The following is a 55,529-nucleotide window of genomic DNA, read 5'->3' on the forward strand; positions in this document are numbered from 1 at the left end:
GCCGGCGCAGGCGGTGCAAGCCCCCGCCACCCATGAGCCGCTGCTTTGGAGCGTGGGCCCCGAGGGCCAGTTGCATCGCCATGTCGTGCGGCTGGGCGTCAAGACGACCGAGCGCATCGAGATCCTCTCGGGTGGCATCAGCTCGGGCATCAGCTCGGACATCCACGCGGGGACGCAGGTGGTGTTGCAGCCCACCGAGGTGCTGCAAGAGGGCCTGCATGTACGTGCTGTGCGTGCTCTGAAATGAATACACGTTTAGCGGCTTTCCACGTCGCGCTGCGGGTGGCGGTGGATGTGGCCTTGGGACACCTCACCAGCCGCAAGCGTCAGACCTTGGTGTCGCTCACGGGGGTGGTGCTCGGGGTGGCGTTTTTCTTGGCGGTCTCGTCGCTGATGCGCGGCTCGGAGAAAGACTTCTTGCAGCGCTTGGTGGACAACAGCGCGCACATCACCGTCTACGACGAATACCGCCAAGCCCAGGCTCAGCCCGCTGAGCTGCGCTGGCCCGAGGCGGCGGTCGAGGTGCGCCACGTCAAGCCGCAGCGCGAGACCCGGGGGATTCGCGGTTGGCGCGAGCGGCTGGCTGCGGTGGAGGCCTTGCCCGACCTGCGCGCCGCGCCGGTGCTGGTGGGCTCGGCGGTGCTTAACTTTGCGGGCCGCCAGCAGGCGGTGTCGCTCAGCGGCGTGGTGCCCGAGAAAATGCACGCCGTCAGCACCATCGACGCCAAGATGATCGCCGGCACGCTTGATGCCCTGAGTGCCAACCCGAACGGCGTGATCTTGGGTCAAGGCTTGGTGGACAAGTTCAGCCTGCACTTGGGCAGCACCATCAACGTGGTGGCCGGTGAAGGGGCGAGCCGCTCGCTGCGCTTGGTGGGGATTTTTCGCACCGGCAACGCTGGGTATGACGAAGGCCAAGCCTTTGTGCTGCTCAAACGCGCCCAAGCGCTGTTGGGCCGTGAAAACCGCGTCAATCGCATCATCGTGCAGCTCACCGACGCCTACGACGCCAAAACCGTGGCGCAGACCATCGAGGCTTCCAGCGGCTACAAAAGCGTGTCCTGGATCGAAGCGTCTGAAGACTTCATCAGCTTGCTGTTGGTGCGCAACTTGATCATGTACAGCGTGGTCTCGGCCATTTTGGTGGTGGCCAGTTTTGGGATCTACAACACCATCTCGACCATCGTGATGGAAAAGACCCGCGACATCGCCATCATGAAATCCATGGGCTTCCACGCCAGTGACATCCGCAACATCTTCTTGCTTGAAGGCTTGATCGTCGGCTTGATCGGCAGCGCAGCGGGCATGTTGTGCGGTTGGGGCTTGATCGAGGCCTTGGGCCAAGTGGCGCTGAAATTGCCCGGGGTGCAAGAGCTGACGCATTTGCCGGTGTGGCGCGGTCTGGATCAGTTCGGTTTTGCCATGGCCTTTGCGATGTTTTCTTGCGTGGCGGCGTCTTGGCTGCCGGCGCGGCGAGCGGCGCGGGTTCACCCGGTGGATATTTTGCGGGGGGCGGCATGAGTAGCGTGAGCAGCGTGGGTGGCGTGAGTGACCCGCATGACGTGATGATCCGCGCCGAGGACGTGGGGCGGGAGCTGGCCGGCGAGGTGCCGGTGACCTTGGTGCAGGGCGTGAATCTGGAGATTCGGCGTGGCGAGTTCGTTTGCATCATGGGCCCCTCGGGCTCGGGCAAGTCCTCGCTGCTCTACCTCTTGGGCTTGCTCGACATGCCGAGCCGGGGCCGGATCTGGATCGACGGCCAAGACACCAGTGCGTTTGACGAAGACGCCCTGACCGATTTCCGCTTGGCCCGGTTGGGCTACGTGTTTCAGTTTCACTTTTTGCTGGCCGAGTTCAGCGTGCTCGACAACGTGTTGCTGCCGATGCGCAAGCTGGCGCGGCTTAGCGACCAGGCCGCGCGTGAGCGCGCCTTGGAGCTGCTGGGGCGCTTTGATCTACGTGATCAGGCGCGCAAGTTTCCGCATCAGCTCTCGGGTGGGCAGCGTCAGCGGGTGGCGATTGCGCGCGCGCTGGCCAATGATCCGCAAGTGATCTTGGCCGACGAGCCCACCGGCAATCTCGATTCGGTCTCCAGCACCAACGTGCGCGACATCCTGCGCGACTTGGCGCACGACCTCGGCAAAACAGTGATTGCGGTGACGCACGATGCCAATTTCTCATCGGCGGCTGATCGGCGCATTCCGATCGTCGATGGGCGCATTGACCTGGCTTGGTTGCCGGGGGCCTGAGCTACACTCTGCGGCCATATGTTCACCCCGCGTCAACGTCATCACGGCTGCCTTCACGGCCACGCATGCCTGCCCAGGTCGAGCGACCGGGGAGCTTGGCCCTGGCGTCGCTGATCGCCAGGCGCTGATGTTTTTCCAGCCGGGAACCCGAGCCCTTTTGCGGCCCACCTCCCGCTGCTTCTGAACCCAGTCTGCCCTCGGCCTTGCACGCGTCTCTCCCCGCGCCGGAGGTCTGCTCGCTGCAAGGTTGGTGGCTTGCGGAGCATCCAACGTGATCACTGAACTTGAATTCCAACATCTGGCCGAGCAGGGCTACAACCGCATCGCGCTTGTCAGCCAAGCTTTTGCCGATCTCGAAACCCCCTTGTCGCTTTACCTGAAGCTCGCTGGCGGTCAGCCGCGCAGTTTCTTGCTGGAGTCGGTGGTGGGCGGTGAGCGTTTCGGGCGTTACTCCTTCATCGGCTTGCCGGCCCACACCCTGTTGCGCACCACCTTGGGCGTGACCGAGGTGGTGACCGACGGTGTGGTGGTGGAGCGCCATGAAGGCAATCCGCTCGACTTCATCGAGCTCTATCAGCAGCGCTTCAAGGTGGCTTTGCCGCCCGGTGGTTTGCCGCGTTTTTGCGGCGGGCTGGCCGGCTACTTTGGCTACGACACGGTGCGCTACATCGAGAAAAAGCTCGCCGATACGCGCCTGCCCGGGGGCATCGGCACGCCCGAGATCTTGCTTTTGCAAACCGAAGAGCTGGCGGTGATCGACAACTTGTCGGGGCGGCTTTATCTGATCGTCTACGCCGATCCTGCCCAAGCCGGGGCCTATGCCCAAGCGGCGCAGCGTTTGCGTGATCTGACGGCGCAGCTCGGTCAAAGCGTCACCGCCCCGCCGGTCAAGCGCAGCGCCAGCCATCCGGTCGAGCGCGAATATGCCCGCGAGGACTTTGAAGCAGCCGTCTTGAAGGCCAAGGAGTACATCGCCGCCGGTGACTGCATGCAGATCGTCATCGGCCAGCGCATCAAGAAGCCCTACACCGAGCACCCGTTGTCGCTCTACCGGGCGCTGCGTTCGGTGAATCCGAGCCCCTACATGTATTACTACGACATGGGTGACTTCCAGATCGTTGGCTCATCGCCCGAGATCTTGGTGCGCCAAGAGGCCCGGCAAGTGGCTGGCAAGCCGGAAAAGATCGTCACCATCCGCCCGATTGCCGGCACCCGCCCGCGTGGGGCCACGCCGGAGCTGGACGCCGCGCTGGAAGCCGAACTACTGGCCGACCCGAAGGAGCGCGCCGAGCACCTGATGCTGATCGACCTGGCACGCAACGACATCGGCCGTCTTGCCCAAACCGGCAGCGTCAAAGTCACCGAAGCCTTCGGCATCGAGCGCTACTCGCACGTGATGCACATCGTCAGCAACGTCGAAGGCGTGCTCAAAGACGGCATGAGCAGCTTGGACGTGCTGCGCGCCAGCTTCCCCGCTGGCACCCTGAGCGGCGCACCCAAGATCCACGCCATGGAAATCATCGACCAGCTCGAAATCAGCGAGCGCGGCATCTACGGCGGTGCCGTCGGCTACCTCAGCTTCGCCGGCGACATGGACGTCGCCATCGCCATCCGCACCGGCGTCATCAAAGACCAAACCCTCTACGTCCAAGCCGGTGCCGGCGTCGTCGCCGATTCCATCCCCGAGATGGAATGGAAAGAAACCGAAGTCAAAATGCGCGCCGTCATCCGCGCAGCAGAACTGGTTGAAGAGGGGTTTTGAGGGGCGCGGGCGAGGGGAGCAAGACGCTAGGGCATTTCCCCGTTCGCCCTGAGCTTGTCGAAGGGCCTTGATCGTACCGACCCCGTCGTTATCAAATTCGTGTGAATCGTCCTTCTGGGTAGCAAAATAGTGGCTTCCTAACTGGATTTATGTAACATGCAAGTCGGTTTCAAAGCTTTGGAGGCGTTGTACGGCGTTCGGCTGGTGCAGGCTTTGCGTGTCGAATCCACCATCGGGACGACTCGGGCGAGTCGGGAGGTGTTGGAGCGGGTGCAGAAGCAGTACCCGGCCAGTTACCGGCCGGAAGATAGCTTTGCTGGGCATGTTGAGTTCGGCTTGAAGTACGAAGAGCTGCACTTGGAGTTCTTTGCCCGCTTGTTCGCGGTGGTCGAGCCGAGCTTGCTGGAGGTGTGGTGTCGGCGGGAGCCGTTTGGGCAATATGCGCGCCGCGCTGGGTTCTTTTATGAGTGGCTGACCGGGCGGCGGCTGGATGTGCCGGACTTGAGCAACGGGGCCTACGTCGATGCCATCGACGCCGACCGCTATCTGACCCGAACCCACGCCTTACGCGACCGGCGCTGGCGCATCAACAACAACTTGCCCGGCACCCCCGCCTACTGCCCGCTGGTGCGGCGCAGCGATGCTGTGCAGGAGGCCCTCGCATTCAATGTGACTGAAGCTTTGGCCGAACTTGACCGCCAATTTGGGGCGGAAGTGCTGCTGCGCACCGCAGCGTGGCTCACGTTCAAAGAGTCGCGCGCTAGCTTTCTGATTGAGAAAGAGGCGGAGCAAACCGACCGCATCCAGCGGTTTGCGCACGTCATCGCCGAGCACTGTGGCCAGATCGAGGAGCCGCTCAGCAGCGAGAGCTTGATCACCTTGCAGCGCGCCATCTTGGGTGACAACGCGCTAAGCATGGGCCTCAGACGCTCGCCGGTCTTTGTCGGCCAAGCCACCCTGCGTGAAAACATCGTGCATTACATCGGCCCGCATTTTGGCGATGTCGAAGGCATGCTGGCGGGGCTTAGAGCCTTTGAGGTTGCAACACGCGGCCGCGAGCCTTTGGCTCGTGCGGGTGCTCTGGCTTTTGCCTTCGTCTATATCCACCCGATGGGCGACGGCAACGGCCGCATCCACCGCTTTCTCCTCAACGACACGCTCAAGCGAGACCAAGCGATCCCCAACGGCGTGACCCTCCCGGTGTCGGCCAGCATCATCAATTCCCGCGAGTTCAGCCATGGTTACGACCGGACGTTGGAGGTGTTTTCGCGCCCATTCATGCGGCGCTACGCCGAGGCCTACCGTTTTGGTGAGCTCATGACCTACACAGACGGCACGCGGTCCAACTTGGTTTTTGAGGCCTACCCAGATGCCAACGCCGCGTGGCGCTACCCGGACCTCACCGAGCACGTTCTCTTCACGGCCCGTGTCGTGGCCCACACCATCCGCACCGAGATGGCCGAGGAGGCTCGGGTGCTCTGCACCTTTGAGCTTGCGCAGCGACGCCTCAAGGACGTCTTAGAAATGCCCGACGCCGACGCCGTGCGCATCATCCGCGCCCTCAAAGAAAACGGCTGGAACATCTCGGGCAAGCTGACCAAGGCGTATCCGCAACTGGCGGATAAGGGCCTTGCCCTGCGCCTGATCGAAGCTGTTCAGTCCGCCTTCGAAGCCCGCGAGCCGGTGCGTGTTATCGGGTAACCCCGCGTGCCATCCGCCCAATTTCCCCACTCTCAAGCACGCCACTGGGGTGGGTGCCGGTGATGACGGCGTTGAGCATGGCTTGGCCGACTTGGACGCTGGTGAGGGCGTGTTCGGGCAGCCAGTGGGTGAGCAGGGGCAGGATGGGGCGGGTGAGGGTGTAGATGAGGCGGTAGGCCAAGGTCTTGGAGCGCACGCCGTGCAGCGGGCGGATCAGGCCGGGACGGAACATGTAGGCGTTTTTGAAGGGCAGACGCAGCAGGGCGTTTTCGGTGCGGCCTTTGACGCGCGCCCACATGATCCGGCCTTGCTCGGTGCTGTCGGTGCCTGCGCCGGACACATAGACGAAGCGCATTGCGGGGTTGGCCGCCACCAGCAACTTGGCCACGCCAAGCGTCAGATCGAAGCTGATGCGGCTGTACGCCGCTTCACTCAGGCCGCCGGCCGAGACGCCCAAGCAAAACAAACACGCATCGAAGCCCTGCAACTGATCGGCCACGGGCGTGCAGTCGAACAAATCGGCCTGCACCACCTCACTGAGCTTGGGATGGCTGCGACCCGTGCTTGTGCGGCCCACGCTGCGAATGTGGGTGACGCGCGGGTCCAGCAGCGCCTCGCGCAATACGCTCTGACCCACCATGCCGGTGGCACCGAAGAGAAGAATGTTCATGTCGAGCTTGATCGGGCGGCGCTGAGGGGGAAGGCTGAGGGAGAAATGCGGCCGAGTGTATCGCTGCCTCGAACGGGCGTGTGTCGTGATAATCTAGTCACCATGACTAGAAAACAGCCTGCATCACCTCCGCGTGCCGTCACCGGACCACAACCGGGATACTGGCGTCTTCAAGATGCCAAGGCCCGTTTCAGCGAGGTCGTGCGTCGTGCGCACAGTGACGGACCGCAGCATGTGACGATGCATGGGCGTGATGCGGTGGTGATCCTCGACGCGGCCGATTTCCGCCGTTTACAGGGGGGGCAGACGGGTCAAGTGTTGATTGATGCGCTCCAAGCTTCGCCCTCGCCAGACCTTGATCTAACGGTGTCGCGCTGTGCGATGCCTGTTCGGGATGTGGTGTTGTGAACGGCTGGCTACTCGATACCAATGTCATTTCCGAACTGCGCCGCCCGCGTCCCGATCCGCGTGTGGTGGCTTTCGTGGCGGCCCAAGCCTTGGATCAGCTGTTCATCAGTTCAGTCACGTTGGCTGAAATCCGCTTTGGCATTGAAAAGGTGACTGATCCGCTCCGCCGTGCCGAATTGCACGACTGGCTAACGCACAAGGTCCGGCCGATGTTTGGCCAGCGTGTCTTGCCGGTGTCTGAGGATGTGATGTTCAAGTGGCGGTTGCTGGTCGAGGAGGGGTGCCAGAGTGGTCATACCTTCACCCAACCGGACTTGATCATCGCCGCCACAGGTTTGTTGCACGGCTTGACCGTGGTGACGCGCGATACAGGTGACTACGCCCGGTCGCGAGTGGTCTTGTTCAATCCGTGGCTCGATGGATCGGCCGATTGACCGAAAATCCCACCCTAGACCTCACAAGAGACTGATCCCTGTTGGATCGCTGCCCCTACGCTCTTCAGAAAGAACCACCATGCCTGTCTATCGTTCCAAGACCTCCACTGCCGGCCGCAACATGGCTGGTGCTCGTTCGCTGTGGCGTGCCACGGGCATGAAGGACGGCGATTTCTCCAAGCCGATCATTGCCATCGCCAACTCCTTCACCCAGTTCGTGCCGGGTCACGTGCATTTGAAGGATCTGGGCCAACTCGTTGCGCGTGAGATCGAAGCGGCGGGCGGCGTGGCCAAGGAGTTCAACACCATCGCCGTCGATGACGGCATCGCCATGGGTCACGACGGCATGCTTTATTCGCTGCCGAGCCGCGACCTGATCGCCGACTCGGTCGAGTTCATGGTCAACGCCCACTGCGCTGATGCGCTGGTGTGCATCTCCAACTGCGACAAGATCACCCCGGGCATGTTGATGGCGGCGATGCGCCTGAACATTCCGGTGGTGTTCGTCTCGGGCGGCCCGATGGAAGCGGGCAAGGTGCAACTGGCCAATCCGACCACGCACAAGATGGAGTTCAAAAAGCTCGACTTGATCGACGCGATGGTGATGGCCGCTGACTCGAAGGTCAGCGACGCCGACGTCGCCGAAGTGGAACGCTCGGCGTGCCCGACCTGCGGTTCGTGCTCGGGCATGTTCACCGCCAACTCGATGAACTGCCTGACCGAGGCCCTCGGCCTGGCGCTGCCGGGCAACGGCACGGTGGTGGCCACCCACGCCGACCGCGAACAGCTGTTCAAGCGCGCTGGTCGTGTCGCGGTGGAGCTGTGCCAGCGCTACTACGAGCAAGAGGATGAGAGCGTGCTGCCGCGCGCCATCGGCTTCAAGGCGTTCGAGAACGCCATCACGCTCGACATCGCGATGGGCGGCTCGACCAACACCATCTTGCATTTGTTGGCGATTGCGCAAGAGGCCGGCATCGACTTCACGCTGGCTGACATCGACCGCCTGTCCAAGGTGGTGCCGCAGCTGTGCAAGGTGGCCCCGAACACCAACAAGTACCACATCGAGGACGTGCACCGCGCCGGCGGCATCATGGCGATCTTGGGTGAGCTGGACCGCGCCGGCAAGCTGCACACCGACGTGCCGACCGTCCACGCCAAAACCATGAAGGACGCGCTGGACGAGTGGGACATCGCCCGCGCGCCCAGCGATGCGGTCAAAACCTTCTACCAAGCCGGCCCGGCAGGCATCCCCAGCCAAGTGGCGTTCAGCCAAAACACCCGCTGGCCGAGCCTTGATCTGGACCGCGCCGAAGGCTGCATCCGCTCGGGCGACCATGCGTTCTCGCAAGAAGGCGGCTTGGCCGTGCTGCACGGCAACATCGCGCTCGACGGCTGCGTCGTCAAGACCGCCGGCGTCGATGACAACCTGATGGTGTTCGAAGGCCCGGCCCACGTCGTCGAAAGCCAAGACGAAGCCGTGGCCAACATCCTGGCCGATGAGGTCAAGGCTGGCGACGTGGTGATCGTGCGCTACGAAGGCCCGAAGGGCGGCCCCGGCATGCAGGAAATGCTCTACCCGACCAGCTACATCAAGAGCAAGGGCCTGGGCAAAGCCTGCGCGCTGCTGACCGACGGCCGCTTCTCGGGCGGCACCTCGGGCCTGTCGATCGGCCACTGCTCGCCCGAAGCGGCAGCGGGCGGTGCCATCGGCTTGGTGAAGAACGGCGACCGCATCCGCATCGACATCCCGAACCGCTCGATCAACGTGCTGCTCAGCGACGAAGAACTGGCCCGCCGCCGCACTGAGCAAGACGCGCTGGGCTGGAAGCCGGCCCAGCCGCGTCCGCGCAAGGTCTCGGCCGCGCTACGCGCCTACGCGCTGCTGGCGACCAGCGCGGACAAGGGGGCAGTGCGGGATTTGTCGCTGCTGGATTGATGTGCTCGGGAGGTCAAGCGGCCTTGACCTTCAACCGCCACGCATGCAGCAGCGGCTCGGTGTAGCCGCTGGGTTGCTCTTTGCCCTTGAACACCAAGTCCAGCGCCGCTTGGTAAGCCGCGCCGTCGGGGTTGGCGACCAGGCTCTTGTAGGCCGCGTCGCCAGCGTTCTGGCCGTCCACCTTGGCGGCCATGCGGGCGAAGGTTTCGCGCACTTGGGCCTCAGTGACCACACCGTGCAGCAGCCAGTTGCAGATGTGCTGGCTGGAGATGCGCAGCGTGGCGCGGTCTTCCATCAGGCCGATGTCGTTGATGTCGGGCACCTTCGAGCAGCCCACGCCTTGATCGACCCAGCGCACCACGTAGCCCAAGATGCCTTGGGCGTTGTTGTCGATTTCTTGCTGGCGCTCTTCCGCGCTCCACGTCGCTTCAGCCACCACGGGGATGGTGAGCAGGTGGGCCATCAGCTGCGCGGTCAGCTCGGCGTTGTTGGCGTCGCCGCTGGCTTCGATCTGCTGCTGCACTTCAGCCACGCTGACTTGGTGATAGTGCAGCGCGTGCAGCGTGGCAGCGGTCGGGCTCGGCACCCAAGCGGTGTTGGCACCGGCTTTGGGGTGACCGATCTTTTGCTTGATCATTTCAGCCATCAGATCCGGCATGGCCCACATGCCCTTGCCGATCTGGGCGCGACCGCGCAGGCCGCAGCTCAAGCCGATCAGCACGTTGCGACGCTCGTAAGCGGCGATCCAGGCGCTGCTCTTGATGTCGCCCTTGCGCATCATTGGGCCCGCGTGCATGGCGGTGTGCATCTCGTCGCCGGTGCGATCCAAGAAGCCGGTGTTGATGAACGCCACGCGGCTGGCAGCCGCAGCGATACAGGCCTTCAGGTTGACCGAGGTGCGGCGCTCTTCGTCCATGATGCCGAGCTTGACGGTCGAATCCGGCAGACCCAGGAGCTGCTCAACGCGGCCGAACAACTCACCCGCAAAGGCCACTTCTTCCGGGCCGTGCATCTTGGGCTTGACGATGTAGACCGAACCTTTGCGCGAGTTGCAGACTTGGCGGCCGCCAATCTCGGCACCGTGGCGTTGCAGGTCATGCAGCGCGATGGTGGTGGTGACCACAGCGTCGAGGATGCCTTCGGGAATCTCACGCCCTTCAGCGCCCCAGAGGATCGCCGGGTTGGTCATCAGGTGACCGACGTTGCGCACGAACATCAGCGAGCGGCCATGCAGCACCACGTCGCCGCTGCCTTCAGGCGTGAGGTAGACGCGGTCGGCGTTCAGGCGACGGGTGAAGGTCTTGCCGCCCTTGGCGACTTCTTCGGTCAGCGTGCCGAGCTGGATGCCGAGCCAGTTGCTGTAGGCCAGCACCTTGTCTTCAGCGTCCACCGCCGCGACCGAGTCTTCCAAGTCGAGGATGGTGGATAGGGCCGATTCGACGATGACGTCTGACACGCCAGCAGCGTCACTCTTGCCGATGGTGGTTGAGCGGTCGATCTGGATGTCGAGGTGCAGGCCGTTGTGGACCAACAGCACGGAGGTCGGGGCGCTGGCCGCGCCTTGGTAGCCGGCGAAAACGCCGTGGTCGCGCAAGCCGGTGACCGTGCCGTCCTTCAATGTGACGGCGAGCTGAGCATCGACCACCGCGTAGCCGCTGGCTTCAGCGTGGCTGCCGGTGGCCAGCGGTGCCGCTTGGTCGAGCACTTGGCGGGCGTAGGCGATGACCTTGGCACCGCGCACCGGGTTGTAGCCCCGGCCCTTGTCGGCGCCGTCGGTTTCAGGCAGCACATCGGTGCCGTAGAGCGCGTCGTAGAGCGAACCCCAACGGGCGTTGGCGGCGTTCAGGGCGTAGCGCGCGTTCAGGATCGGCACCACCAGCTGCGGACCGGCTTGCAGGGCCAGCTCAGCGTCCACGTTCGAGGTGGTCGATTGCACGCTCTGCGGCACCGGCACGAGGTAGCCGATCTCGGTCAGGAACGCTTGATAAGCGGCCATGTCGCTGATCGGGCCGGGGTGGGCGGTGTGCCAAGCATCCATTTGCAGCTGGATCTGATCCCGCTTGGCCAGCAAGGCGGCGTTCTTCGGGGCCAAGTCAGCGACGAGCTGATCAAAGCCGGCCCAGAAAGCAGCGCTGGTCACGCCGGTGCCGGGCAGCACCTTGTCGTCGATGAAACGGAACAACTCGGTGGCCACTTGCAGGCCGTGGATGGAAGTGCGTGCAGTCATGTTGAACAACTCAGAGACTCAGAAGGTTGGGAATCAAAAGGAAGCGATCAAAGGGCAGCGATCAAAGAGCCGCGATACCGGCTTTGGCGATCTGGGCGTCTTGCGCCGACGTGACGCCCGAGACCCCCACCGCACCGATGACTTGGCCATCGACAAGGATGGGCACGCCGCCTTCGAGCATGCCTTGCAGCAACGGTGCCGACAAAAACGAGGTGCGCCCGCCGTTGATCATGTCTTCATAAACCTTGGACTCGCGCCGACCCAAGGCCGAGGTGCGGGCCTTTTCGGGGGCGATGTAGCTGCTTAGCGGTGCAGCGCCGTCAAGGCGGATCTGGCCGAGCAGATGGCCGCCATCGTCCACGACGGCAATCGAGACGGCCCACTGGTTGGCTTGGGCCTCGGCGCGCGCAGCGGCCAGGATGCGGTCGGTGTCTTCGACGGTCAGGACAGCTTTGGTCTTCATGGTCATTCCTTAAAGAAACCCAGCACGTCGCGCAGGTTGCTGCCGATGCGGGTTGGTTCGGTGTCGAGTTGCTCGGGCGGCAGGCCGGCGCGGTTCACCCACAAGGTGGTGTAGCCGTACCACGTCGCACCGAGCGCGTCCCAGCCGTTGCTGGAGACGAAAAGAATCTGTTTGGCGGCCAGGCCCAGCGTTTGCGGCCCCAAGGCGTAGGCGCGCGGATCGGTCTTGAAAGCGCGCACCGCTTCGACGCTGATGACGTGCTCAAGCAAGTTTTCTAGCCCAGCACTTTTCACCGCCACGCCCAGCATCGCTGGGTCGCCGTTGCTCAAGATACCGGCTGGAATGCCGCGCGCCTTCAAGGCTTCGAGCACCTCACGCACCTCGGGAAAGGCCGAAAGCGCCCGGTACTGATTCATCAGCCGGTCCTCGCCGTCGTGGCCCAAATCGAGCTGGAGACGCAGGGCCGCAAAGCGCAGGGCCGCGCGGGTCAGCTCCCAAAACGGCCGGTAGCGCTCGCCGCCGGGCGCGCTCATGGTGACAAGGCGGGTGTATTCGATCTGCTTGTCGCGCCACAACACCGCCAGCGCCTCGCCGCGACCCGGGCAGAGCTGCTCAGCCAACAAGGCCACGCTGTAGACATCAAACAGCGTGCCGTAGGCATCGAAGAGAACCGCACGCGGGGCGAGAAGCTTGTTCATGGATCGCACTGTATTCGAACCTTCCATGAAGATTGATAGCGCAAAAATTCAATCATCTTTGACTTTAATGAACATAATCGAGCCATGAACCGGCTCAAACAGCTTGAAACCTTCATCGCCGTGGCCACCAAAGGCAGCCTGACCGCCGCTGCGCAGGCTGAGGGCATTGCCCCGGCGGTGATCGGGCGGCGCATCGACGCGCTTGAAGAGCGCTTGGGGGTGAAGCTGCTGGTGCGCACCACGCGGCGCATCAGCCTGACGCACGAAGGCGCGGCTTTTCTGGAAGACGCGCAGCGCATCTTGGCCGATTTGGCCAACGCCGAGGCCAGCGTCAGCGCTGGCGGTGTCAAGGCCAGCGGCCATCTGCGCATCACCGCCCCGGCGGGTTTTGGGCGACGTCATGTGGCCCCTTTGGTGCCCAAGTTCCTCGCCCTGCACCCCGAGGTGTCGATCTCGCTGAACCTCTCGGACCGCGTGGTCGATATCGTCAACGAAGGCTTCGACTGCGCCGTGCGGGTGGGTGAGTTGCAAGACTCCAGCCTGGTGAGCCTGCGGCTGGCCAACAACCGCCGGCTGTGCGTCGCCACCCCGGCTTATCTGGCCCGCGCGGGCACGCCGCAGCAGCCATCCGACTTGGCACGCCATGACTGCCTGACCTTGTCCTCGGATGCCAGCCAAACACGCGGCTGGGCCTTCGTCATCGACGGCCAAGTGCAATACCTGCGCCCTAGCGGCCGCATCGATTGCAGCGACGGCCAAGTGCTGCATGAGTGGTGTCTGCAAGGCTTGGGCATCGCTTGGCGCAGCACGTGGGAAGTGGCGGGCGACATCAGCGCCGGTCGCTTGCGCAGCGTGCTGGAGCCCTTCGCTGCGCCGCCCAACGGCATCCACGCGCTCTTTCCCCACGCCCGCCACCTCGCGTTGCGCGTGCGCCTGTGGATCGACTTCCTCAAACACAGCTACAGCGCCCCGGGCTACTGGGGCGATTGATGGGAGGTTGAGGGGCGAGTGAAAGGGGCCACCGCCTACAATCCCGCTCTTTTGCCGAGACCACGCCATGAGCCTCAAATGCGGCATCGTGGGGCTGCCCAATGTGGGCAAGTCCACACTTTTTAATGCACTGACCAAGGCCGGTATCGCGGCCGAGAACTACCCGTTCTGCACCATCGAGCCCAACGTGGGCATCGTCGAGTTGCCCGACCCGCGCTTGGATGCGTTGGCCAAGATCATCACGCCGGAGCGCATCGTCCCAGCCATCGTCGAGTTCGTCGATATCGCCGGTTTGGTGGCCGGGGCTTCGAAGGGTGAAGGCTTGGGCAACCAGTTCCTGAGCCACATCCGCGAGACCGACGCCATCGTCAACGTGGTGCGCTGCTTCGAAGACGACAACGTCATCCACGTGGCGGGCCGTGTCGATCCGATTGCCGACATCGAAGTCATCCAAACCGAGCTTTGCTTGGCCGACCTCAGCACCGTTGAGAAAAGCCTGCACCGCTACAACAAGGCGGCCCGTTCGGGCAACGACAAGGAAGCTGCGGCCCTGGTGAAGGTGCTGGACAAGTGCCAAGCCGCGCTCGACCAAGCCCAGCCGGTGCGCTCCATCGACTTCAGCAAGGAAGAGCTGGTGATCTTGAAGCCGCTGTGCCTCATCACCGCCAAGCCCGCCATGTTTGTCGGCAACGTCTCCGAGACCGGCTTCGAGAACAACCCGTTTCTCGACCGCTTGAAGGAATTTGCCGCCAAGCAAAAGGCCCCGGTGGTGGCGATCTGCGCCAAGACCGAAGCTGAGCTGTCGGAAATGGACGACGAAGACCGCGCGATGTTCCTGGCTGAAATGGGCCAAGACGAACCCGGCCTGAATCGCCTGATCCGCTCGGCTTTCAAGCTCTTGGGCCTGCAAACCTACTTCACCGCCGGTGTGAAGGAAGTGCGCGCCTGGACGATCCACGTCGGCGACACCGCCCCGAACGCCGCCGGCGTGATCCACACCGATTTTGAGCGCGGCTTCATCCGTGCCCAAACCATCGCCTTTGACGACTTCATCGCCTTCAAGGGCGAACAAGGTGCCAAAGACGCCGGCAAGATGCGCGCCGAAGGCAAGGAATACATCGTCAAGGACGGCGACGTGTTGAACTTCTTGTTCAACGTGTGATCAACGGGTGATGATCTTCTGATCAGATTCCTGACGACTGCCAAGCCCTGCGAAAGCGGGGCTTTTTTTCGGGTGGTGGCGGGTGGCGCGATCTCTTGGCGGCGCGCTTCAGCTCGGAAGCTTTGCCGGCGTTGTCTACCGCCAAGTTGCCCGACTTTTTCAGGCGGGGGTGTAATACCGACTCCGGGATGAAATCTGTAATAGACAAAACGTCGGTGCCTCAGAAATCCAGATGCTTCCCGCAATGGCCGACGACGATCTTCTTCTCGTGAGCCAACCATTCAAAATGCACACGCAGGGTTTCGGCTTGACTGTCTTTCACACCGTCTTTCAAGTGTGTATCCATTAGGAAATCACGCCCACGGTAGTTAAAAGTGCGGCGACGCTTGCCATCGTTGCTCAACGTACTGGCTTCATTAGCTGCATAAGCGTTTTGCCCAAACACGGCTTTAGCCTGTTGATTACTCTTACCGTCAGCAAGCTGCTGCCAATATTCGGTCGCGAGTTTTTGCAACATTTCGAAAGCCTTTGCCCCTTTACGGAACCCTCTACGATCAGATTCTTTCGCTGAGCCTTTGGCGGTGTCTAGAAAAACAATCCGGTCCGAATAAAGCGTAGCTATCAGATCCACTGTTTGCTGGAGACTGGGGCTTCCTTTGAGAACGGCTGCAACAGCGTCGCGCAAGGGTGCAAGGTCCTCGGAAACGTCATCTCCGCCATCGTCACTTGATTGCAACCCACTCAACACATGCTTGAGATTGGAGATATTTGCCTGAAGCTCTCGAACCTCTTGTTCCTTCTCTTGGTACTTGGAATGAATGAGTGCGAGCTCTTTGTCCTTGGACTGCAGTTCCTGATCTGCAGACTCCAGCAGAGCGACGTATTGCGTCAGTTCCTCTGATTGATCGCCAGCTTTGACGCGTTCAATCATCTGCGTCAACTGGAGCCGAAGCGCAGCTTGCCTCACTTTTTCTGGCGAAATATGCCGCCATGAAAATGGCAGATTAGTGCGATGCGTTATCGTGGATAAAACCTCGGACTCGATCGAGTGGCCGCTTTTGTGAAGATTGGCAATCTCCTCCGGGCGTAACAATACCGTGTCGTAAAAGTGGCCGCTATCACCTTGGCGTCCAGGAAAGACGATGTTAATCGCTCCGCCAAAGGCCATAAATCGGCGCCCAACAACCTCTTCAATGGCAAACGTATCCTCTTCTACTGGTATGCAAACGACGTCGGCCAACCCTACCAAGATTGACCGCAAGCGCTCTGGGGCGACCGGGTATTCGTTATCGCGACTGGCGCTCAGTATCGCCACAGGATAGTTCCTCTCATCGCGTTCCAATGCACTCAGAAAAGCTGATGCGCTTTCCATCGTCAGTTGTTTGACTTTCAACCCAGGGGTTTGCCCGAGAGGGTTGCATGACTGAATGAGTTGCTCTACCAGTTTCGGACGAGTCACCTGAATCGGAGCGGTAACCCGTGCGCTGACCTCGTCAGTCCTCAGGAGCAAGGAACATTCGATAGGCTGCCCATCGGCTTCTTGGTGTAGCCCGATTTCGGTGATCCAGCGTCTGCCAGAAATTTTTTCGTCCCGGTGACTAAGCTGCGCACAGAACCAAAAAGGGTAGGTTCTTCCTTTGTCGCTAGAGCAAGTGGCGTGTGAACTCAACGTACTGCCGTCTTTGAGTTTCAGCTCTCGGATGCCATCGGCAAGCCGAGTGGGGTCTACATAACTCGTTGCACGCCGCCCTACCCATTGAGCCACGAGACGAACAATCTTGTCCGGCCCCTGCGCCTGTTCAAACAGGAAATTGTTAACGTACACCAGCATGATCTATTCCTCCCGCTGAATCGCCCCGGGTTTTACGGAGGCTGTTTGGTTGAAACTTAGGCCGCCATCGTGGTGGCTTGACGGGTGAGTTGGCAATGGTAGTTAGCCTCAGCTTTTGCTGGCGGAATGTAGCCAATGGATTCCAACAAACGGTCATGGTCATCTATCGGACGCGCAACGCGAACAGCGCCAGCTTCTATACCTGCGTACCCTACGCATATACGTAGACATATACTTGGCAGAACTCATCCAAAGAGTCTCTGCCATGTCGCAAATCACCCTTTATCTCGACGACGCCACCCAGGCCTTGGTGGATCAGGCTGCCGCTGCCCATGGCGTGTCTAAAAGCCGTTGGGTGGCGGACATCATTCGTAAATACGCTGCCCATGAATGGCCTCAAGACTGCTTGGACTTGGCTGGTCGTTTTGCGGATTTTCCCTTGTGCCACGAGAGCCAGACGCCGTCGCCTGCCGATGTGCCGCGCTTGGGGTTTTGAGGGGCGGTCATGCTGATTTTGGATAGCAACACCATCAGCTACTACTTCCGGGGCGACCCGCAGGTGGTGCCGCGTTTGCAAGCTTTGCGCCCTGCCGATCTGGGCGTGCCCGCCGTCGTTGAATACGAACTGCGCTATGGGCTGCTGCGCTTGCCGCAAGAGGCTGCCGCCCCGCGTTTGGCGGCACTGGCGCAATTGCTGCGGCCTATGCAGATGCTGCCGTTTGATAGCGAATGTGCGGCCCACGCCGCCCGCATTCGCGTTGCGCTTGAGGCCGCCGGTACGCCCATCGGCCCGCACGATACGTTGATTGCCGCCACAGCTTTGCGCTATCAAGCCACGCTGGTGACACGTAATGTGCGCGAGTTTTCTCGGGTGCCGGGCTTGTTGTGGCTGAATTGGCACGCAGTTTGATGGACACCACCACCCACGCCTGATCGCGGACTGCACGAAGGAGCTGCACCCTGCCGGGGATGCTGGCAAGATGCGCGCCTAGTGCAGGGAGTGCGTTGCTAAAGAGGTGATGTGTTACCTCCTTGTTAAATATCTAACTAGGCAGGAGTTCCCCATGCCCATCGGTCGTCACCGTATTCCCACCCCAGGGAGCTACCGGCTACCCGCTGACGACACCCCGTTTGAGCCCACCGGGATGTCGTTGCTGGTGGACGAAGCTCACCAGCCGACCCAGGTGATGGGGTTGGAAGATCGGCTTGAGCCTCAGCACCGGCCACAGGTTTCCAAAGCCATGCCTCTTGAGCACCAACCGGGCTCAGATGACCCGGGTAAGCGCCACTTCCGTGCCCCGCCTGAAGTCCTGCACCCCGAGGCGCAGTCGTGGTTGCATCACGTCCCGGTGCCGGTGCGCCCGATCCTGACGGCGCGGCGCTATCCCCACGTCGTCAATCGGCTGGCGCTGTACTGGAGCAATCAGCATCAATTGGCCGATTACTTCGAAGAACTGCTCGTCAGCGCCCGCCCGGGCCGACGCGGCTTCCCGCCCGAAGTGCTCGATGAATTGGTGGTGCTGCTCAGCTTTGTTGAAAAAGAACGCGGGCGGTGGCGCTGAGCTTGTCCGGGATTTACACCGCTTCTGCCAGCAACTCTTTCAGCAGCGTGTCGAGTTGGGCGTAGTCGGGTTCGCCGACAAAGCGTTTGATGATGTCGCCCTTCTTGTTCAGGACGAAGGTGGTGGGGGTGATTTGGACTTTGCCGAAGCGTTGGGCCAGCTCACCGCTGCGGTCGAAGGTGACGGGGTAGGGCAGTTGGCGGGCGCGGGCAAATTCGGTGACGTAGTCGAGCTTGTCGTGGCTCATGGCGACCGATAGCACGTCGAGGCCTTGGGCGTGCAAGCGTTGGTAGGCCTCGACGAGGTGCGGGATTTCTTTGACGCAGGTGGTACACGTGGTGGCCCAGAAGTTGATCAGGACCACGCGGCCTTGCAGGGCGGCGGTGCTGTGCTGGCTGCCGTCGAGCAAGGTGTAGGTCACCGTCGGGGCGCGTTCGCGCTCACTGCATCCGCTCAAGGCGGCACTGACGAGGGCCAGAACAAAGGCGGCGATCAAGCCGGAACGGCGGAGCGGGTGGGCGAGCTTCATGGGCTGCACTTTACGTCAGGCATGGGTCATGTACCCCAGCGGCGTGCGGATGCCTTAGCATGCGCGGCTTGGCCCAGCCCATCCTAGATTCCCGAGATTCCTATGAGTTCCAAGCCTTCATCTCTTCTTGTGCGCGGTTATGAAGTCGTGATCGGCTTCGAGACCCACGCCCAACTCTCGACCCAGTCGAAGATTTTTTCCGGCGCATCCACTGCGTTCGGTGCCGAACCCAACACCCAGGCCTGCGCGGTCGATCTGGCCTTGCCGGGATCGCTGCCGGTGATGAACCGGGGTGCGGTCGAGCGCGCCATCCAGTTTGGTGTGGCGGTGAACGCCACGATTGCGCCGATGTCGATCTTTGCGCGCAAGAACTACTTCTATCCCGATCTGCCCAAGGGCTATCAGATCAGCCAGTACGAGATTCCGGTGGTCCAAGGCGGGGTGATCGAGTTCTATGTGGAGGGCGTCAAGCACCGCATCAACCTGACGCGCGCGCACCTTGAAGAAGACGCTGGCAAGTCGCTGCACGAAGACTTTCAGGGCATGAGCGGTATCGACTTGAACCGTGCGGGCACGCCGCTGCTGGAGATCGTCTCCGAGCCGGAAATGCGCTCCAGCAAGGAGGCGGTCGAGTACGCCCGGGCGCTGCACACCTTGGTGGTCTGGCTGGGCCTGTGCGACGGCAATATGCAAGAAGGCTCGTTCCGCTGCGACGCCAACGTCTCAGTGCGCCGCCCCGGCCAGCCCTTGGGCACGCGGCGCGAGGTCAAGAACCTCAACAGCTTCCGCTTCTTGCAGCAAGCCATCGACTTTGAAGTCAATTGGCAGATCGACCAGATCGAGGACGGCTACGCCATCCAGCAAGCCACCGTGCTCTTTGATCCGGACACCGGCGAGACCCGCATGATGCGCACCAAAGAAGACGCGCACGACTATCGCTACTTCCCCGACCCCGATCTGCCGCCGCTGGTGATCGGTGCCGATTGGGTCGAGCGCGTCAAGGCGGCCCTGCCCGAGCTGCCGCGCGCGATGGCCGAACGCTTCCAAGCGGATGACGGCCTGCCGGCCTACGACGCCACCATGATGACCACCAGCCGCGCGGTGGCGGCCTATTACGAAGCGGCCCGTAGCGCCTGCCAGCAACCCAAGCTGGTGGCCAATTGGGTCATGGGTGAGATCAGCAAGCGCCTGAACGCCGAAGGCAGCGAGATCGACACCGCGCCGGTGCGTCCCGAAACCTTGGCCGCGCTGATTGGTCGCATCCAAGACGGCACGATCTCCAACAACGCCGCCAAGCAAGTCTTTGAGGCGCTGTGGACCGCTGAGGGCACCCATGTGGGTGTGGACGCGATCATCGAGGCCAAGGGTCTCAAGCAGATGAATGACAGCGGCGCGTTGGAAAAGATCATCGACGAGGTGATGGCCGCCAACACCAAGTCGGTCGAGGACTACCGTGCGGGCAAGGAAAAAGCCTTTGGCGCGCTGGTCGGCCAGATCATGAAAGCCAGCAAGGGCAAGGCCAACCCGGCGCAGGTCAACGAGCTGCTCAAGCAAAAGTTGGGTTGATGTTCCGGGTCGTTTTGATGTTCTTCTTTGTTTGAAAGTTCTTCCATGTCTGCGCTGATTTGTGGCTCGCTTGCCTTTGACACCATCGCCACCTTTCCGGGGCGTTTTGCCCAGCAGATCCTGCCGGATCAGCTACATATCCTGAACGTCTCGTTCTTGGTGCCGACCTTGCGCCGCGAGTTCGGCGGTTGTGCCGGCAACATCGCCTACACCTTGAAGGGCTTGGGCGGTGAGCCGCGCATCATGGCCACGCTGGGGGCGGACGGCGGGCCGTACTTGGCGCACATGCAGCGTCTGGGGCTGGACACGCGCCATGTCGAGACGCTGGCCGAGAGCTACACCGCGCAGGCCAACATCATCACCGACCAAGACAACAACCAGATCACCGCGTTTCACCCCGGTGCGATGCAGTTTGCCGATCGCCTTGCGGTGCCCGCTGGCGCGGGGGTGCGTGACGGTGGCGATGTGCGCCTCGCCATCCTGTCGCCCGACGGCAAGGCCGCGACCCAAGTGCATGCGGCGCAGTTGGTGCAAGCCGGCATCCCCTTTGTGTTTGATCCGGGCCAAGGCTTGCCGATGTTTGACGGCGCTGAGCTGGCCGCGCTGGTGGCCCAAGCCACGTGGGTGACGGTGAACGACTACGAAGCGCGCCTGCTGTGCGACCGCATGGCCACCGATCTGGCCACCTTGTCGCGCCAGCCGCAGCTCAAGGCGCTGATCGTGACCTTGGGCGCGCAGGGCTGTGATCTGTGGGTGAAGGGCGCGGTGCAGCGCATCGAGGGCCTCAAGGCCGAGGCGGTGCTGGACCCGACGGGTTGCGGCGATGCCTTCCGGGGCGGGCTGCTTTACGGCCTAGAAGCGGGTTGGGACTTGCCGCGTTGCTTGGATTTGGGCAACCGCATGGGCGCGCTCAAGATCGCTTGCCACGGGCCGCAAAACCACCGTATCGAGCCCCTCTTGGCGCGCTAAATGTAAAATACCCCCCTCAATAAGGGGGTTTCAGCATGATCAGCATGGATGCAGTGATCTTCATCGCCGTCGGCTCGGCGATTCCGAGCGTGGCTTGGGGCGTGGATCGTTGGCGCACGATGCGCAAGGTGCATCGGTTGGAGTCGAACCTTGAAACCGCCCGGGCCGCAGCAGCGCAATTCGCCGTGCAGGCCCGGCAAGATCTGATGCGCTTAGAGCGCGAGATGCATCACCTTCGGCCCCTGCAAGTCGAGCTGGAACATGCCCAAGACGAGCTCAATCGGCTGCGGGCCTTGCATGCGGTCTTGGACGCTGGGCATGCGCCGGGGCACTACGCCTTGCCCTCGCCGGACACGGTCGCGCAGTCGATCCACCGGCCGCACGGCTTTGCCGACACCCTACCCTTGCGCTGAATCGTCCAACTTGAGGCTGCCCAGCCACTGACGCAGCAGCTCAGCGCTCACTTCGACGCACAACTGTTTGCGCCGGCTGCTGGTGCCGTGCAGCAAGGTGACACGCGCACGGCTCACGTCCAACACGTCCGCGAACCAGCGGATCAAGGCGTCGTTGGCCGCCCCATCAATGGGCAGCGCAGCGAGCTTGATGCGCAAGGCTTCGCCATGCAAGCCCACCGCTTCGGTGCGGCGGGCGTTGGGCACGACCACCACATCGATCAGGCATTCAACCGGGGTGCGCCAGCGGACAAAAGGCGGCCAACTCGCCGCTTCTACCGCCGTTGTGGCCTTGGCCGCCTTTGCCGCTTTTGCCGCCTCTACCGTGCGGTGGCGACTCAGGGTTTTTCGCCCGTGGGAAAGGGCCACGGTGATTGCGGGCTCAAGGTGGTTTTGGCCGTGGGGCCAGCCGGTGCCACTTTCTTGGCCGCCGCCTTCTTGCTCGCTACTTTTTTGATCGGCGCGGCCGGCAAGGCTTTCAGCACCGATTCCGGTGCAGGCGCTGCACGGCTCTTGCGCACCGCCTTGACGGGCACCGTTGGCGTCAATCCTTCCGTCGCCACCAGCGTTTTCTTGGCGGCTGTGGCCGCTTTCTTGGCCGGTGCAGCAGTCTTCACGGCACTTGTTTTCTTGGCAGTTGCCATATCGCAGTTCTCCTGACTCAACCCAAATAACCCTAGTCGCGCATCATGCTTAATCCCACGACAAAGCGCCACCTGACTGGTACTCAATCACGCGAGTTTCGAAGAAATTGCGCTCTTTTTTCAAGTCAATCATCTCGCTCATCCACGGGAAGGGGTTCTCCTCGTTGGGGAAAAGCTCTTCCAGCCCGATCTGAACGGCGCGGCGGTTGGCAATGAAGCGCAAGTAGCCCTTGAACATCGAGGCGTTCAAACCCAGCACGCCGCGCGGCATGGTGTCTTCGGCGTAGCGGTATTCGAGCTCGACAGCTTGGTGGAACAACGCCCGGATCTCGTCTTTGAAGGCGGCGGTCCAGAGCTGGGGGTTTTCTTGCTTGATGGCGTTGATCAAGTCGATGCCGAAATTGCAGTGCATCGACTCGTCGCGCAGGATGTACTGGTACTGCTCGGCGGCACCCGTCATCTTGTTTTGACGACCCAGCGCCAAGATCTGCGTGAAGCCGACGTAGAAGAACAGCCCTTCCATCAGGCAGGCAAAGACGATCAGCGACTTGAGCAGCGTCTGATCATCGGCCAGCGTGCCGGTCTTGAAGTGCGGGTCCATGATGGCGTCGATGAACGGGATCAAGAACTCGTCCTTCTCGCGGATCGACTTGACCTCGTGATAGGCGTTGAAGATCTCGCTTTCATCCAAGCCCAGCGACTCGACGATGTACTGGTAGGCGTGGGTGTGGATCGCCTCTTCAAAAGCCTGGCGCAACAAGAACTGACGGCACTCAGGTGCCGTGATGTGGCGGTAGGTGCCCAGCGTGATGTTGTTGGCTGCCAGCGAGTCAGCGGTCGTAAAGAAGCCGAGATTGCGCTTGATAAGGCGGCGCTCGTCATCGGTCAGGCCGTTCGGGTCTTTCCAGAGCGCAATGTCACGGCTCATGTTCACTTCCTGCGGCATCCAGTGATTGGCGCAGGTGGCAAGGTACTTTTCCCAAGCCCATTTGTACTTGAACGGCACGAGCTGATTCACATCGGTCTGGCCGTTGATGATGCGTTTGTCCGCGACATTGACGCGGCGCTCGCTGGTGCTGCTGATGGGGGGGCTGGCGGTGTTGGGCACGTTCATCGGTGCAGCAGGGGTACGCAGCAGGGTGTCGTCTTCAAAGCTCAGCATCACGGTCTCTCTTGAATATCTTGTCGGTACGCGGTCCGGCGGCAGGGTGAACCCCGGGAAAACGCTTGGCCATTCGGCCGCCATGGGACTAAACTGGAGTCGCTCTTCAACGCAAGAGTCTGAAAGACGATCCAACGGTTTCGCGGTTTTTCCGCTTTTCTCGCCGTCTTTCGCAAACCCCGCCCGGTGCAACGTGGCGGGGTTTGTTTTTGGGCGCGCAACCTTTTTGGGCCCTTATGGGCCCTTATTGGCAGGCTTCGCAGTCCGGGTTGTCGATCGAGCAGAACTTGACGTCGGTGGCGGGTTCTGTTTGCTGAACCTGGGCCGCCACGGCTGGGCCGGAGCTGACGGCGTTGAGCTGACCGGCTCGGCCGGTGGACTTCTCGGCGTGCGTCGCCCCCATGGTGCGCAGGTAATAGGTGGTCTTCAGGCCCCGGATCCACGCCAGCTTGTAGGTCTCGTCGAGCTTCTTGCCCGAGGCCCCGGCCATGTAGATGTTCAGGCTTTGGGCCTGATCGATCCACTTCTGACGCCGCGCAGCCGCTTCCACCAGCCAGCCGGCATCGACTTCAAAAGCGGTGGCGTAGAGGCGCTTGAGCTCTTCCGGCACGCGGTCGATGCGGCGCAGCGAGCCGTCGAAGTGCTTCAGGTCCATCACCATGATGTCGTCCCAGAGGCCGAGCTTTTTCAGGTCACGCACCAAGTACTCGTTCACCACGGTGAACTCGCCCGAGAGGTTCGACTTGACCGAGAGGTTGCCAAAGCAGGGCTCGATCGAAGCATCCACGCCGATGATGTTCGAGATGGTTGCGGTCGGCGCGATGGCCACGCAGTTGGAGTTGCGCATGCCGTGGGTTTGGATGCGCTGACGCAGCGCGTCCCAGTCGAGCGTCGAAGAGGTGTCGGCCTCGACATAACCCCCCCGGTGCTCGGCGAGCTGCTTGAGCGAGTCGAGCGGCAAGATGCCCTTGTCCCACAGCGAGCCGGCGTAGCTTTGGTAGCGACCGCGCTCTTCGGCCAGCGCCGACGACGCTTCATAGGCGTGGTAGCAGATCGCTTCCATCGACCGATCCGCAAAGGTCACCGCTTCTTGTGACGCGTAGGGCAAGCGCATCTCGTAGAGCGCGTCTTGGAAGCCCATCAGCCCCAAGCCCACCGGACGATGGCGCACGTTGGAGTCGTGCGCCTTCTTGACGGCGTAGTAGTTGATGTCGATCACGTTGTCGAGCATGCGCATCGCCACGCGGATGGTGCGCTTCAACTTGGCCACATCCAGCCCCTTGCCATTCGGCCCGCTCGGGTCGGCGCAAAGATGCTGCGACAAGTTCACCGAGCCGAGATTGCACACCGCAATTTCTTCGGTGTTGGTGTTCAAGGTGATCTCTGTACAGAGATTACTCGAATGCACCACGCCGACGTGTTGCTGGGGCGAGCGTACGTTGCAGGCATCCTTGAAGGTGATCCAAGGGTGGCCGGTTTCGAACAGCATCGTCAGCATCTTGCGCCACAGATCCACTGCGCGCAGACGCTTGAAGTGCGTGATCTCGCCGCGATCGGCTTGGGCTTCGTAGGCGGTGTAAGCCGTCTCAAAGGCCGCACCGAACTTGTCGTGCAGATCCGGGCAGGTCGAAGGCGAGAACAGCGTCCACGGGCCGCCTTCGATCACACGCTTCATGAACAAGTCCGGAATCCAGTTCGCGGTGTTCATGTCGTGCGTGCGGCGGCGGTCATCGCCCGTGTTCTTGCGCAGCTCCAAGAACTCTTCGATGTCGAGGTGCCAAGTTTCGAGGTACGCGCAGACCGCACCCTTGCGCTTGCCGCCGTTGTGCGCCAAACCTGCGACGGTTTGGTAGGACTCATCGACATCGACCTTCAGATCGACCACCAGCGGCTTGGGCGTGATGGGCGTGACCGAGCGGATGCGCGAATAGATCACACCGTCCACCGTCAGCCAGTTGCGCTTGGTCAGCGGCTGGCAGCCCAAGCGCTCAGCGACTTCGGGCACGGCGGGAATGCGCAAGTCGATGGACGTGCTGTCACCGTTGAAGACGGCTTGTGAGCCGTCCGAGCGTTGACCCACGTGGGCTTGGTGCCGGGTGCGCTTTTGACCCGCGACGGGCACGCCCAGACGCAGCATTTGATAGCGCAAGCCGTGGGCCAGCGGTTCAGACGCCGAGGTGAAGCTCAGCTCCTTGCCGCGTGAGACGCAACCGTCGGTTTCCAGCAGGCCTTGAACCATTGCCAGGGTTTGCTGGCGCGGCAGGTGGGCCAGACGCGGCGCAATGCGCTTGGCGTGCTGGGCGTCGTACAGGTCGTCGTGGCTGAACGGCAGGGTCGGTGCGCCCGCGCCGACGATGCGGCCCGTGGTGCCGTTGCGCACCACGCCACAGCCTGCGGCCCAGTGGATTTGCACATAGGTGTCGCCCCGGCCCGTTTCCCAGCTGTGGACGCCGCGTGCAGCCAGATAGCTGCGCACGAAGTCCAAGTGACCATCGACTTGCGGGTTGCCCGACACGCCCCATTGCATGCCGTCCTTGGACAAATGACCGTCGCCCAACAAGATGCCGTAGAGGTGTGCGTCGTCTTCGGTGAAGCCTTCGACCGGCACCACTTCGGTGGGGATGGTCAGGCCGATGTAGTCGCCTTGGCGGAGCTGGCCGGCGTCGATCCAAGCTGGGGCCACTTTGCCCTTGGCCAGCCAAGCTTCGGTGCGCGTATTGGCTTGACCCAGTGGCACGCCTTGAATCGCCCAGAACGGGTGCGCGTCGGTTACTTGCAAGGGCTCGATGGCGTGCTTGACGTCCACCGCCACCATCGGGTCATGCTGGTTGTAGACCATGCGCTCAGTGACTTCGCGGTACTGACCGCTGTGGCCCAGCACCAAGTCGCCGGCACGGATATCGCGGATCGGCCGGGTGCCTTGCGCGGTGTACACCAGCGTATCGGGGGCGAAGCATTGATTCACCGCGACGGCCGTGTCGTTGACCACTTTCAGGAACGGCACCACGCCTTGGGATTCACCGTTGGTGCCCTTGATGTGGCTGCCCAGGGCGCGCACAGCGGTCCAGTCGTTGCCCAGGCCGCCCGCGAATTTGGACAACATGGCGTTGTCTTTGATGGCTTCGTAGATGCCGTCGAGGTCGTCGGGCACGGTGGTCAGGTAGCAGCTCGACAGCTGCGAGCGGCGTGTGCCGGCATTGAACAGCGTGGGCGTGCTCGACATGAAGTCAAAGCTCGACAGCACTTCGTAGAACTCGATAGCGCGGGCTTCGCGGTCGGTCTCATTGAGCGCCAAGCCCATGGCCACGCGCATGAAAAAAGCTTGCGGCATTTCGATGCGCTGCTTCTTGATGTGCAAGAAATAGCGGTCGTAAAGCGTTTGCAGCCCAAGGTAATCAAAGTTCAGATCGCGCTCGGCCTTGAGTGCCGCGCCCAAACGGGCCAAGTCGTACTGCTGGCCCATGCGCTCGTCGAGCAACTCAGCGGCCACACCCTTATGGATGAAGTTCGGGAAGTAGTCGGCGTACCGGCTGGCCATCTCGGCTTGGGTCACTTCACCGCCCAGCACTTCGCGGCGGATGGTGTGCAGCAGCAGTCGCGCGGTGACACGGGTGTAGCTCGGGTCTTTTTCGATCAGGGTACGCGCGGCCAGAATCGAGGCCTTGTAGACCTCGTCGATCGGCACACCGTCGTACAGGTTGCGCCGTGTCTCGGACAACACCGGCTCGGCCACCACTTCGGCACCCAGATCCGCGCAGGCCGATTCGATCAGGCCTTGCAGCTTGTTCAAGTCCAACGGCACGCGCACACCTTGGTCGATCACCATCAGGGGCGGCGGCACTTGGGCGGCTTGGGCCGCAGCTTGAGCGGCTTGCTCGGCCAGACGGGCGCGCTCTTGAGCGTGGCGTTCACGGTACAAAACGTAGGCCCGCGCCACTTCATGGTGTTCCGCGCGCATCAGGCCGAGTTCCACTTGGTCCTGTACGTCTTCGATGTGGAAGGTGCCACCGCTGGGGCGTGAGCGCATCAAGGCCCGCACGACGTTGCTGGTCAGGTGTTCCACGGTCTCGCGCACGCTGGCTGAAGCCGCGCCTTGAGCGCCGCGCACGGCCAAAAAGGCTTTCATCAACGCCACGGCGATCTTATTTGGCTCAAAGGCCACCACCGCGCCGTTGCGGCGAATGATGTGGTAATCGGCGTAGTTGATCGCAGGGGTCGCAACCCCTTCGGCATCAGCCAGATAAGCGGTGGACAACACGGATGACGAGCTCGGCGTGACGGTAGACGGCATGAAATTCCTCAGCACTTGGGCGGCCGCGAGAATACCATGCAAGCCGGTCAGTGGGCACTACATATAGTGTTAATAGGGATGGTTGCCACTACCCATAGCGTCAAGGTGGCGACCTGTCAAGAGTGTGATGCGATCTTTACAGGGGATTCAAACAACAGCGTGCGCAGTTGATCCCAGTCAAAGCCCGGGCCAGGGTCGGCTTTGCGTCCGGGGGCGATGTGTTCGTGGCCGACGGCGGCGGTGATGGGGTACTGGGTGCTCAGATCACGGATCAGGGTGGCCAGTTGGGTGTATTGGGCCGGCTCGAAGGTGTCGCCGTCCAGGCCTTCGAGCTCAATGCCCACCGAGTAGTCGTTGCAGTTGGGCCGGTCTTGCCAGCAGGAGCGCCCAGCGTGCCAAGCACGGCGATCAGCACTGACAAACTGCGTGCAGCGACCATCGCGTTGGATCAGAAAATGCGCCGAAACTTCCAACCCCCGCAGGGTGTCGAAGTAAGGGTGCGCGTCCCCGTCAAGTTGATTGGTAAAGAGCTTTTCGATGGCATCGCCGCCGTAGATACCCGGCGGCAGGCTGATGGCGTGGACCACCACCAGATCAATCACCACGCCCTCGGGCCGTGGCCCATGGTTGGGTGAGGGCACAGCGCGGGCCGCGTCATACCAGCCCGCGACCCAACCCGCTGTCCAACCTACCCGGCTCACGCCATGTCCTCCGGCAGCGGCGCTTCACCATCGAGGTGGATGCCGAGGCGCGCCATGCGGTAGCGCATTTGGCGCAGGCTCAGGCCCAAGCTTTGGCCCGCCGCAGTGCGGTTGTGATGGTGGTGGTCGAGGGCAAGCACCAAGATATCGCGCTCGATGTCGTCGAGGTGGCGCGTTAGATCGGTCGGCAGTGCGGCCGATGCGGCCATCGTTGTGGTTGGTGGGGGGGAGGCGTCTTCTGCGGTCGGCCGCAGCGTCTCGGGCAGGCCAAGGTCTGAGGCGTCGATCAAGGTGCCACTGCTCAGTGCCATGGCGCGGTGCAGCATGTTTTCTAGCTCGCGCACATTGCCGACGAAGGGGTGGTGTTGCAAAGCGGCGTGGGCGGTGGGGCTCAAATGCCATGCTTCACGCTCACCCGCATCGCGCGATAGCCGCACCAAGATGGCGCTGCACAAATCGGCCAGATCCTCGCAGCGTTCACGCAAGGGCGGCACCCGGATCTCGATCACGTTGAGTCGGTAGTACAGGTCCTGACGAAAACGACCGGCTTGCACCTCGCTACCCAGATCGCGGTGCGTGGCGCTGAGGATGCGCACGTCGATGGGCAATTCCGCCGTCATCCCAATGGGCCGCACGGCGCGCTCTTGGATGACGCGCAGCAGCTTGGTCTGCATCAACAGGGGTAGATCGCCGATTTCGTCCAGAAACAAGGTGCCGCCTTGGGCCGCTTGGAAGAAACCACCCCGATCTTCGGTCGCCCCGGTAAAGGCCCCTTTGCGATAACCGAAGAACTCGGCCTCCAGCAGATGCTCGGGGATGGCCCCGCAGTTGACGGCCATGAAGGGTTGACCAGCGCGCACACCTGATTCATGGATGGCGCGCGCCACCAGCTCCTTGCCTGTGCCCGATTCCCCGCTGATGAGCACCGGCGCCATGCTGCGCCCGACCTTGTCGATCAGGGCGCGTACTTGGCGCATCGGGGCCGAATGACCCACCATGCGCGCCAACGTGTTCCCCAGCCCGTTGGGGGTGCGAGCTGGTGAGGCAGCGGTGGAGGAGGTGGGTGCTGCCACCGTTTTGTGCAGACCCGCACGCCCCATGCCGGCTGGCCGGCCCACCGCCGAGGCCACCACGGCGCGGAATTGCTTTAAGTCCACCGGCTTGGTGAGGTAGTCGAAGGCTCCGGCCTTGAGCGCCTTGACGGCGTTCTCGGGCGAGCCGTAGGCGGTGATGACGACCACTTTCTCGGCGCGCCCGGCTTTTTCCATGCGCGCCAGCAATTCCAGCCCGGTGCCGTCGGGCAAGCGCATGTCGGAGATCACAGCGGCAAAAACGTCGTCTTGCAGCAACTCCCAAGCTTCTTCCACCCCGCCAGCGGTCTCGACCCCGTAGCCCTCGCGGATCAAGGTCAACTCATAGAGCACGCGCAGATCGGGTTCGTCATCGACGACCAAGATGCGGCCGGGCGTTGCGGTACTTGTCATGGGGTGTCTGGCGGCTCGCAGGGCAAGGTGATGATGAATTGATTGTGCCGTCGGGCATCCGCTTCGCCGGCACGATATTCGATGCTGGCCCCGTAGCGTTCACACAGTTCGCGACAGATGTACAGCCCCAGGCCCATGCCTCGGCTGCGGGTCGAGAAGAAGGGCTCGAACAGATAGGGCTCGACGTCGGGCTCGACCGGCAGGCCGTCGTTGGCCACGCACAACTCGGCCCGGCCGGGCGACCAGTTCAAAGTGACGGCGACTGCGCCGCGCCGCCGGGTGCTGTGGCGCAGCGCGTTGTCGAGCAGATTGACCAAGACGCGGTGCAGGTGATCGGGGTCGAAGCGCACTGCCCGTTCATACACGGATCGCTCCACACCGATCTCGACGCTCAGTGGGCTGAGACCTTGCTCCTCGGGCAAGGTGTGGGTGCTTGACCATTCGAGGCAAGCCGACTGCACTTGGGTGCGCAGATCAATGGCTGTGACGGCCTGCATCCGCCCCGGGGCGACTTCCATGATGTCGTCGATGGTGCGGCGCAGGCGCTCGACGTTGTCGGCCACCATTTGCGTGAGGCGTTGCTGCGGGCCGGGCGGCATGTCTTCATGCAACAACGCGTTGGCTTGGGCAATGGCGGCCAGCGGGTTGCGGATCTCGTGAGCAATGCCGGTCGAGACCCGACCCATCGCTGCCAGCCGCTCTTGACGGACGCGTGCTTGCACGGAGCGCAGATCTTCGAGAAAAAGCACGCCCAAGATTTGGCCCGCCTCGATGCCGTGGTCACGGGTCATGCGCATGCGCACCCGCACCGTGCGCCCTTGGGCCGAGCCCATGGCGGCTTGCCCCAGAGCAACGTCCCGCCCAGAGCTGGGCCAGACGCCGGAGCGGAAACCGTCTTCCACCGCTTGCCAGAGGCCGCGTACCCCCGCGATGCGCGGTAGCAGGAACGGTGGGCTGGGCAAGGGGCTGTCCTTCTCGGCCAGCAAGCTGAGCGCAGCCGGGTTGGCGGCGCGCACCAAGCCAAGCTGATCCACCACCATCACGCCTTCGGGGATCTCGTCGATCATCAGCCGGTTCAGCGCCACTTGCTGGCGCGCCAGACCGATGGAGCTGCGGGTGGCTTGTTCTTGGCGCGCCAGTCGGCTGGCCAAATCGCCGGTCAACATGGCGACCAGAAACAGACCGGAGCCGGTGACCCCAGCTTGCGTGAACAGCACGGCAGCGACGCCACCGCTGTGCATCCATTCAATCCAAGCGGAGCCAAGCAAGATCAAGGTCACGGCGGCAGCCACAGCCATGGCGGTTCGACGACGTGCGAGTACGGCGGCCATCAGGACCGGCATGGCAAACATGGCGGCGATGTTTTGGCCGCTGCCCACCACTTGGAGTAGCACCGAAAAAGCCAGCAGATCCACCCCCACCGTCCATAGCCACCAACGTCGGGGGGGCGGGGTGGCCGTGCTGTGCGGCAGCGTGCGTAGGGTGCGGCGTTGCCAATGCAGCAAACCCACCGCTGCGCCCACATAGGCTGAGCAAAACCCCCAGGCCAGCACCGAGATCCCCGTGTGGGCGTAAAGCTCCAACAGGACTTCGACCAGAAGCAGCAGCAAGCCCAGCAGCACGCGGGCCAAGGCAAAGATGCCAAACAGGTGCATCAGCGAGGCGTTAGCGCTTGAGGGCAGCGCGCCGGGCGGCGTCGCGGTGTTCAGGGCCACAGTAGGGCTGCCCATCGGCGTCGAACAGCGCCTCGTCACGGGGCTGCTGCACGCCGCAGTGTGTGCAGGCCACCAAGGGCTGGGTGCCGGCTTGGTGAGGTTGGTGCGGTTGGGGGGCTCGGTGGGTTGGGTGCTGGGTCAGCTCTGACGATGAGCGCCGTGCGAGCCGGCTCAGCCACCAGACCACAGCCCCCAGCAAGAGCAGGACCAAGCCTCTCATCCAAGCGCCCATGTGGTCAGCCAGCTCAGCGCGACACCTTGGGCTTGGGTTTTGTGCAGCATCACTTCCATCACGAAGCGTGAGCCCACATAGGCCAAGAGCAAAAAGCCCGCGCCAGCGTAGAGCCAGCGCGTGGCCCGCCGACCGCGCCAACCCAGCAACTGCCGCCCGATCAGTAAGCTGGCAACGATCAGCCAGCCCAGCAGCGAAAACACCATCTTGTGGTCCCAGTGCCAAGCCACGCTCGACAGCCAACCGACCGCGATGGCCAAGGTCAAGGCCACGAAGCCTGCTTTGACGAAGCGGAAGGTGAGTTTTTCAAGCGTTAACAGCGGCAGGCTTGGCGGCGGCGCGGCACTTGGGGCTTCGACAAGCAACGGCTTACGGTGTGAACGCAAGCTGCGCTCGGCCCGGTCAAGCAACAGCGCGTGCAGCACCGCCACACCAAAAAGCCCGTAGGAAACCAGTCCCAAGCCCCAGTGCAGGGGTGACCAAGGTGAACTGGGATGCCCAAGCGGATCGCCGGGATAGATGAGCAGCAGGAGCAGCGACGAGCTGCCCGCCATGGCCAAGGCCCGGCGCACTTCCGTCAAAGGTCGGAAACGACTCTCTATGGCATAGACAAACATCACCAGCCAGAGCGTCATCGTCATGGCCAAGGCGAAGCCAAAACGTGCGCCGGAACCGGCTTCACCGATGCCAAATTGGTGTGCCAAGAGGGCCGCACCGTGCGCGAGCCACGCCAGCACAAAAGCGTGCCGGGGGCTCTTTCCGGCCGAGCCCATGGCCCACAGATAGGCCGCCATGGCCAGCATGGCAGGGACGACGACCCATAAGGTCGGGGTAAGGGCGGAGCTGGTCGATAGAATCACCCGCACAGTGTACTTTCGTAGCATCGCATCGCATGGCCTCAGCTCTCTCCGAACGTTTATCCCGCCTTGTCAAATCGATGCGCGGCCAGGCTCGCATCACCGAATCCAACGTGCAGGACATGCTGCGCGAGATTCGGTTGGCGCTGCTGGAGGCCGATGTGGCCTTGCCGGTGGTGCGCGATTTCATCGCCCGCGTCAAAGACAAAGCCTTGGGCCAAGAGGTCGTGGGTTCGCTCTCGCCGGGCCAAGCCTTGGTGGGCATCGTCCACAAGGAGCTGACCGCCACCATGGGCGATGGCGTGGCCGATCTCAATTTGGCGACCCAGCCGCCAGCGGTGATTTTGATGGCCGGTTTACAGGGGGCGGGTAAAACCACCACCACGGCCAAGCTGGCCAAGCATTTGATTGAGCGCCGCAAGAAAAAAGTGCTGACGGTTTCCGCCGACGTTTATCGGCCCGCCGCCATTGAGCAGCTCAAAACGGTGACCCGGCAGGCGGGGGCTGAATGGTTCCCGAGCCAGCCGGATCAAAAACCGCACGACATCGCTTTGGCGGCCATCGATTACGCCCGCAAGCACTACTTTGACGTGCTGTTGGTCGATACCGCTGGCCGACTGGCCATCGACGAAGCCTTGATGGCCGAAATCAAGGACTTGCACGCCACGCTCAACCCGATCGAGACGCTGTTTGTGGTCGATGCGATGCAGGGCCAAGATGCGATCAACACCGCCAAAGCCTTCAAGGAAGCGCTGCCACTGACCGGCATTGTGCTGACCAAGCTCGACGGCGACTCACGTGGTGGCGCAGCCTTGTCGGTGCGCGCCATCACCGGCGCACCGATCAAGTTTGCCGGGGTCTCCGAAAAGATCGACGGCCTTGAAGTCTTCGATGCCGAACGCCATGCGGGCCGTGTGCTGGGCATGGGCGATATCTTGGCGTTGGTGGAAGAAGTTCAAAAAGGGGTGGATCTTGAGTCAGCGCAGAAGCTGGCCGAGAAGGTCAAATCGGGCGCTGATTTCGATCTGAATGATTTTCTGCTCCAGCTCAGTCAGATGAAAAAGATGGGCGGGCTATCGAGCTTGGTGGACAAGCTGCCGGCGGCCATGGCGGCCAAGGCAGGACAGGCTGATATGGACCGGGCCGAGCGTGATATGCGGCGTATGGAAGGCATCATCCATTCGATGACACCGCTGGAACGGCGCAAACCCGATCTCATCAAGGCCAGCCGCAAGCGGCGCATCGCTGCCGGAGCCGGCGTACAGGTTCAAGAGGTGAATCGCATGCTCAACCAGTACGAGCAGATGCGTGACATGATGAAAAAGATGCGGGGTGGGGGCCTCATGAAGATGATGAAGCGCATGGGCGGTGGCGGCCGACGCGGTGGTTTGCCGGGTTTTGGGGCCTGATGGCGTTGGCCGTACCCTTGAGAAAATAGTTCAAGACCAACGAGGTTGTGCCATGGCTGCTGTTGCTTTGATAAACACCCCCTGGTTTCAAGTTTTGCTGCTGGGCATCGTGATTGTTCTTGGCCTTGCGGTTTGGCAGCGTTGGGGGCCAAGGGGCACCCGAAGACGCCGACCGGGTGGGCACAGCAACCGCATCCTTGATGCGGTCGATACGGTGTCGGGCTGGGTGCCGCAGCGCACCCGACTGCTGACACCGCGTCATCGCGATGCGCTAGAAATCCTGCGCCGCGCCTTGCCGGATCACTTCGTGTTGGCGCAAGTGCCGATTGCCCGTTTTGTGCGCGTGCCCACGCGGCTGTCCTACAGCGAATGGATGCGGCGCATCGGCCACGTTTGCGTCGATCTGATGGTTTGCGATCTCTCTTCAGGCGTGATTGCCGTGATTGATGTGCGTGATCCGGGGCGCAGTGAGACGGATCGGGCACGCAAACGTCGCAGCCGTGTCGAGCGGGTCATGCAAGCTGCGGGTATCCCGGTTCACATCTGGGGTGATGCCATGCTGCCTGATCCGGCGGCGGTACGGAAAGCCTTGGTGAAAGAGAACCCGGAGATTCCGCCATGGAATCCGGCTCCGCCGCTGACTGAAACCTTTGCCCACGCCGAACTCAACAGCAACAATCCCATCACCATCCCGATGGGGGATGAGTTTGAAGATCCGATGGCTCCGCCGATGTCATCTTGGTTTGATGAGTTGCATTCGACGCGCCCGGTGCAGTTCGATGATCGTCCGGTGCATCACCCCAAGGCATCAGCAAGTCATCCTCGCCGACATTGAGGCAAAAAAAGAGCCCCAACCGTGGGTTGGGGCTTATAAGCCTTAACGCTGTCAACACGGTAAGGCACCTGCTCAGGGAGGAAAAGCAGGGAGCGGCTGCCTTGCGGCTCACCACTCAGGAATAACTATAGCACTTCTGAATCTAATGACAATACGGACTCTCCCCTAAATCGGGGAGCCAGAAATGGCTGCACATTTCGCAGGCTTTCAAACGGACCTTGCCATGCATTTCCCCCACAGCTTCCCTTTTCATCGCCCGCGTCGTCTGCGTCGGGATGACTTCACCCGTGCCTTGGTGCGTGAAAACCACCTGCGTGCGCAGGACTTGATTTATCCCGTCTTTTTGCTCGAAGGGGAGGGTAAGCGCCAAGACGTGGGTTCCATGCCGGGGGTTCAGCGCCACAGCTTGGACCGTCTCTTTGAGATCGCCGAGCAATGCGTGACTCTGGGTGTGCCGGTGATGGCGTTGTTCCCCGTGTTGGAAGGTGGCAACAAGACCGCCGATGGGCGTGAAGCGTTCAACCCAGAGGGCCTGATCCCGCAAGCTGTGGCTGAGCTCAAGCGCCGTTTCCCGGAGCTGGGGTTGATGACCGACATTGCGCTGGATCCGTACACCACCCACGGCCAAGATGGTTTGATCGACGACACCGGCTATGTGTTGAACGACGAAACCACCGAGGTGTTGGTCAAACAGGCCTTGGCGCATGCCCAAGCGGGTGTGGACATCGTGGCACCCAGCGACATGATGGACGGCCGCATCGGTGCGATTCGCCAAGCGCTCGAAGCGCAGCGTTTTATTCACACCCGCATCATGGCCTACAGCGCCAAGTACGCCAGCAGCTTCTACGGCCCGTTCCGCGATGCGGTGGGCTCGGCGGGCAACTTGGGTAAGAGCAACAAAAAGGTCTACCAGATGGACCCGGGCAACAGCGATGAGGCGCTGCGCGAAGTGGCGCTCGACATCGCTGAAGGGGCTGACATGGTGATGGTCAAGCCCGGGATGCCGTACCTCGACATCGTGCGCCGGGTCAAGGACGAGTTCCGCGTGCCGACCTTTGCCTACCAAGTCAGCGGCGAGTACGCCATGCTCAAAGCTGCTGCGCAAAACGGCTGGTTGGATCACGACGCCGTGATGATGGAGTCGCTGCTGGCCTTCAAGCGCGCGGGCGCGGATGGCATCTTGACGTACTTCGCACTCGACGCTGCCCGCCTGTTGCGTCAGGGTTGATGGCCGGGCTGATGTCCAAGGATCACGTCGCGGGCTAGGCAGAGGTCTTCCCAAGCCTTGGCTTTGTCGAGTGGGTTGCGCAGTAAATAAGCCGGGTGATAGGTCACCACCAGCGGGACGCCTTGGTAGCGATGCACCCGGCCGCGCAGCCGACCGATAGGCTCTTGGGTTTGCAAGAGCGACTGCACCGCAAAGCGGCCCATGGCCAAGATCAGACGGGGCCGAACCAGCTCGACTTGACGCTTCAGGTACGGCTCGCAGCGCAGGACTTCCTCCGGCAAGGGATTGCGGTTCTGCGGCGGCCGGCACTTGAGGACGTTGGCGATGTAAACCTGCCGGGCCGGGTCGTCCTGTCCTTGTGGACTTGGACCTCGCCCCAGCCCAACGGCAAACAGCATGTTGTCGAGCAACTGCCCGGCCTTGCCGACAAAGGGCTCGCCTTGGCGGTCTTCCTGTTCGCCGGGTGCTTCACCCACCAGCATCCAGTGCGCCTGTTCGTGACCGACGCCGAACACGGTTTGGGTGCGGTTTTCACACAGCGCACAGGCTTGGCAGCCTGCAACCGCTGCTCGCAAGGCCGGCCAGTCCAAAGTGGCGGTGGGTCCGGCTGCGACGACGGGCGGGATGATCGGTACGGGCTGCGCCGGTTCGGATCTCGGGACGGTGATCGGGATCGGTTTATCTTTGGGGCGGGGTGCCGCCGGCGGGGGCGGGGTTGCGATCACGGCCTTCGGCGCTGGGGGCGGTGTGGGCCACCAGCCTTTGATGCCGATTTCACCCAGCAAGGCGCATTGCCGTTCAGTCCAGCGCATGACCAGCCTCGGTGTGTGGGGCCATGACCCGGTGAGCCATCACTTGGCGGCGCATCACGAGCGCATCCTCGCGTTGCCCCTGTGGGGCGGGGTAATAGCCCCGACGGCGGCCCACAGGCTCAAAGCCTTCGTGGTCGTAGAGCGCGCAGGCTCGGGTGTTGCTGGGCCGCACTTCGAGCCAGATGAATTCGGCGCGTTGCTGCTTGGCTTGCTCAAGCAGCTCGGCCAGCATCATTCTGGCTAGGCCGCGCCCTTGTTGCTCGGGGGCGACCGTGATGTTGAGCAGATGCAGCTCGTCCACGCCACCCAAGCTGATCTGATAGCCGCAGAGCTGATCCGCGTCGTCCACAAGGCAGATGGCGGTGTAGCCGGGGGCGATGAGGCTGCTGGTGAAGTGATTGAGCGTCCAAGGGAAGACGTAAGCCCGCACCTCAATGGCCATCACGGCGTCCATGTCCTGCATCAGCATGGGGCGCAGTTTCATGATGCGACCCCTTTGGGAGCGATTTTCTGTGCCGCGCGCTCAGCGGTGGTTTGCGCCACTTTATCGCGCACGTAGAGCGGTAGGGCCAAGGCGCTGTCCAGCCCTTCGCCTCGCGCCCAAGCGCCGCGTGCCAAGGCTGCCAACGCGGCTCCGTCCGGTTGCGCCAGCGCCCCCTCTGGCAACCCTAGGGCGGCCAAGGCTTCCGGGTAGGCCAACAAGGCATTGCCAACCAAGCCCAGCCCAGAAGCCGCCACATGCTCGGCCAATGTGTCGGGGGCGTAGAGCGCCACGCTTTGTTCGGCCACCCAGCCGGCGGCGGCCTCCCAGTGCCAGCAGGCGGCGTAGACCTCGTGCATGCGCGCATCCAAACCGACCCAAACCCGCAGCGGGCCGCCGCGTTGCCGGGCTGATTCGGCCACCAAGGCCAAGGTGTCGAGCATCAACACCGGGCGATCAGCGCCAGCGGCCAAACCTTGGGCCACGGAGCAGGCGGTGCGTAAGCCGGTGAAGGCTCCGGGGCCGCGTCCGAAAGCGATGGCGTCAAGATCGCGCACCGCCAAGCCGGCATCCGTCAGCAGGCGTTGCACGGTGGGCAGCAGGGAGGCAGAGGCTTGGGGCCCGCCGGGGGCGGCGACGCGATGGACCGCATCACCCACGCACAACGCCAAGTGCAGGGTTTCGGTCGAACTATCGAGGGCAAGGAGGCGCGTTGTCATCGGCGGCAGTGTAGCGGTGCGTATGATTTTCAAGATGTCATTGCGCCACGTCTTGCTCGGTCTGTTCCTGCTCTTCAACGCTTCGTGCTTTGTGGCTCGGGCCGCGCCCCTGCCGCCCGAGGTCTTGGCGGTCTTGGCCCGGGCGCATATCGAGCCGCGCAGTCTGGCCGTTTGGGTTGCCCCAGTCGGCTCAGTGGGTTCAGAGGCACCTCGGCTGGCGCACAACGCGGATCAGGCCTTCAATCCGGCGTCGCTGATGAAGCTGGCCACCAGTGCAGTGGCGCTTGACGTGCTGGGCCCGACTTACGTCTGGCCGACCCCCATCTACCTTGACGGCGAGTTGCGTGACGGCGTGCTGCACGGCAACCTCGTGGTGCAAGGCTTGGGCGATCCGAGCTTGGTGGTGGAGCGCGTGCAACGGTTGCTGCGCGCTGTTCAGCAACGCGGGGTGAAGGAGATCCGGGGCGACATCGTGCTGGACCGCCAAGCGTTCCAGATCCCGGCGGTCGATCCAGGCGCTTTCGATGCTGAGCCCTCTCGGCCCTACAACGTGCGCCCCGATGCGTTGATGCTCAATTACAAGAGCCTCACGCTCAACTTCGTGCCCGAGCCTGCGCTGAAAAAAATCCGTCTTTGGAGCGAACCCGCCTTGGCGGGCGTGACGCTGCCGCCGCAGGTGGCCCTGAGCGAGGGCCAGGCACCGTGTGGGGATTGGCGCAGCCTGCTTCAGCCCGATTGGCGCGACCGGAGTCGGCCGGTTTTCAAAGGGACGATGGCTTGGGCTTGCGGTGAAAAAAGCTGGCCGGTGGCCTACGCTGATCCGGCCAGCTACAACGCGCGGTTGCTGGAAGCGGCGTGGCGTGAGCTGGGCGGCAAGTTGAGTGGCAAGGTGCGCGATGGGGCCGTGCCGGTCCACCGCACCCCGTGGTGGACGTGGGACTCACCGCCGCTGGCCGAGGTGCTGCGTGACATGAACAAGTACAGCAACAACGTCATCGCGCACCAGATTTTTCTAAGCCTGAGTCTGGCGCAGCAAGGTGTGGGTACATGGGAAGCCAGCCGGGCGCTGGTGAGTGAGCGTCTGCGCAGCCAAGCGGGTTGCGCGCTTGAGAGCCTGCGGATCGAGGTGGGTTCGGGGTTGTCGCGCGATGAACGCTTGAGTGCGCACTGCTTGGCGCAGCTGCTCCAGTGGGCGTGGACGCGGCCTTGGATGCCCGAGCTGCTGGCTTCCTTGCCCTTGGCCGGTGAAACCACGGTGCGGCGCTTGACCAGCCTTGCCGGGCGAGCTCATCTCAAAACCGGCTCGCTCGATAACGTGGCGGGGTTGGCGGGCTATGTGGAGGGCACGCAGCCCGGTCAGCGTTGGGTGGTGGTGGTGATGTTGAATGACCCCAACGCCCGCAGTGAGACCGCCCGGGCGGTGCTGGAGGCCTTGCTGGTGGGCGTGCTACGCTGGCCGCCCGACGACTCCATGGCCCCAGCGGCCAGTGCCCCATGAACCTTTCGCCCGGATGGATCGACACCATCGGCTCCATCGCCGCCACCCTGACCACCGTGGCTTTTGTGCCCCAAACCCTGCTGACCTTGCGCACCCGTGACGTCAGCGGCATTTCACTGCCGATGTACTTGGCCTTCACCCTTGGCATCGCGCTCTGGCTGGTTTACGGCTGCTTGATCGGCGCTTGGCCGGTGATCATCGCCAACGCTTTCACGCTGCTGTTGGCCGGAACGATTCTGGGCATGAAGATCTGGTTCGAGGCGACCGGGACCGATTGATCCCGGTGAGGTCTTTTTACGGTTGCCAGCCGCGCAGGCTCATGTCGGCCCAGACCTTGTCCGACACCAATTTGTAGCCGTAGGGCGTCGGGTGAACGTCATCAGCGTATTCGTACGTGGTGGCCGCTGTTTCACCCGCCACCAGCGTGGCCGCGTTGCAGCCGATGGACTTGACGGGATTGGTGGCGACCGGGCAGGCGACGGCCGTCACGTTCGTCAAACCGTACGCAGCGGGTGTGGCGGCTTGCTTTTGGCTTTCGGTGAAGAGATCAACCAAGACGATGCGGTTGCTGTTACCCAGCCCCGCGCTGAGGTGGGTGTTGAACGCTTGCACCATCTGCACGATCAAGCCTTGTGTGCTGGTGCCCAAACTGACGCCAAACGGTGTGAGGCTCACATCCGGGACGTTCGCCACCACGACACGGGATGGTCCTTTGGCAATGACCTTCGACAAGACGGCGGCGGCCAGTTCATCCCCGGCGAGTTGCATGGCAGTGATGGCATTGGCCGTGGCTGTGGCCACAGGCACACCGGCTGCCACGCTGGCGTTCAAGGCCGCGAGCTGCATGAATACATCGTTGCCTCCGGCGAGCACACTCACCAAATCGTTGTTGGTGTAGCTGCTGACGGCCAAGTGGTTATCCATCTGCGTCACGACGGGCACCGTGAGGTTGCCCATGTAGCCGCTGGTGTCCCCCAAGGCGATCAATGCTTTGTTGCCCGGACCCACGGTGGCCGTGACGCGGGCACCGCCTTGGGCGTAGCCATAGCAGCCGCTGTGGTTGGCGATGACTTCGGCAAACCCTGCCAAGGATCCACTGCTTTCCAGCCCAGTTTGCGCTGCGCAAGGAGCCGCTACACCCAGTTTGGTGGCTAAGTTCTCCACCCAGATCGTCGAGGTGGGGCCGTTGATGGTGTATTTGCCTGCATAGGTAAAGGCCGCCACCAAGCCTGCGGTTTTGTAGCTGCCGACATCGCTCAGGCTGTCGCCGAACACCACCAAGCGGTTGTAGGTGTAGGGGGTGGTGTTGCCACCGCAACCCACCAGCCCAGCGGTCAGCGCCCCGACGAATGCTGTTCCCCACATCAAGCCCCGAACCTGTTTTTGCCAACGCATGATCGTCTCCAATCGTCAAGCCCCGGGCCGACGTGGCCCCAGCGGCTTTCAGCGTAGCACGGGCGTGGAGGGCGGTTTAGCGCTGGATCAAAACGGGTTATTGCGCGCCCGGGTCACAGCGGCACTGCCCACACGGTTGTGCCAAGTGGGCCCCGGGCGTAGACCATCGGCCCACAGATACAGCAAGGGATTGCCACCTGCGCCGGCGACCAAGGTGGAGGTGGTGCAAAACACAGGGGGCGTGAGATCCATGTTCGACAGAGCTGCGTCGCAGGCCGGATCCGTCACGTTGCCAAAACCATAGTTGCCCGGCGTGGTGGTCATGAGGTTGGTCAGTTCATCGGCGGTGACGATGGCGACGTAGCGTCCGTCGTTGACCACAGTGGTGCGCAAAGCCGTGTTGAAGGAACACGCCAGCCCCTTGCCATCGCATGAGTTCAAGTCCTTGCCGAAGCGGGCGACTGTAGGCACGGTGGTGACGCAGCCACCGAAACCCGCGCCGGCATTGCTGATGCCCCGCCCTTGCGGGCTTAGCAGCGGATCGGGCACCGTGACGAACACCACCCGTCCGCCCACGCCGTTGGCCGCCATGCTGTTGATGAGGTTGCCAAGTTGGGCCCCGGCAGCTTTGACTTGCTCAATCGCACCGGCTGCATTGGTCCTACCCGCACTGCAATCGGTATAGGCATTGACGATGTCGTGCATGCCGGCCATCACGGTGATCAAGGTCTTGTTGGTGAAGCCGCTGGTGTAGTTTTGGACCTGTGTGGTGACACCTGCCACTGTGGCCCCGGCTTGGGCCAAGACGGTGGCGGTGGGACCTGCCGAGCATCGCCCCGGAAAGCCGAAGCCAAAGTTGGAGGCCACGACCTGGCTCCACACGGGATTGAGGGCGCAGTTCAGCGTTGCCGGATTGGTGGGGGTATCGAGAAAGTTGACCCCGTAGCGATAGTTTTCCGGTGTGGTCAACAAGCTCAGCTCATCACCAAATACAACCACTGCTTGGGCCACGAAGGGTTCAACCCGGGTCACGCTGCCACCGCAGCCGCTGACCAAGAGGGCGAACAGCAGGGCATGCAGCCAGAAAAGTTTCTTCATCGCATTCATTGTTTGTGGTCTTTCCTGATCAGGCCGCAGCCGCGCGCGTCAGACGGTCGCGCACGCCGTCCCAATCCGCTTCTTCTGGCGGAGCTTCCACCCAGATCAGGCGAATCCCCGTTTCTTCATCCAAGGCCCGTAGCGCAGCAAAAAGCTCGCGCGCAGCACCTGCGGCATCTTTGGGCATGCACCGTCCCGCCATCTTGGCCGGTGGTGCGAGGGTACGTAGGTAGACCGCCAAGCCGGCTTGACGGGCTTCGTCCGGGCCGAGTAAGTCCAGCGCTGTGCGCAAGGCTTGCGCCGACATCAAACGTACTTTGGCGCGCGGTGCGTAGTGCGCGGCCAAGGTGCCTGAAGCGCGCGGTGCGGCTTCGTCTCGGTCGCGCAGCGCCATGCCGGCTGCGGTCTCGATGGCTTCACGCTGGAGCGCGCCGGGGCGCAGCAACACGGGATGGCCTCGGCTGCAATCGACAATGGCGGACTCAATGCCGACGCTGCAATCGCCGCCGTCCAAGATGAGCAGCGCGGGTTGATCGGCAAATTCGCTGGCGACATGGGCGGCGGTGGTCGGACTGATGCGGCCAAAACGGTTGGCGCTCGGTGCTGCAACCCCCATCACGCCCAAGGCCGCCGCCGCTTGCAGCAAGGCGTGGGCCACTGGGTGGGCGGGGCAGCGCAGGCCGATGCTGTCTTGTCCGCCAGCGGCTTCGGCCGCCAAACCGGCGCGGCGCGGCACGATGACGGTGAGCGGCCCGGGCCAAAAGGCTTGCATCAGCCGCTGGGCCACGGGGGGGAGTTCGGCGGCAAAGTGGGCTGCTGCCGCTGCATCCGCCACATGCACGATCAACGGGTGATCGCTGGGCCGACCTTTGGCCGCAAAGATTTGCGCCACGGCCTCGGCTTGATCCGCGCGCGCACCCAAGCCGTAGACCGTCTCGGTCGGAAAAGCCACCAAGTGGCCGTCGGCCAAGGTCTGAGCCGCCTCGGCCACGCTGCGCGTGTTGACGCTCACCAAGGGGTTCACCACCGACCCAAACCCAAGATCTGTGCTGCACGCAGGCCCGTTTGGCGGACCTGATCTTCGGTGGCGGCTGTACACGTCAGATGACCCATTTTGCGACCCGGGCGGGCCGCGTGTTTGCCGTAGAGGTGCAAATGCACGCCGGGCAGGGCCAGCACGCTTGCCCAATCGGGGTTGCGTTCGGTGCCTGCGGCGTCAAACCAGAGATCGCCCAGCAAGTTCAGCATCACGGTGGGTGAATGCAGGCGTGGCGCGACCAAGGGCAGGTTGCACATGGCGCGTACTTGCAGCTCGAACTGCGACACATCGCAAGCGTCGATGGTGTAGTGCCCCGAGTTGTGCGGACGCGGTGCCATCTCGTTGACCACCAAACTGCCGTCTTGCAGCACGAAAAATTCAACGCACAGCACGCCAACGTAGCCGAGCCGGGCGGCGATGGTCTCCGCTGCTGTGATCGCTTGAGCCTGCAAGGCCGGGGTGAGGTCGGGCGCAGGCACAGTGGTGACCGCCAAGATGCCGTCGCGGTGCAGGTTTTGTTGCAGTGGGTAGTGAACCACCTCACCAGCGGCGTTGCGTGCCACGATCACGCTGACTTCGAACGCTAGGCCCAAGCGCGCTTCAAGCACGCAGCTCACTTGCTTCAGATCAAGCCAAGCGGCTTCGAGATCTTCGCGCGAGGTGACGCGGATCTGGCCCTTGCCGTCGTAGCCCATGCGGGTGGTTTTGAGAATACCGGGCAGCAAGTGGTCGGCCACAGCGGCGAGTTGCTCGGGCGTTTCGATCAGGGCGTGCGGTGCGCACGCCACGCCGCACGCCGTGAAGTGCGCTTTCTCAGCAGCGCGGTCTTGGCAAACGGCGACCGCTGCCGCCCCAGGGGCCACAGGTCGCTGCGCAGCCAAGGCGTGCAGGGCTTCGGCGGGCACGTTCTCAAACTCGGTGGTGATGGCATCCGCCATGCCGGCCAAGCCGAACAAGCCGGTGCCGTCCAGATAGGACGTGGTGATGTGCGCATGCGCCACCAAGCCCGCCGGGCTGCTTGGATCAGGATCGAGCACCACGGTGCGATAGCCCAAGCTTTGGGCGGCATGCACAAACATGCGGCCAAGCTGACCCCCACCCATCACGCCCAAGGTGGTGGGCTGGCCCGAAGGCCCGGAAATACCGGGTAGCAGGACCGGGGCAGAAGCGGTGGAAGTCACGGCAGCACCCATCAATCGTCCAGCGTCATGGCTCGGGCCACGTCGGTTTGGCGGGCTCGAAAGGCGTCCAAGGCGGCGCGCAAGCCTTCGTCGTGGTTGGCCAGCAGCGCAACCGCGAACAGGGCTGCGTTGGCCGCACCAGCCACGCCGATGGCAAAGGTGGCCACCGGAATGCCCTTGGGCATTTGCACGATGGAGTGCAGCGAATCCACCCCTTGCAGATGCTTGCTGGCCACCGGCACGCCCAGCACCGGCACCGAGGTTTTGGCAGCGAGCATGCCGGGCAAGTGCGCGGCACCACCCGCGCCCGCGATGATGGCTTGCAGGCCACGCGTCCGCGCCGTTTCGGCGTAGCGAAACATGTCGTCAGGCATGCGGTGGGCCGAAACGACGCGGGCTTCATAAGCCACGCCGAAGTCGGCGAGAATCTGGGCCGCGTTCTTCATGGTGTCCCAATCACTGTTGGACCCCATGACGATGCCGACCACGGGCTGGGCACTGTTCAAGGCGGACTCCCGTCGAGCAAAAAGGGGAGATTCTAGGCGGCCCCCAGACCGATCGGCACAAAACACTCCCACAAGGCCCAGGTACCCACGATGATCGACATCACCCTTGAGAATTTTCAGAACGACCTGATCCAGGCGTCCCTCCAGCAACCCGTGCTGCTCGACATCTGGGCACCGTGGTGCGGACCGTGTCGCAGCTTGGGCCCGATCCTTGAAAAACTCGAAACCGAGTACGCCGGCCGTTTCGTGCTGGCCAAGCTCAACGCCGATGAGCAGCAAGACATCTCCAGCCAATTGGGTGAGATGTTTGGCGTGCGCTCCATCCCTTTTTGCGTGATGTTTGCGGGCGGTCAGCCGGTGGACGGCTTTGTCGGCGCGATTCCCGAAGAAAAAATCCGCGAGTTCCTCGACAAGCATGTGCCCAGCGTTGATGCGATGGCGACCGACGCTGACGCTGCTGAAGCTGATGGGGCCGAAGAGAACATGCCGGTTGAGGATGATTCTTTGGACGCTGCGATCGACAAGCTGCAACAAGCCTTGGCGGCCGATCCCGAGAACGATGTCACCCGCTTTGACTACATCAAGCTGTTGCTTGAAAACGGTTTTGTCGCCGAGGCTCGCAACGTCTTTGCGCCCATGGCCAGCAAGGTTTTGATGGATCAGCGCATCGCCGCCTTGGGGGCTTGGTTGAGCGCCGTTGAGGCCCAAGCCCATGCGCGTCACCCCGAAGAATTGCTGGCGGCGATTGCGGTCAACAAGCGCGACTTCGAGGCCCGGTTTGCTCTGGCCCAAGGCTGGTTTGCGGCGCAGCAGCACACCCAAGCGATGGATGAACTGCTGGAAATCCTGATGCGCGACAAAGCGTGGCAGGACGGTCTGGCCCGCAAGACGTACGTGGCCATCTTGGAGTTGATGAGTAAACCCGCCCCGAAACCTGCGGCCAACGAAGCCAAGAGCACCTTGGAAATCGCCGGCAAAGCCGTGGTGACCAGCGCTGACCCGGTGATCGACCAATACCGCCGCCGGCTCAGCATGGTGATTTTCTGATCACCGTCAGTTCAGCGGCAGCTACCAGCCACCGAAGCGTAAAAATGCACCGATGTGCGAGCCGTTGATCGGCTCGCCGGTGCGTTCTTTGTAGGACTCGCGCACGTAGCGCAAGCAAAAGGCGAGGTGCTCTTTGTCGTTGGTGGTGAAGGGCACCTCCGCCTCAAAGATCAAGCCCGTGCCGGGTGAAAACGACCGAGCTGCGGTGGTAGCACCGGAAATCTCGGCGAACGGGGCGTAGCGCATACCCCAGCCCAACCAAAGCCGGGAAGCCACCTTCATAGAGCTCAGGGCCTCGATGGGCACTCGCCGAAAGGTGACCCGCGTGTGGGCCTGCAAGTCTCCGGTGCTGGCTTTTTGATAACCCACCGTGATCTGCGTTGCTGCATTGGCCCCCTGCTGATAACGGGCACCTGTGTAGATATAGATGGCCTCGCCATCGTAGATGCTGGTGTCACCCGCGCCGTGAAGGGGCTTGTTCTGTAGCACGCCCACCCCCAATAGCGGATGCCACTCGCCCTGGGTTTGTCCGAAACTCCAGCAAGGCAGCACCAAAGCGACCAAGCCGATGAGTGACGATAGAACGCGGGCGGTTTTCAAGTTGGGTTCCCTATGGTTAGAACAGGCCCTTGACGTAGAAACCTAAGTGAGAGCCGTCAATGCTCGTGTTGTAAGGCGTCTTGAATTGTTCACTCACGAAGCGCAACACGAAGCTGCCGCTATCAGAAAAAGCGTAATCACCTTCGACAATCAGCCCTGGGCTGGACGTCATGGCGAGATGGGACAGGCCTGTGAGTCTGGCTGGGGTACCTGTGGCGTCGTACTTGACACCCGTCGTCAGACGCAGTCCCCCGCCCAGCCAGATTTTGTTGTTCACACGGTATTGACCGATCAGCTCCCACGGGTATCGGACAAAACTGACGTCGCCGTTCTGGGCGGTGATGCTGTCGCTGTGGTAACCGAAGGTGGCTTGGACCGCCACATCGGGGCGTGGTTGATAACGGCCGCCGATGTAGATGTGAAAACCGCCACCGGCTGTCACGCTTTTGCTACTACCGTTGTCCATGGTGAAACTGGCCAACTCATCACCACCGCCGGTGAACCCCACACCGAACACACCGCGCAAAGCCAGTTGCGTCTCTGTTTCTACGGCACTACTGGCCCAAGCCGACCCTGTGGTGAGGGCTAAGACCAAGATGGAGGTCAAACCGATATGTTGAGTCATGGTTGTCTCCTCTTAAAACACGACATTGAAATACATCCCAGCGTGACCGCCATCGACGCTCATGCCGGTGCTGTTGACTTGGAAAGTCTCATGCACCAGTCGCATGGCGAGGCTGAATTCGGGGGATAGCTCGTATTCCATCTGCGCGAGCCAGCCGAGGTTGGATGTCATGGGGATGGGCATCAGGCCCACGCTGGAGCCGTCCAGCGATACGCCCAGCGATTTACGGGCACCCAGCCCGAAGGTGATGCGATCAGCGATGTAAAAGTGGGTGCTGAACTCAAGAGGCAGGCGCGAGAAGCTCACGGAGCCATTGACGCCACTGACCGAGTCACTGTGATAGCCCAGCGTGCCTCGGAAGAAGTAGCCGGGTGCGTTCTGGTGTTCCAGTCCGAGAAATAGGTGCAGGAACCGGCCTGCGTAGATGTTCTGGACGGTGCCATTGTCGAAGGGGACGGTGGTGAGGTAGTCGCCGCCGCCTGTGAAACCGATGCCGAAGACCGGCCGGGTGGTGGGCAAACGGTGTTCATTGCCCTGGGCTTGGGCACTCGTAACCCCCGCGCTGAGCGCAACCCCAAGACCCAAGACGCCCGAACCCAAAGCACGCAACAACGACGCTTTGAAATGTACCCATGCCATGAAGTGCCCCTGTGCAAGATCCTGTCCCAGCGAAACGATGCAGATCTTGCGTTCAAGCTGCGTTTCTACCAGAGCTTGTACTCAAAACCCATGAGCCGAGGTTGGCACAGATCAAGAGCTGTTGTAGATGCGCGCAGCGTTGCTGGTGGCGGGTCAAGGCGGCCCAAGCCAAGGCTTGATGCCGCACTTGGGCCAAGGTATTGACCAAACATTGAGCCACTTGCGCCAGCTGGGCATGGCCGATGGCGGCTTCTGCGTCGGTGGTGACGTGTTGGAGTGCGGCCTCGGCATCTTCCGCCACCACCTGGGCTTCGGCCCACGCACCGACTTTGCACAAGCACCAGGCACGATCAGCGAGGAAGAGCCCCATCACCTCGGCCAGACCTTGCCGGGGTGCCGCCGGGTCGTGCGTGTCGTAGAGCTGCAAGGCGTCCGTGGTTTGTCCCAGCATCAACAAGATCTGCGCGCGCAGCAGATGCAGATGGGTTTGCATGGCATGGGCATGGATGCTGAGGTCCAGAAAGGCGGAGGATTCGGTGCTGAGCAAGGCACGCTGCGCGGCTTGACGATTGAGGGGCTGGGTCAGGGCGTCCAGCCGCACACGAATCACTTGCAAGGCCGCCATGTTGTGCATCACCGAGCCCAGCGTGCCGCCATCACCGTCTTGGGCGGCATGGCTGCGCGCTAGGCAGTACCACGGCTGCGCATGGGCTTCGCCGCTACAAAGATGCAGCGCCCACGCCATCACCAAGGCGGCGCGGGCGCGGGCTGCGTGGTGGTCGGGGTCGGAGAGACTGAAGGCCTCGCACAGATGCGCGACCAAGGCGCTGTCTTGTTGTCCGGCCACATCGAGATGGGCTTGCCACGCCGCAGCCAAAGCTTGCACCACGGGCACCGCCGCCGATGTCGCTAAGGCGTGGGCCCGAGCGACATGCTCTCGGGCGGTGGGGGCTAAGTTTTCGAAGTAGTCCGCCACACCTTCAGCCAGCCATAGCCAAGCGGCCAAGGTGGGGTCGGTGGCGGTTCGAAAGTCAAGACGCAGGGCTTGGATATCCTGCCGTGCTTGGGTGATGTCGCCCAAGCGGGCCAGCAGCAGGGCGCGTTGCGCGCCAAGCAGCAAGATCTCGCGTGGATCGTGGGCTTGCCGAATGGCATGCCCCAGCGCTTCGAGTCGCCGTCGCATGCTCGCTCCCTTCTGCTTCTCGCACACGGCCTCATGGGCCGCTGGGTGATCAACCCATCAAACGCGTCCGCGCTTCTTCGTACTTGGCAGCGGTCCGTTCGATGACCTCCTGCGGCAGTGCGGGGGAAGGAGCCTGCTTGTTCCAGGGCTTACCGTCCACTTCGGCTTGCTCCAACCAGTCACGCACGAACTGCTTGTCGAAACTGGGTGGGTTGTCTCCACGCGCCACCGCCTCAGCGTAACTCTCGACGGGCCAGTAGCGTGAGGAGTCGGGGGTCAACACTTCGTCCATCAGGGTCAGGGTGCCATCGCTGTCCAGACCAAACTCGAATTTGGTGTCGGCAATGATGATGCCCTTGGTCAGGGCGATTTCAGCGGCGGTCTTGTAGAGCTGGATGGAGATGCTGCGCACTCGTTCAGCCAAATCAGCGCCGATCAGGCCGACCATGCGTTCGAAGGAGATGTTTTCGTCATGGTCACCCATCTCGGCCTTGGTGGCGGGGGTGAAGATGGGCTCGGGCAGGCGGCTGGCGTTGCCCAGACCGGCTGGGAGCTCTACGCCGCAGACGGTGCCGCTTTCGCGGTATTCCTTCCAACCACTGCCCGCCAAGTAGCCGCGCACCACGGCTTCAACCGGCAGGGGCTTCAAGCGCTTGACCAGCATGGAGCGGCCGCGCACCTGCGCTTGCTCAGAGGCCGGCACGACGCTGACCGGATCGTCGCCGGTCAGGTGGTTGGGTACGATGCCGGTGAGCTTATCGAACCAAAACAGCGCGACTTGGGTCAGCAAGGCCCCCTTGCCGGGGATCGGCTCGCCCATGATGACGTCGAAGGCGGAGAGCCGGTCGCTGGCCACCATGAGGATGCGGTCGGTGCCGACGGCGTAGTTGTCACGGACCTTGCCGCGCGCCAGAAGCGGTAGGCTGTTCAGGCTGGATTCGTGCAGGGCTTGGGTCATCGCAGAGTACCTTTGGAGTCAATTCACCCGCACCCAGCTTGTGTAACCTCGTTGAAACTGGGTGCAAAGGCGGCCGATTCTACGGTCTGATGGGGCTGCGGGCTTTAAGCCGCGACGCGACACACCTTGAGCAAGTTGGTGCCACCCGGATGCCCCATCGGTGAGCCGCAGGTGATGGCGTAGGTATCGCCCGGCTTGAGGAAGCCTTGGGCCACCAGCAACTGTTCGGCATCGGCCAAGGCGGCTTCACGGTCTTCGATGCGCTCCACCAAATGGGGGCGCACGTTGCGGTAGAGCGCCATCTTGTGTTGCGACACCGGCTGGCTGGTCAGGCCAAAGATCGGCACATGGATGCGGTAGCGGCTCATCCAGAGCGCGGTTGAGCCCGATTCGGTCAGCGCGACGATGGCCTTGCAACCGAGGTGATGGGCGGCAAACAGGGCGGCCATGGCGATCGACTGATCAATGCGCGAGAAGGTCTTGTTGACGAAGTCGGCGTCCAGCGAGGTTTCTTCAGCCTGCTCGGCCGCCATGGCAATGGCCACCATCTGCTCGACCGTTTCGACCGGGTACTTGCCGGCGGCGGTTTCGGCCGAGAGCATCACGGCGTCGGTGCCGTCGAGCACGGCATTGGCCACGTCCGAGACTTCGGCGCGGGTCGGCACCGGGTTCTGGATCATCGACTCCATCATCTGCGTGGCGGTGATGGCGACCTTGTCCATCGAGCGCGCCATGCGGATCATGCGTTTTTGCAGCGCGGGCACGGCCGCATTGCCGACTTCAACCGCCAAGTCACCGCGCGCCACCATGATGCCGTCGCTGGCTTTGAGGATCGCTTCAAGCTGCGGAATGGCTTCGGTGCGCTCAATCTTGGCGATCATGCCCGGCTTGTGACGCCAGGGCTCACCGGCCACGTTGGCCAACTGACGCGCCATTTCCATGTCGGTGGCATTCTTCGGGAACGAGACGGCCAAGTATTCACACTGGAAGGACATCGCGGTCTTGATGTCTTCCATGTCCTTGCCTGTCAGGGCCGGAGCCGTCAGGCCACCGCCTTGTTTGTTGATGCCCTTGTTGTTCGACAGCTCGCCGCCGATCTTGACGACGGTATGCACTTGCTCGCCGCGCACAGCGGTGACGGTCATGACGATCAGGCCGTCGTTGAGCAGCAAGGTGTCGCCGGCTTTCACATCGCGCGGCAGCTCCTTGTAGTCAAGGCCCACGCCGCTCAGGTCGCCCAGTTCAACGCGCCCAGCATCGAGCACGAAGGGTTGGCCCGCTTCGAGCATGACTTTGCCTTCGGCAAACTTGCCGACGCGGATCTTCGGACCTTGCAAGTCGGCCATGATGGCCACGGTGCGGCCGATCTTTTTGGCGATCTCGCGCACCAAGCGGGCGCGACCAATGTGGTCTTCGGCCTTGCCGTGGCTGAAGTTGAGCCGTACCACGTCCACCCCCGCCCTGAGCATGCGTTCCAGCACGGCGGGATCCGAGGATGCGGGGCCGAGCGTGGCAACAATCTTGGTGTGACGGGGCATGGGGCTGTCTCCTGTAGGAATCGTGAGTGAAGCGTGAAATCGCAAGCGTAAGGCTCGCGATTATCGACTCCGACAGGAACATGCAAGGAACAAGCAAGGTCCGTAGACCTTGCTTGGTTGTCTTACGCCCCAGAACCCGCAATGGCTGCTGCGTCCGCCACGGCCAAAGCGGTCATGTTGACCACGCGCCGCATGGTGGCCGCTGGGCTCAGGAACTGCACCGGCGCGGCTGCACCCAGCAAAATTGGGCCGATGGTGACGTTGTGACCGGCCACCACTTTGAGCACGCTGAACAAGATGTTGGCGGCGTCCAAGTTGGGCAGCACCAGCACGTTGGCAGCGCCTTCGAGGCGGGTTTCGGGCAGATTGTTGCGTCGCACCAGATCGGTCAGCGCGGCGTCACCGTGCATTTCGCCATCGCATTCGATCTCCGGGTGCCGAGCCACGAACAGATCGCGGGCCGCACGCATGCGCTTGGCGCTGGGGCGTGTTGAGCTGCCGAACATCGAGTGCGACAGGAAGGCGACCTTGGGCGGCAGGCCAAAGCGCTGCACTTCCTCGGCCGCCATGCGAGCAATCTCGGCCAGTTCTTCTGCGCTCGGCTCTTCGTTGACGAAGGTGTCGGTGATGAACAGGTTGTGCTGTTCCAGCATCAAGGCGTTCATGGTCGCCATGGTGCGGATGCCCGGGCGGGCACCGATCACCGAGCGGATGTGATCGAAGTGCGCGTCGAAGCGACCCACCAAGCCACAGAGCATGGCGTCGGCATCACCCCGGCGCAGCAGCAAACTGGAAATCAGCGTGTTGCTGCGACGCACGGCGGCCTTGGCGGTGTCGGGCGAGACGCCGTCGCGACCCAACAGCTGGCGATAGTCTTCCCAGCAAGCGCGGTAGCGCGGGTCGTCTTCAGGGTTGACGATTTCAAAATCCACCCCCGGCGTCAGGCGCAGGCCGGCGCGTTCAATGCGCGACTGGATGACCGCCGGACGGCCGACCAGAATCGGCTTGGCCAAGCCTTCGCTCAGCACCACCGGCAGGGCCCGCAGCACGCGCTCGTCTTCCCCTTCGGCGTACAGCACGCGGGCCGGGCGACGCTTGGCAGCAGCGAACACTGGCCGCATGAACATGCCGGTTTGATGGACGAAGTTGGTCAGCGATTCGCGGTAGGCCGCCATGTCGGTGATCGGCCGCACGGCCACACCAGAATCAGCCGCTGCTTGGGCCACCGCCGGGGCGATGCGCAGAATCAGGCGAGCATCGAACGGCTTGGGAATCAGGTATTCAGAGCCGAAATGCAGCTCTTGACCGGCATAGGCGGTGGCCACTTCTTCACTGATCTCAGCCTTGGCCAAGGCGGCGATTTCGCGCACGCAGGCCAGCTTCATGGCTTCGGTGATCTTGGTGGCCCCGCAGTCCAGCGCGCCCCGGAAGATGTACGGGAAGCACAGCACGTTGTTGACCTGATTCGGATAGTCCGAACGGCCGGTGGCGATGATGCAGTCCGGGCGAGCCGCTTTGGCGAGCTCTGGGCGGATTTCCGGCTCGGGATTGGCCAACGCCAAGATGATCGGCTTCGAAGCCATGGTGGTGACCATCTCGGCCGTGACCACCCCCGCCGCTGAACAGCCTAGGAACACGTCGGCACCGTTGATCACGTCGGCCAAGGTCTTGGCCGCAGTGGTTTGGCAGTAGCGTTGTTTGGAAGCGTCGAGCTTGCCGTCCAACACGTCTTGCCGGTCGCTGCGGATCACGCCTTTCGAGTCACAGACGAAGACGTTTTCCACCCGCACGCCCAAGCCCACCATCACGTCCAAGCAAGCGATGGCGGCTGCACCGGCACCCGACACCGCCACCTTGACGTGGCCGATGTCTTTGCCAACCAGCTCCAAGCCGTTCAGCAGGGCGGCGCTGGAGATGATGGCGGTGCCGTGTTGGTCGTCATGGAAGACGGGAATGTTCATCCGCTCTTTGAGTTTCTTCTCGATGTAGAAGCACTCGGGCGCTTTGATGTCTTCCAAGTTGATGCCGCCAAGCGTGGGCTCCATGGCAGCGATGATCTCGACCAGCTTGTCGGGGTCGTTCTCGGCCAGTTCGATGTCGAACACGTCGATGCCGGCGAACTTCTTGAACAAGCAGCCCTTGCCTTCCATCACCGGCTTGCCGGCCAGTGGGCCAATGTTGCCCAAGCCCAGCACGGCGGTGCCGTTGGTGATCACGCCGACCAAGTTGGCGCGCGAGGTGTAGTCAGCGGCTTTGGAGGGATCGGCTTGGATTTCTAGGCAGGGATAAGCCACGCCGGGCGAATAGGCCAGCGACAGATCGCGCTGGTTCATCAGGGGCTTGAGCGGGTTGACAGCGATCTTGCCGCGCACCGGGAAGCGGTGATAGTCGAGCGCTGCTTCGCGCAAGGCCTGCTCGGCCGCAGATAAAGAGGTGGTCATGTCCGAACCGTTCGCCTAGAAGGCAGAAAAAGAAGGGTGCGCAGGTTACTGCGAAAGTTCTGCCTTGACCCCTATCATGCGATCCGATCCGAGAAACTATGCGTAAAACGCATGAATCTCGTCAAGATCCGTTCAGACGGCGGCACCGAGACCGTCGCCCACCTGCAACGGCTGCCCAGCCAAGCTAAGCAAAGCTGGCTGACGCCGTCCCCCGGGGCGTTGCAGGTAGCTCAGGCACAAGGCGTCTTCGCCGCAGGCGATGACCGGCCCGCGTGGGTCAAGGGCCAAGACGCTCCCCGGTGTGGCACCGTGGGTGCCGTGGACGACGTGGGCTTCCCAGACCTTGATGATTTCGCCGCCGTGGCTGAAGTTGGCTCCGGGAAAGGGATCAAAGGCCCGAATCCGTCGTGCCAGCGTTTGAGCGGGCAAGCGCCAATCCAGCGGGGCTTCGGCCTTGTCGATCTTGTGGGCGTAGCAGATGCCTTGCTCGGGCTGGGGCACAGCGACCGGCGCAGTGCTTTGGCTTTGTTCGAACTCCGCCAAGACGGTGAGTAGCGCTTGGGCCCCTCGGGTGGCCAAGCGGTCGTGCAAGCGGGCAGTGGTGTCATCGGGCTGAATCGGTTCGACATCCACACGCAGCATGGCCCCGGTATCCAAGCCTTCATCCATTTGCATGATGGTGATGCCGGTTTGCGTGTCTCCGGCCTCAATCGCGCGATGGATAGGCGCTGCACCGCGCCAGCGGGGCAGGAGCGAGGCGTGGATATTCAAGCAACCCAAGCGCGGCAGGGTCAGCACCCAGCTCGGTAGGATCAGGCCGTAAGCCGCCACAACAAGCACGTCAGGACGGGCTTGTTGCAGTGCCAGCTGGGCGGCTTGGGCATCCTCGGGGTATTTGCCGTCGAGTCGCAGGCTGCGGGGTTGGCTCACCGCCGTGCCGTGGCGCAGGGCCACTTGCTTGACGGCTGAGGCTTGCAGTTTCATGCCTCGCCCAGCCGGTCGATCGGGTTGAGTCAGGACCAAGGGCACGTTGTAGCCTGCCGCAAAGAGCGCTTCCAAGGCTTCGGCTGCGAATTCGGGGGTGCCGGCGTAGGCGACGGTCAAGCTCATGCCGCGTCCTGTTCGTCACGCCAGCGTTTTTGCAGCTTGGCGCGGATGCGGTTGCGCTTCAAGGCGGAGAGGTGATCGACAAACACCTTGCCCATGAGGTGATCCATCTCGTGCTGGACGCAGACGGACAAAATATCGTCGGCCTCGAACTCAAAGCTCTTGCCATGCAGATCCAGCGCTTGCACCCGCACCGTGACATGGCGCGGCAGTTTGTCGTAGATGTCGGGCACCGACAGGCAGCCCTCTTCGCCGATCACGCTTTCAGCACTGGCTGCCACGATCTTGGGGTTGATCAACACCAGCGGCTCATTGCGCTCTTCAGAGACATCCATCACCAGCACCCGCACATGCGCATCGACTTGGGTGGCCGCTAGGCCAATGCCCTTGGCGGCATACATGGTTTCCAGCATGTCAGCCACCAGTCGGCGGATGCGGTCATCGACTTGCTTGACCGGGGCAGCCACTTTTTGCAGCCGGGGATCGGGGTAACGG

At 62.6% G+C, this 55,529-nt stretch carries 54 protein-coding genes (1 of these 54 running past the window's edge); 22 read left to right on the forward strand and 32 right to left on the reverse strand.

Annotated features, from left to right (window positions below):
• The 5 genes from AC3VI7_RS00850 to AC3VI7_RS00870 all read left to right on the forward strand — a co-directional run.
• A partial coding sequence (locus tag AC3VI7_RS00850; protein ID WP_489671365.1) for a hypothetical protein occupies positions 1 to 247 on the forward strand: 247 nt, incomplete at its 5' end.
• Entirely contained in the window at positions 244 to 1,521 is a 1,278-nt protein-coding gene (locus AC3VI7_RS00855) for an ABC transporter permease (protein ID WP_489668392.1), read from the forward strand. The genes AC3VI7_RS00850 and AC3VI7_RS00855, both read left to right, overlap by 4 nt.
• Positions 1,518 to 2,249 (forward strand): ABC transporter ATP-binding protein, encoded by a 732-nt coding sequence (locus tag AC3VI7_RS00860; RefSeq protein WP_489668393.1) that lies wholly within the window; start codon positions 1,518 to 1,520, stop codon positions 2,247 to 2,249. The genes AC3VI7_RS00855 and AC3VI7_RS00860 overlap by 4 nt, the downstream gene beginning before the upstream one ends.
• Before the next feature lie 271 nt (positions 2,250 to 2,520).
• Positions 2,521 to 4,011, forward strand: a complete 1,491-nt coding sequence (trpE, locus tag AC3VI7_RS00865; protein WP_489668394.1) for an anthranilate synthase component I — start codon at positions 2,521 to 2,523, stop codon at positions 4,009 to 4,011.
• 156 nt (positions 4,012 to 4,167) lie between these two features.
• Positions 4,168 to 5,712: a Fic family protein gene (locus AC3VI7_RS00870; RefSeq protein WP_489668395.1), complete on the forward strand. Its 1,545-nt coding sequence runs from the start codon at positions 4,168 to 4,170 to the stop codon at positions 5,710 to 5,712.
• Here AC3VI7_RS00870 and AC3VI7_RS00875 read toward each other — a convergent pair.
• Positions 5,702 to 6,382: an NAD(P)H-binding protein gene (locus tag AC3VI7_RS00875; protein WP_489668396.1), complete on the reverse strand. Its 681-nt coding sequence runs from the start codon at positions 6,380 to 6,382 to the stop codon at positions 5,702 to 5,704. The two genes, AC3VI7_RS00870 and AC3VI7_RS00875, sit on opposite strands and share 11 nt — an antisense overlap.
• A 102-nt stretch (positions 6,383 to 6,484) precedes the next feature.
• Here AC3VI7_RS00875 and AC3VI7_RS00880 point away from each other — a divergent pair, with 102 nt between their 5' ends.
• The 3 genes from AC3VI7_RS00880 (at position 6,485) to ilvD (ending at position 9,160) form a co-directional block, all read left to right on the forward strand.
• On the forward strand, positions 6,485 to 6,790 hold the full coding sequence (locus AC3VI7_RS00880) for a type II toxin-antitoxin system Phd/YefM family antitoxin (protein WP_369417368.1): 306 nt from the start codon (positions 6,485 to 6,487) through the stop codon (positions 6,788 to 6,790).
• Positions 6,787 to 7,224, forward strand: a complete 438-nt coding sequence (locus AC3VI7_RS00885) for a type II toxin-antitoxin system VapC family toxin (RefSeq protein WP_489668397.1) — start codon at positions 6,787 to 6,789, stop codon at positions 7,222 to 7,224. The genes AC3VI7_RS00880 and AC3VI7_RS00885 overlap by 4 nt, the downstream gene beginning before the upstream one ends.
• Positions 7,225 to 7,303: 79 nt before the next feature.
• Positions 7,304 to 9,160, forward strand: coding sequence for a dihydroxy-acid dehydratase (gene ilvD / locus AC3VI7_RS00890; protein ID WP_489668398.1), 1,857 nt, complete (start codon positions 7,304 to 7,306; stop codon positions 9,158 to 9,160).
• 13 nt (positions 9,161 to 9,173) lie between these two features.
• Here ilvD and AC3VI7_RS00895 read toward each other — a convergent pair whose 3' ends face one another.
• The 3 genes from AC3VI7_RS00895 to AC3VI7_RS00905 all read right to left on the reverse strand — a co-directional run bounded on the left by AC3VI7_RS00895 (position 9,174) and on the right by AC3VI7_RS00905 (position 12,548).
• Positions 9,174 to 11,387 carry a malate synthase G gene (locus AC3VI7_RS00895; protein WP_489668399.1) on the reverse strand — a complete coding sequence of 738 codons (2,214 nt, stop codon included), beginning with the start codon at positions 11,385 to 11,387 and terminating at the stop codon, positions 9,174 to 9,176.
• A 61-nt stretch (positions 11,388 to 11,448) separates the two neighbouring features.
• Entirely contained in the window at positions 11,449 to 11,850 is a 402-nt protein-coding gene (locus AC3VI7_RS00900; protein ID WP_489668400.1) for a heme-binding protein, read from the reverse strand.
• Positions 11,851 to 11,852: 2 nt separating this feature from the next.
• Positions 11,853 to 12,548, reverse strand: coding sequence for a haloacid dehalogenase type II (locus AC3VI7_RS00905; protein ID WP_489668401.1), 696 nt, complete (start codon positions 12,546 to 12,548; stop codon positions 11,853 to 11,855).
• Between the two features lie 84 nt (positions 12,549 to 12,632).
• On the opposite strand from AC3VI7_RS00905, the gene AC3VI7_RS00910 reads away from it, so the two are divergent.
• Together AC3VI7_RS00910 and ychF are read left to right on the forward strand one after the other, a co-directional pair.
• Complete coding sequence (locus tag AC3VI7_RS00910; RefSeq protein WP_489668402.1) at positions 12,633 to 13,538, forward strand: LysR family transcriptional regulator; 906 nt, start codon at positions 12,633 to 12,635, stop codon at positions 13,536 to 13,538.
• Positions 13,539 to 13,605: 67 nt separating this feature from the next.
• Entirely contained in the window at positions 13,606 to 14,700 is a 1,095-nt protein-coding gene (gene ychF, locus AC3VI7_RS00915; protein WP_489668403.1) for a redox-regulated ATPase YchF, read from the forward strand.
• 220 nt (positions 14,701 to 14,920) lie between these two features.
• On the opposite strand, the gene AC3VI7_RS00920 is transcribed toward ychF, so the two are convergent.
• Positions 14,921 to 16,531, reverse strand: coding sequence for a hypothetical protein (locus tag AC3VI7_RS00920; protein ID WP_489668404.1), 1,611 nt, complete (start codon positions 16,529 to 16,531; stop codon positions 14,921 to 14,923).
• 265 nt (positions 16,532 to 16,796) lie between these two features.
• Here AC3VI7_RS00920 and AC3VI7_RS00925 point away from each other — a divergent pair, with 265 nt between their 5' ends.
• From AC3VI7_RS00925 to AC3VI7_RS00935, 3 genes are all read left to right on the forward strand, one after another.
• Positions 16,797 to 17,027: a ribbon-helix-helix domain-containing protein gene (locus AC3VI7_RS00925; RefSeq protein ID WP_489668405.1), complete on the forward strand. Its 231-nt coding sequence runs from the start codon at positions 16,797 to 16,799 to the stop codon at positions 17,025 to 17,027.
• Between the two features lie 9 nt (positions 17,028 to 17,036).
• Entirely contained in the window at positions 17,037 to 17,441 is a 405-nt protein-coding gene (locus tag AC3VI7_RS00930) for a type II toxin-antitoxin system VapC family toxin (RefSeq protein ID WP_489668406.1), read from the forward strand.
• Between the two features lie 154 nt (positions 17,442 to 17,595).
• Positions 17,596 to 18,093, forward strand: coding sequence for a hypothetical protein (locus tag AC3VI7_RS00935; RefSeq protein WP_489668640.1), 498 nt, complete (start codon positions 17,596 to 17,598; stop codon positions 18,091 to 18,093).
• Between the two features lie 13 nt (positions 18,094 to 18,106).
• On the opposite strand, the gene AC3VI7_RS00940 is transcribed toward AC3VI7_RS00935, so the two are convergent.
• On the reverse strand, positions 18,107 to 18,622 hold the full coding sequence (locus AC3VI7_RS00940; RefSeq protein WP_489668641.1) for a TlpA family protein disulfide reductase: 516 nt from the start codon (positions 18,620 to 18,622) through the stop codon (positions 18,107 to 18,109).
• 102 nt (positions 18,623 to 18,724) lie between these two features.
• Here AC3VI7_RS00940 and gatB point away from each other — a divergent pair, with 102 nt between their 5' ends.
• The 3 genes from gatB to AC3VI7_RS00955 are packed head-to-tail and all read left to right on the forward strand — an operon-like array spanning position 18,725 to position 21,570.
• Positions 18,725 to 20,188, forward strand: a complete 1,464-nt coding sequence (gatB, locus tag AC3VI7_RS00945) for an Asp-tRNA(Asn)/Glu-tRNA(Gln) amidotransferase subunit GatB (RefSeq protein WP_489668642.1) — start codon at positions 18,725 to 18,727, stop codon at positions 20,186 to 20,188.
• A 45-nt stretch (positions 20,189 to 20,233) separates the two neighbouring features.
• Positions 20,234 to 21,157, forward strand: a complete 924-nt coding sequence (locus AC3VI7_RS00950; RefSeq protein WP_489668643.1) for a carbohydrate kinase family protein — start codon at positions 20,234 to 20,236, stop codon at positions 21,155 to 21,157.
• Between the two features lie 44 nt (positions 21,158 to 21,201).
• Entirely contained in the window at positions 21,202 to 21,570 is a 369-nt protein-coding gene (locus tag AC3VI7_RS00955; protein ID WP_489668644.1) for a hypothetical protein, read from the forward strand.
• Here the strand turns inward: AC3VI7_RS00955 and AC3VI7_RS00960 are convergent.
• The 9 genes from AC3VI7_RS00960 to AC3VI7_RS01000 all read right to left on the reverse strand — a co-directional run bounded on the left by AC3VI7_RS00960 (position 21,556) and on the right by AC3VI7_RS01000 (position 32,641).
• Positions 21,556 to 21,978 (reverse strand): DUF167 domain-containing protein, encoded by a 423-nt coding sequence (locus AC3VI7_RS00960; protein ID WP_489668645.1) that lies wholly within the window; start codon positions 21,976 to 21,978, stop codon positions 21,556 to 21,558. The genes AC3VI7_RS00955 and AC3VI7_RS00960 overlap by 15 nt on opposite strands.
• Positions 21,948 to 22,253, reverse strand: a complete 306-nt coding sequence (locus tag AC3VI7_RS00965) for a histone (RefSeq protein WP_489668646.1) — start codon at positions 22,251 to 22,253, stop codon at positions 21,948 to 21,950. The genes AC3VI7_RS00960 and AC3VI7_RS00965 overlap by 31 nt, the downstream gene beginning before the upstream one ends.
• 49 nt (positions 22,254 to 22,302) lie before the next feature.
• Positions 22,303 to 23,367: a ribonucleotide-diphosphate reductase subunit beta gene (locus AC3VI7_RS00970; protein WP_489668706.1), complete on the reverse strand. Its 1,065-nt coding sequence runs from the start codon at positions 23,365 to 23,367 to the stop codon at positions 22,303 to 22,305.
• Positions 23,368 to 23,659: 292 nt separating this feature from the next.
• Positions 23,660 to 27,706, reverse strand: coding sequence for a ribonucleoside-diphosphate reductase subunit alpha (locus AC3VI7_RS00975; protein ID WP_489668647.1), 4,047 nt, complete (start codon positions 27,704 to 27,706; stop codon positions 23,660 to 23,662).
• Positions 27,707 to 27,822: 116 nt separating this feature from the next.
• Positions 27,823 to 28,407 carry a 1,6-anhydro-N-acetylmuramyl-L-alanine amidase AmpD gene (ampD, locus tag AC3VI7_RS00980; RefSeq protein ID WP_489668648.1) on the reverse strand — a complete coding sequence of 195 codons (585 nt, stop codon included), beginning with the start codon at positions 28,405 to 28,407 and terminating at the stop codon, positions 27,823 to 27,825.
• Positions 28,404 to 29,891, reverse strand: coding sequence for a sigma-54-dependent transcriptional regulator (locus AC3VI7_RS00985; RefSeq protein ID WP_489668649.1), 1,488 nt, complete (start codon positions 29,889 to 29,891; stop codon positions 28,404 to 28,406). Before AC3VI7_RS00985 ends, ampD begins: the two co-directional genes overlap by 4 nt.
• Positions 29,888 to 31,621, reverse strand: coding sequence for a sensor histidine kinase (locus tag AC3VI7_RS00990; RefSeq protein WP_489668650.1), 1,734 nt, complete (start codon positions 31,619 to 31,621; stop codon positions 29,888 to 29,890). Before AC3VI7_RS00990 ends, AC3VI7_RS00985 begins: the two co-directional genes overlap by 4 nt.
• Positions 31,557 to 31,826: a PP0621 family protein gene (locus tag AC3VI7_RS00995; RefSeq protein WP_489671247.1), complete on the reverse strand. Its 270-nt coding sequence runs from the start codon at positions 31,824 to 31,826 to the stop codon at positions 31,557 to 31,559. Before AC3VI7_RS00995 ends, AC3VI7_RS00990 begins: the two co-directional genes overlap by 65 nt.
• Positions 31,823 to 32,641 carry a cytochrome C assembly family protein gene (locus tag AC3VI7_RS01000; protein WP_489668652.1) on the reverse strand — a complete coding sequence of 273 codons (819 nt, stop codon included), beginning with the start codon at positions 32,639 to 32,641 and terminating at the stop codon, positions 31,823 to 31,825. Before AC3VI7_RS01000 ends, AC3VI7_RS00995 begins: the two co-directional genes overlap by 4 nt.
• An 89-nt stretch (positions 32,642 to 32,730) precedes the next feature.
• Here AC3VI7_RS01000 and ffh point away from each other — a divergent pair, with 89 nt between their 5' ends.
• From ffh to hemB, 3 genes are all read left to right on the forward strand, one after another.
• Positions 32,731 to 34,104: a signal recognition particle protein gene (gene ffh, locus AC3VI7_RS01005; RefSeq protein WP_489668654.1), complete on the forward strand. Its 1,374-nt coding sequence runs from the start codon at positions 32,731 to 32,733 to the stop codon at positions 34,102 to 34,104.
• A 52-nt stretch (positions 34,105 to 34,156) separates the two neighbouring features.
• On the forward strand, positions 34,157 to 34,939 hold the full coding sequence (locus tag AC3VI7_RS01010) for a DUF2726 domain-containing protein (protein WP_489668655.1): 783 nt from the start codon (positions 34,157 to 34,159) through the stop codon (positions 34,937 to 34,939).
• Between the two features lie 223 nt (positions 34,940 to 35,162).
• Positions 35,163 to 36,167 (forward strand): porphobilinogen synthase, encoded by a 1,005-nt coding sequence (gene hemB, locus AC3VI7_RS01015; RefSeq protein WP_489668656.1) that lies wholly within the window; start codon positions 35,163 to 35,165, stop codon positions 36,165 to 36,167.
• Here the strand turns inward: hemB and AC3VI7_RS01020 are convergent.
• Genes AC3VI7_RS01020 through tsaB form a run of 3 tightly spaced genes read right to left on the reverse strand, consistent with a single transcriptional unit; the run spans position 36,158 to position 38,179 of the window.
• Entirely contained in the window at positions 36,158 to 36,979 is an 822-nt protein-coding gene (locus AC3VI7_RS01020) for a uracil-DNA glycosylase (RefSeq protein ID WP_489668657.1), read from the reverse strand. The two genes, hemB and AC3VI7_RS01020, sit on opposite strands and share 10 nt — an antisense overlap.
• Positions 36,966 to 37,463: a ribosomal protein S18-alanine N-acetyltransferase gene (rimI, locus tag AC3VI7_RS01025; RefSeq protein WP_489668658.1), complete on the reverse strand. Its 498-nt coding sequence runs from the start codon at positions 37,461 to 37,463 to the stop codon at positions 36,966 to 36,968. The genes AC3VI7_RS01020 and rimI overlap by 14 nt, the downstream gene beginning before the upstream one ends.
• The gene (tsaB, locus tag AC3VI7_RS01030) at positions 37,460 to 38,179 is read right to left on the reverse strand and encodes a tRNA (adenosine(37)-N6)-threonylcarbamoyltransferase complex dimerization subunit type 1 TsaB (protein WP_489668659.1); all 720 of its coding nucleotides are present in this window, start codon (positions 38,177 to 38,179) and stop codon (positions 37,460 to 37,462) included. Before tsaB ends, rimI begins: the two co-directional genes overlap by 4 nt.
• 34 nt (positions 38,180 to 38,213) lie before the next feature.
• On the opposite strand from tsaB, the gene dacB reads away from it, so the two are divergent.
• Together dacB and AC3VI7_RS01040 are read left to right on the forward strand one after the other, a co-directional pair.
• Positions 38,214 to 39,677, forward strand: coding sequence for a D-alanyl-D-alanine carboxypeptidase/D-alanyl-D-alanine endopeptidase (gene dacB, locus AC3VI7_RS01035; RefSeq protein WP_489668660.1), 1,464 nt, complete (start codon positions 38,214 to 38,216; stop codon positions 39,675 to 39,677).
• Positions 39,674 to 39,955, forward strand: coding sequence for a SemiSWEET transporter (locus tag AC3VI7_RS01040; RefSeq protein ID WP_489668661.1), 282 nt, complete (start codon positions 39,674 to 39,676; stop codon positions 39,953 to 39,955). The genes dacB and AC3VI7_RS01040 overlap by 4 nt, the downstream gene beginning before the upstream one ends.
• A gap of 16 nt (positions 39,956 to 39,971) precedes the next feature.
• On the opposite strand, the gene AC3VI7_RS01045 is transcribed toward AC3VI7_RS01040, so the two are convergent.
• From AC3VI7_RS01045 to purE, 5 genes are all read right to left on the reverse strand, one after another.
• Positions 39,972 to 41,072 carry an SGNH/GDSL hydrolase family protein gene (locus AC3VI7_RS01045; protein WP_489668662.1) on the reverse strand — a complete coding sequence of 367 codons (1,101 nt, stop codon included), beginning with the start codon at positions 41,070 to 41,072 and terminating at the stop codon, positions 39,972 to 39,974.
• A gap of 87 nt (positions 41,073 to 41,159) precedes the next feature.
• Positions 41,160 to 42,170, reverse strand: coding sequence for a hypothetical protein (locus tag AC3VI7_RS01050; RefSeq protein ID WP_489668663.1), 1,011 nt, complete (start codon positions 42,168 to 42,170; stop codon positions 41,160 to 41,162).
• A 28-nt stretch (positions 42,171 to 42,198) separates the two neighbouring features.
• Positions 42,199 to 43,194: an L-threonylcarbamoyladenylate synthase gene (locus AC3VI7_RS01055; protein WP_489668664.1), complete on the reverse strand. Its 996-nt coding sequence runs from the start codon at positions 43,192 to 43,194 to the stop codon at positions 42,199 to 42,201.
• Entirely contained in the window at positions 43,191 to 44,402 is a 1,212-nt protein-coding gene (locus tag AC3VI7_RS01060; protein ID WP_489668665.1) for a 5-(carboxyamino)imidazole ribonucleotide synthase, read from the reverse strand. Before AC3VI7_RS01060 ends, AC3VI7_RS01055 begins: the two co-directional genes overlap by 4 nt.
• Positions 44,402 to 44,863: a 5-(carboxyamino)imidazole ribonucleotide mutase gene (purE, locus tag AC3VI7_RS01065; protein ID WP_489668707.1), complete on the reverse strand. Its 462-nt coding sequence runs from the start codon at positions 44,861 to 44,863 to the stop codon at positions 44,402 to 44,404. The genes AC3VI7_RS01060 and purE overlap by 1 nt, the downstream gene beginning before the upstream one ends.
• 123 nt (positions 44,864 to 44,986) lie before the next feature.
• Between purE and AC3VI7_RS01070 the strand changes: the two genes are divergently transcribed.
• Positions 44,987 to 45,943 carry a tetratricopeptide repeat protein gene (locus AC3VI7_RS01070; RefSeq protein ID WP_489668666.1) on the forward strand — a complete coding sequence of 319 codons (957 nt, stop codon included), beginning with the start codon at positions 44,987 to 44,989 and terminating at the stop codon, positions 45,941 to 45,943.
• A gap of 21 nt (positions 45,944 to 45,964) precedes the next feature.
• On the opposite strand, the gene AC3VI7_RS01075 is transcribed toward AC3VI7_RS01070, so the two are convergent.
• The 9 genes from AC3VI7_RS01075 to def form a co-directional block, all read right to left on the reverse strand.
• Entirely contained in the window at positions 45,965 to 46,543 is a 579-nt protein-coding gene (locus AC3VI7_RS01075; protein WP_489668667.1) for a hypothetical protein, read from the reverse strand.
• A gap of 16 nt (positions 46,544 to 46,559) precedes the next feature.
• Positions 46,560 to 47,168 (reverse strand): outer membrane beta-barrel protein, encoded by a 609-nt coding sequence (locus tag AC3VI7_RS01080; RefSeq protein ID WP_489668668.1) that lies wholly within the window; start codon positions 47,166 to 47,168, stop codon positions 46,560 to 46,562.
• Positions 47,169 to 47,180: 12 nt separating this feature from the next.
• Complete coding sequence (locus AC3VI7_RS01085; RefSeq protein WP_489668669.1) at positions 47,181 to 47,807, reverse strand: hypothetical protein; 627 nt, start codon at positions 47,805 to 47,807, stop codon at positions 47,181 to 47,183.
• Positions 47,808 to 47,859: 52 nt separating this feature from the next.
• Positions 47,860 to 48,990, reverse strand: a complete 1,131-nt coding sequence (locus AC3VI7_RS01090) for a hypothetical protein (RefSeq protein ID WP_489668670.1) — start codon at positions 48,988 to 48,990, stop codon at positions 47,860 to 47,862.
• A gap of 49 nt (positions 48,991 to 49,039) precedes the next feature.
• Positions 49,040 to 49,948, reverse strand: coding sequence for a phosphoribosylaminoimidazolesuccinocarboxamide synthase (locus AC3VI7_RS01095; RefSeq protein ID WP_489668671.1), 909 nt, complete (start codon positions 49,946 to 49,948; stop codon positions 49,040 to 49,042).
• A 104-nt stretch (positions 49,949 to 50,052) separates the two neighbouring features.
• Positions 50,053 to 51,486: a pyruvate kinase gene (gene pyk / locus AC3VI7_RS01100; RefSeq protein WP_489668672.1), complete on the reverse strand. Its 1,434-nt coding sequence runs from the start codon at positions 51,484 to 51,486 to the stop codon at positions 50,053 to 50,055.
• A 122-nt stretch (positions 51,487 to 51,608) separates the two neighbouring features.
• Entirely contained in the window at positions 51,609 to 53,927 is a 2,319-nt protein-coding gene (locus AC3VI7_RS01105; RefSeq protein WP_489668673.1) for an NADP-dependent malic enzyme, read from the reverse strand.
• A gap of 132 nt (positions 53,928 to 54,059) precedes the next feature.
• Positions 54,060 to 55,031, reverse strand: a complete 972-nt coding sequence (fmt, locus tag AC3VI7_RS01110; RefSeq protein WP_489668708.1) for a methionyl-tRNA formyltransferase — start codon at positions 55,029 to 55,031, stop codon at positions 54,060 to 54,062.
• 2 nt (positions 55,032 to 55,033) lie between these two features.
• On the reverse strand, positions 55,034 to 55,529 hold the 3' portion of the coding sequence (gene def, locus AC3VI7_RS01115; RefSeq protein ID WP_489668674.1) for a peptide deformylase. It continues 20 nt past the right edge of the window; 496 of the gene's 516 nt are visible here — the last part of the coding sequence; the start codon falls outside the window, past its right edge; it ends in the stop codon at positions 55,034 to 55,036.

The sequence above is a fragment of the Leptothrix toolikensis (SeqCode) genome, assembly GCF_057922285.1.

Bases quoted from the DNA above. Each gene is read 5' to 3' on its own strand.
- AC3VI7_RS00855 (WP_489668392.1), top strand. From the start codon at position 244: ATGAATACACGTTTAGCGGCTTTCCACGTCGCGCTGCGGGTGGCGGTG.
- AC3VI7_RS00860 (WP_489668393.1), top strand. From the start codon at position 1,518: ATGAGTAGCGTGAGCAGCGTGGGTGGCGTGAGTGACCCGCATGACGTG.
- AC3VI7_RS00870 (WP_489668395.1), top strand. From the start codon at position 4,168: ATGCAAGTCGGTTTCAAAGCTTTGGAGGCGTTGTACGGCGTTCGGCTG.
- AC3VI7_RS00875 (WP_489668396.1), bottom strand. From the start codon at position 6,382: ATGAACATTCTTCTCTTCGGTGCCACCGGCATGGTGGGTCAGAGCGTA.
- AC3VI7_RS00880 (WP_369417368.1), top strand. From the start codon at position 6,485: ATGACTAGAAAACAGCCTGCATCACCTCCGCGTGCCGTCACCGGACCA.
- ilvD (WP_489668398.1), top strand. From the start codon at position 7,304: ATGCCTGTCTATCGTTCCAAGACCTCCACTGCCGGCCGCAACATGGCT.
- AC3VI7_RS00895 (WP_489668399.1), bottom strand. From the start codon at position 11,387: ATGACTGCACGCACTTCCATCCACGGCCTGCAAGTGGCCACCGAGTTG.
- AC3VI7_RS00900 (WP_489668400.1), bottom strand. From the start codon at position 11,850: ATGAAGACCAAAGCTGTCCTGACCGTCGAAGACACCGACCGCATCCTG.
- AC3VI7_RS00905 (WP_489668401.1), bottom strand. From the start codon at position 12,548: ATGAACAAGCTTCTCGCCCCGCGTGCGGTTCTCTTCGATGCCTACGGC.
- AC3VI7_RS00910 (WP_489668402.1), top strand. From the start codon at position 12,633: ATGAACCGGCTCAAACAGCTTGAAACCTTCATCGCCGTGGCCACCAAA.
- ychF (WP_489668403.1), top strand. From the start codon at position 13,606: ATGAGCCTCAAATGCGGCATCGTGGGGCTGCCCAATGTGGGCAAGTCC.
- AC3VI7_RS00920 (WP_489668404.1), bottom strand. From the start codon at position 16,531: ATGCTGGTGTACGTTAACAATTTCCTGTTTGAACAGGCGCAGGGGCCG.
- AC3VI7_RS00925 (WP_489668405.1), top strand. From the start codon at position 16,797: ATGTCGCAAATCACCCTTTATCTCGACGACGCCACCCAGGCCTTGGTG.
- AC3VI7_RS00930 (WP_489668406.1), top strand. From the start codon at position 17,037: ATGCTGATTTTGGATAGCAACACCATCAGCTACTACTTCCGGGGCGAC.
- AC3VI7_RS00935 (WP_489668640.1), top strand. From the start codon at position 17,596: ATGCCCATCGGTCGTCACCGTATTCCCACCCCAGGGAGCTACCGGCTA.
- AC3VI7_RS00940 (WP_489668641.1), bottom strand. From the start codon at position 18,622: ATGAAGCTCGCCCACCCGCTCCGCCGTTCCGGCTTGATCGCCGCCTTT.
- gatB (WP_489668642.1), top strand. From the start codon at position 18,725: ATGAGTTCCAAGCCTTCATCTCTTCTTGTGCGCGGTTATGAAGTCGTG.
- AC3VI7_RS00950 (WP_489668643.1), top strand. From the start codon at position 20,234: ATGTCTGCGCTGATTTGTGGCTCGCTTGCCTTTGACACCATCGCCACC.
- AC3VI7_RS00955 (WP_489668644.1), top strand. From the start codon at position 21,202: ATGGATGCAGTGATCTTCATCGCCGTCGGCTCGGCGATTCCGAGCGTG.
- AC3VI7_RS00965 (WP_489668646.1), bottom strand. From the start codon at position 22,253: ATGGCAACTGCCAAGAAAACAAGTGCCGTGAAGACTGCTGCACCGGCC.
- AC3VI7_RS00970 (WP_489668706.1), bottom strand. From the start codon at position 23,367: ATGAACGTGCCCAACACCGCCAGCCCCCCCATCAGCAGCACCAGCGAG.
- AC3VI7_RS00975 (WP_489668647.1), bottom strand. From the start codon at position 27,706: ATGCCGTCTACCGTCACGCCGAGCTCGTCATCCGTGTTGTCCACCGCT.
- AC3VI7_RS00985 (WP_489668649.1), bottom strand. From the start codon at position 29,891: ATGACAAGTACCGCAACGCCCGGCCGCATCTTGGTCGTCGATGACGAA.
- AC3VI7_RS00990 (WP_489668650.1), bottom strand. From the start codon at position 31,621: ATGGGCAGCCCTACTGTGGCCCTGAACACCGCGACGCCGCCCGGCGCG.
- AC3VI7_RS00995 (WP_489671247.1), bottom strand. From the start codon at position 31,826: ATGAGAGGCTTGGTCCTGCTCTTGCTGGGGGCTGTGGTCTGGTGGCTG.
- AC3VI7_RS01000 (WP_489668652.1), bottom strand. From the start codon at position 32,641: ATGCTGGCCATGGCGGCCTATCTGTGGGCCATGGGCTCGGCCGGAAAG.
- ffh (WP_489668654.1), top strand. From the start codon at position 32,731: ATGGCCTCAGCTCTCTCCGAACGTTTATCCCGCCTTGTCAAATCGATG.
- AC3VI7_RS01010 (WP_489668655.1), top strand. From the start codon at position 34,157: ATGGCTGCTGTTGCTTTGATAAACACCCCCTGGTTTCAAGTTTTGCTG.
- hemB (WP_489668656.1), top strand. From the start codon at position 35,163: ATGCATTTCCCCCACAGCTTCCCTTTTCATCGCCCGCGTCGTCTGCGT.
- AC3VI7_RS01020 (WP_489668657.1), bottom strand. From the start codon at position 36,979: ATGCGCTGGACTGAACGGCAATGCGCCTTGCTGGGTGAAATCGGCATC.
- rimI (WP_489668658.1), bottom strand. From the start codon at position 37,463: ATGAAACTGCGCCCCATGCTGATGCAGGACATGGACGCCGTGATGGCC.
- tsaB (WP_489668659.1), bottom strand. From the start codon at position 38,179: ATGACAACGCGCCTCCTTGCCCTCGATAGTTCGACCGAAACCCTGCAC.
- dacB (WP_489668660.1), top strand. From the start codon at position 38,214: ATGTCATTGCGCCACGTCTTGCTCGGTCTGTTCCTGCTCTTCAACGCT.
- AC3VI7_RS01040 (WP_489668661.1), top strand. From the start codon at position 39,674: ATGAACCTTTCGCCCGGATGGATCGACACCATCGGCTCCATCGCCGCC.
- AC3VI7_RS01045 (WP_489668662.1), bottom strand. From the start codon at position 41,072: ATGCGTTGGCAAAAACAGGTTCGGGGCTTGATGTGGGGAACAGCATTC.
- AC3VI7_RS01050 (WP_489668663.1), bottom strand. From the start codon at position 42,170: ATGAAGAAACTTTTCTGGCTGCATGCCCTGCTGTTCGCCCTCTTGGTC.
- AC3VI7_RS01060 (WP_489668665.1), bottom strand. From the start codon at position 44,402: ATGGGTGCTGCCGTGACTTCCACCGCTTCTGCCCCGGTCCTGCTACCC.
- purE (WP_489668707.1), bottom strand. From the start codon at position 44,863: ATGGGGTCCAACAGTGATTGGGACACCATGAAGAACGCGGCCCAGATT.
- AC3VI7_RS01070 (WP_489668666.1), top strand. From the start codon at position 44,987: ATGATCGACATCACCCTTGAGAATTTTCAGAACGACCTGATCCAGGCG.
- AC3VI7_RS01080 (WP_489668668.1), bottom strand. From the start codon at position 47,168: ATGACTCAACATATCGGTTTGACCTCCATCTTGGTCTTAGCCCTCACC.
- AC3VI7_RS01085 (WP_489668669.1), bottom strand. From the start codon at position 47,807: ATGGCATGGGTACATTTCAAAGCGTCGTTGTTGCGTGCTTTGGGTTCG.
- AC3VI7_RS01090 (WP_489668670.1), bottom strand. From the start codon at position 48,990: ATGCGACGGCGACTCGAAGCGCTGGGGCATGCCATTCGGCAAGCCCAC.
- AC3VI7_RS01095 (WP_489668671.1), bottom strand. From the start codon at position 49,948: ATGACCCAAGCCCTGCACGAATCCAGCCTGAACAGCCTACCGCTTCTG.
- pyk (WP_489668672.1), bottom strand. From the start codon at position 51,486: ATGCCCCGTCACACCAAGATTGTTGCCACGCTCGGCCCCGCATCCTCG.
- AC3VI7_RS01105 (WP_489668673.1), bottom strand. From the start codon at position 53,927: ATGACCACCTCTTTATCTGCGGCCGAGCAGGCCTTGCGCGAAGCAGCG.